The organism is Paracoccus sp. DMF-8 (assembly GCF_029309835.1).
In the GTDB taxonomy this organism is placed as follows: Bacteria; Pseudomonadota; Alphaproteobacteria; order Rhodobacterales; family Rhodobacteraceae; genus Paracoccus.
The window spans coordinates 111,311-168,190 of the sequence record NZ_JARJHL010000005.1 but is presented as its reverse complement, the minus strand read 5'-3'; the positions used below and the strand labels follow the sequence as shown (position 1 = coordinate 168,190).

Here is a 56,880-nt window from a genome sequence, read left to right as displayed (position 1 = left end):
ATCCTTTTTCCGCTGTTTTCGGGGATCGAGACCTTGCCCGGCGTTGGCCCCAAGGCGGCGGAATCCTTTGCGCAGATGGGGGTGACGCGGCCGCGCGACCTGATTCTGACGCTGCCCCATTCCGGCATTCGCCGTCGCCCGATCCGCAATCTGGCCGAGGCGATGCCGCCCGAAAACGTGACCGTTACCGTGACCGTCACCCGGCATGTTCCGCCAAGCGGGCGCGGTCGGCCGTGGCGGGTCATCTGTTCGGACGGACAGGGCGATCTGCAACTGGTGTTTTTTCACGCGCGGCCCGACTGGATCGAACGTCAGTTGCCGATTGGCGCGCGGCGGATCGTTTCGGGCAAGATCGAAAGCTTTGATATGCACCGCCAGATCGTCCATCCCGACCATATCGGCGACGAATCCGCCCCCCTTCCGCCAGAGTTCGAGCCTGTCTACCCCCTGTCGGGGCGCCTGACCCAGGGGCTGGTCCAACGCGCGGCGGGGGCGGCCCTGACCCGCATTCCGCAGGTCGATGAATGGATCGACGCGGCGCTTTTGCAGCGAGAGGGCTGGCCGCATTGGCCGGATGCGCTGCACCGCGCCCATGCGCCGCAAGGGGTGGCGGGGCTGTCGCCCTCGGATCCGGCGCGGGAAAGGCTGGCCTATGATGAATTGCTGGCCCATCAACTGACGCTCGCGCTGGTCCGGCGCGAACGGCGCAGGCGTCCGGGGCGCGCGAGTTCGGGCGATGGGCGCCTGCGGTCGAGGGTGATCGCGGGCCTGCCCTGGCCGCTGACCGGCGCGCAATCCGATGCGGTCGCGGAAATCGCGGCGGATATGGCCGCGCCCCATCGCATGAACCGGCTGATTCAGGGGGATGTCGGTGCGGGCAAGACGCTGGTCGCGCTGCTGGCGCTCTTGATCGCGGTCGAGGCGGGCGGGCAGGGCGTGATGATGGCCCCGACCGAGGTTCTGGCGCGCCAGCATTTCCGGGCGCTGGAGCCGCTTGCCCGGCTGGCCGGTATCCGGCTGGAGGTTCTGACCGGGCGCGACAAGGGCGATGCCCGCGCCAATATCCTGACCGACCTGGCCGAGGGTCGCATCGACATTCTGGTCGGCACCCATGCAGTCATCCAGAAAACCGTTCATTTCCATGATCTTCGGCTGGCCGTCATCGACGAACAACACCGTTTCGGCGTCGCGCAGCGGCTGGAACTGTCGGCCAAGGGCAAAGCGGCGCCGCCCGATATGATGGTGATGACCGCGACGCCCATTCCGCGCTCTCTGGCGCTGGCGCAATATGGCGACATGGACCTGTCGGTCCTGAATGAAAAGCCGCCGGGGCGCCAGCCGATCACCACCATCGTCATGTCCGACCGCCGGATGGAGGATATCGTCGCGCGGCTGCGCGAGGCGCTGGACAAGGGCGCGCGCGCCTATTGGGTCTGCCCTCTGGTCGAGGAAAGCGAACTGGTCGATCTGACCGCGGCCGAGGCGCGCTTTCAGGCGCTGCGGGCGATCTTTGGCGATCAGGTGCGGCTGGTTCACGGCCAGATGCCCGCCGATCAGCGCGATCAGGCGATGGCCGATTTCGCGTCGGGGCGGGCGCGGCTGCTGGTCGCGACGACGGTGATCGAGGTCGGTGTCGATGTGCCCGAGGCGACGATCATGGTGATCGAACGCGCCGAAAGCTTTGGTCTGGCGCAGCTCCATCAGCTGCGCGGCCGTGTCGGGCGTGGCAGCGACGCGTCCAGTTGCGTGCTGTTGTATCAGGATCCTTTGTCCGAAACCGGGCGTCGCCGCCTGCAGATCCTGCGCGAGACAGAGGATGGTTTCCGCATCGCCGAAGAGGATCTGGTCATGCGCGGCGCGGGCGATGTGATCGGCACGGCACAATCGGGCCTGCCACGGTTTCGCATCGCCGATCTGGAGCGCCAGTCGCGGCTGATGGCGTTGGCGCGGCAGGATGCGCAGGCGTTCCTGGAACGCGACCCGGAAATGACCAGCCCCCGCGCCGGGGCGCTGCGGGTTCTGTTGTGGCTGATGGAACAGGACAAGGCGATCCGCCTGATTGACGCGGGATAGGCCCATTTTCACTGAATGTTCCTAAAAAGTTCTTTACACAATCCGCGATTCGTGAGAACAAAATGGCAACAACGGATGGAGGTTCAGATGACTCGCGACGTTCTTGCCGATCTTATTGGAATCACGGCCCTGTCGGTGACGACGATCATTGTCTTGTGGCTGCCGGCGATCCTGGCTGGCTGAGCCGTTCACCACGCTTTTCACTGCCCCGCGTATCGATGCGGTGCCGCGCCTGTGCACCGCGCCTTTCCCCTGAGGCTTCGTTTGCGCGCAACTGCCAGCCCTTGCCCTGGGGCTGGCCTTTTCTTTTGCTTCAGGCGCCGTCGATGGCGCCAAGCGTGGCCTCCCACGCCAGCAGGATCGAGGCGTGGCGATTGGGAAAATCCCGCGCGGGAATCAGCGTTTCCAATTCGGAAAAGATCCCTTCGGGGGCCGGGCCGCCGGATTTCAGCATGGCATTCAGCGCGTCGCGGGCCGCGGCGATGTCATCGCGACTGCGGCCCAGAACATGCCGCCCCAGAACCGAGGCAGAGGCCTGCCCAAGCGCGCAGGCGCGGACCTCCTGGGCGAAATTGTCGATCCGCCCGTCCTTCATGGCGACATCCACCGTGACGGAGGACCCGCATTGCGGCGAACGCCGATAGGCGCTGCCCGTCGCGTCATCCAGTCTGCCCAGATGCGGAATATCCGACGCCAGCGCCAGAATGCGCCGCGAATAAAGCTGCAGGAGTTCGCTGTCGGACATAAGGGTTTCCCGGGTTTGGCTGTCGCGTTAGATAGGCAGCGCGACCGCGAAAGGAAAGACCATGTTCGACCCCGCCAGCCTGAAATACGATGCGAACGGCCTGATCCCCGCCATTGCGCAGGATCATCTGAGCGGCGAGATCCTGATGATGGCCTGGATGAATGCGGAATCTGTTCAGAAAACGCTTGAGGATAATCGTATAACCTATTGGTCCCGCTCGCGTCAGGCGTTCTGGGTCAAGGGTGAAACGTCAGGCCACCTGCAGCATCTGGTCGAAATGCGGGTGGATTGCGACCGTGATTGCCTGCTGGTTCTGGTGCGTCAGGACGGCCCGGCCTGCCACACCAACCGCCGAAGCTGTTTTTACACCGCGATCCGCGACGGGCAGGAAATCGAAATCATGCAGCCCGAACGGGGCTGATCACAGCCCGATCATCGCGCGGATATCCGCAGGGCTGGCGCCTTCATCGCGGTAAAGCCGGATGGCGCGGGCATCGTCGCGCTTGGCCAGCCTTTTGCCTGCCGCGTCGCGGATCAGCCGATGGTGATGCCAGCGCGGTTCGCGAAGCTTCAGCAGTTTCTGCAGAACGACATGTATGAATGTTGAATCCAAAAGATCTTTTCCGCGCGTGACCAGAGTGATTCCCTGTGCCGCATCATCCACCACGACCGACAGGTGATAGGATGTGCCCATGCCGCGCCGCGCCAGGATGACATCGCCGACGCCGGAAATGAACTCATCGGCGCCAAGCCGGTGGGGGATGCCGGGGGTGATGTTTTCGTCCAGAAAGGCGATCTGGGTCAGGCCAAGATGGTCCAGCGCCCGCCGCGCATCCAGGCGGATCGCTTCATCGGGGCCAGCGTCCTGCATCTGGCGATGGCGGCAGGTGCCGGGGTAGACGGGGCCATCGGGGCCGATCTGCAGCGCGCCTTCCTGTAGGGCGGACAGCGCGGCCACGATGTCCGCGCGGCGGCGTTGGCAGGGATAGAGCAGCCCAAGCGCCTGCAGTCGATCCAGCGCATCGCGATAGGCGGGCAGGCGCTCGCGACTGGCGCATCACCGGCAGCGGCCAGTTCGAGGCCAAGCCAGCGCAGGTCGTCCTGCAGCGCCTCGTTCATGGGCAGGGCGGCAGCGCGAGGCGTCGATATCCTCGATCCGCAGCAGGAATTCGCCGGGGTCCGCCAGTTCCGCCGCGACCAGCGCCGCATAGGCATGACCCAGATGCAGCGGCCCGGTGGGCGACGGGGCGAAACGCGTGCGGTTCATCCCTGCGCGGCAAGCCAGTCGCGGAAATCGTCCTTGGCCCGGTTCGTATAGGCCGGATAGCGGTCCTTGCGCCCGCGGCGACCGCTGCGGATGTCGTCCAGCGGCGGATAGAGGCCAAAATTCACGTTCATCGGCTGGAAGGTTTTGGCCTCGGCGCCGCCGGTGATGTGATTGACCAGCGCCCCCATCGAGGTGGTCAGGGTCGGCGGCGGCAGGTCGCGGCCAAGCGCCTCGGCCGCCGCGATCCGCCCGGCCAGCAGACCCATGGCGGCGCTTTCGACATAGCCCTCGACCCCGGTGACCTGACCGGCAAAGCGCAGATTGGGGCGCGGGCGCAGCCGCCAGGCGGTCGTCGATCAGCGTCGGCGAATTCAGGAAGGTGTTGCGATGGATACCGCCAAGGCGCGCGAAACTGGCATTCTGTAGGCCGGGAATCCGTTTGAAGACATCGGTTTGCGCGCCATATTTCATCTTGGTCTGAAAGCCAACGATATTATACAGCGTGCCAAGTGCATTGTCGCGGCGCAGCTGGACGACGGCATAGGGCTTTTCGGTCGGGTTGTGGGCATTGGTCAGGACCCACGGGTTTCATCGGCCCGTGGCGCAGGGTCTCGCGCCCGCGTTCGGCCATGACCTCGATCGGCAGGCAGCCGTCGAAGTAGCCGGCGGTTTCGCCCTCGTGGAACTCGGTCTTGTCGGCGGCCAGCAGCGCGTCGATGAAGCCTTCGTAATCGGCTCTGGTCATCGGGCAGTTGATATAGGCGGTGCGCTCGGCCTCGGTTTCGCCCTTGTCGTAGCGGCTTTGCAGCCAGCATATCGTCATGTCGATGCTGTCGGCATGGACGATGGGGGCGATGGCGTCGAAAAAGGCCAGCGAGTCAGCGCCGGTCAGGTCGCGGATCGCCTGCCCAGGCGCGGCAGAGGTCAGCGGGCCGGTGGCAAAGATCCACGAACCATCCTGCGGCAGATCGGTGAGCTCGCCGGGTTGAAAGGTTATCAGCGGTTCGGCCCGCAGGGCCTTGGTCACGGCGGCGGAAAGGCGTCGCGGTCGACGGCCAGCGCGCCGCCGACGGGCAGGCGGTGGCGGTCGGCCATGGCCATGATCAGCCCGTCCGCCGCGCGCATTTCCCAATGCAACTGCCCGACCGCATTCATTTGGTCATCATCCGACCGAAAGCTGTTCGAGCAGACCATTTCCGCGCAATCGCCGGTGCGATGGGCAAAGGTTTCGACGGCGGGCCGCATTTCGTGCAGGATCACCGGCACGCCGGCGCGCGCGATCTGCCAGGCGGCCTCGGACCCGGCAAGACCCGCGCCGACGACATGGATGGGCTGCATAAGGTGGCTCCTGATCGGTTGGCGTGGCGCTTGGTCCCTTGGCAGGGACAGGCCGTGTAGGTAGCAATGATGCGACGAGGCGACAAGAGCGGGGCGGGTTGTGCGATGCAAGGCAAGGTGATCGAAAAATTCAGGATCGACGATGCCGACCTGCAAATTCCCCGCGATTCGCTGAATGACCGCCTGCGCGGGCGGTTGCGTGATGGCGGCTACGAACATTACGAGCGCGATCTGGCGCGCGCCCATATCCGGGCGGGGGACCGGGTGCTGGATCTGGGATCAGGGGCGGGGCTGGTGGCGATTGTCGCGGCGCGGATCGTCGGGCCGGAAAACGTCACCACGGTCGAGGCGAACCCCGAAATGCACGCGGTCCTGCGCCGCAATCTGCGCAACAATGCCGGGACGGAACTGCGGATGATCAAGGGCGCGGTCGTGGGTGACGATTACGCCGGGAAAACCGTGACGCTGAACCTGCGCGGGGCCTTTTGGGCGGCCTCGCTGGATGCGCCCAAGGGCAGGAAGGGCGCGCGCCCGGTCGAGGTTCCGGCCAAGAAATTCCGCCAGCTCGTGCGGGCGCGGGGCGCCAATGTCCTGACGATGGATATCGAAGGGGCCGAGGATACGCTGCTGTCGCGCCCCTTGCCGGACAGCATCCGCCTGCTGATCATCGAACTGCATCCGGGTCTGTATGGCGAGGCGCGGCGCGATGAGTTGTTGCAGATATTGGTCGCGCAGGGGTTCAGAAATCTGGAACCGCGCCGGACCGAAGATGTCTACGCCTTTGGCCGGGATGTCGCGGTGTGAATGAAATCATCGCCTTGCGGCGAGTTTATCACCCATAAAATAAAAGGGCGGCGCATTGATATGCACCGCCCTGACTGCGTGGTTGCGAAGCGATCAGGCTTCGGCGGCTTCGGTTTCGGCTGCTGCTTCTTCGTTGTCTTCCGAACGCAGGCCCGAGGGGGCCGCGATATTGGCGATGACGAAGTTGCGGTCGATGGTCGGACGCACGCCTTTCGGCAGGTCGATGTCTTCGATGTGGATCGTGTCGCCGATCTGACGGCCGGTCAGGTCAACGGTGATCTCGTTCGGGATATCGGCTGCGGTCACGACCAGCTCGACCTCGGGGCGCACGACAACCAGCGTACCGCCGCGCTTGAGGCCGGGCGATTCTTCGTGGTTTTCGAAATGCACGTTGATGAACAGGTTGATGCGGGTGTTGCGGTGAACGCGCATCAGGTCGATATGGGTGGGCAGGTCCTTGACCACATCGCGCTGCACGCTGCGGCAGATGACGCGGACGTCGTCCTGACCTTCGACCTGCAGGTTCCACAGGGTCGACAGGAAGCGGCCGGCGCGCAGCCGGGTCAGCAGGTAGTTGAAGTCGAGGGCGATCGGCTGCGGGTCTTTGCCGTCGCCGTAAACGATGCCGGGCACCTTGCCTTCGCGGCGAGCTTGGCGGGCGGCCCCCTTGCCTGTCCCCGCGCGTGCCTCGGCCACCAGATTCGGGATCTCTTTGGCCATGTCTGAATTTCCTTCGGTTGACGTGATGACCGCCATCCTCCAAGGGTGCATGGCGGCAGATCCGTGCCTATAACGTAGCGATCCGCAAAAGTGAAGAGCGGAAAATCGCTGGCCTGCGCGGCCTGAATCGCGATATGCGCGGATCTGCGGTTGTTCGGGAAGACTCCCGAAAGCCCTGAGGTGGTATGAGTTTGGGTAATGAGTATGAACCGGGTTCACTCACTGGATTATCTGCGCATCGTCCTGGCCGTCGGCGTGGTCTTTGCCCATGCCGCGCTGATGAGCGGCTATCGCGCGCCCCTGGCGCTGATGATCGGCAACGGGATGCTCAACCTCATCATTCCGCTTTTCTCTGTCCTGTCGGGCTTCTGCCTTTATCTGACGCATGAACATGGCAAGGCGCGCAAATGGCTAGGCGCGCTGATCGTCGTCTATCTGTTGTGGTCGGCCTTTTACGCCCCGGTCTGGATCCGTCAGGGCGACGTTTCGATCAGGATGATCATGGGCTATGCGCATCTGTGGTATGTCGCCTGGCTGATTATCGACGGCGCGCTGATGTTCTTGCTGATCGGACTGGGACGCAGGACCGGTACCGGGCTGATGCCGCTGGTCGCCCTGGCCGTGGTCCTGGCGTTGCTGGGCACCGTGAACGGTTATATGCATTACTGGCTGAACATGGGGGTAGAGCCGGAATATCTGCACCGCGGCGTGGTGGTGATGTTTCCCTATATGGTGCTGGGCTATGTGATCGGCCGGCGGACATGGCGGCGCGGCCGCGCCTGCTGGCCCGAGGCAAGGCTGCTGTGGCCGGTCGCTCTCGCGCTGCTGGCGCTGAAAATGGGCGAGGCCTATCTGCGGCAGGATCCCGGCTTTTCGCTGCTGTCGACCGAGATGCCGAACCTGCCGCTGCTGGAAGGCGGGGCCACGCTGGCGATTTTCCTTGCGCTTTTGCGAACCGATCTGCCCCAGCCCTCGGTGGATCTCAGCTATCTGTCGGTGATGATCTATTTCCTGCACATGTTCGTGTTGCTGGTGATGCTTTATCTGGGGGGCAGGAACGTCTGGATCGGCACGGTCGCGGGCATCGCCGTGCCGGTCTTCGTCGCCGTGGCGCTGCGCCAGATATGGGGCAGATTTTCCCGGACCTCGCCCGGTTGACGGGTCAGCGGTCGTATTGATCCAGAAAGCCGCGCGGGATCAGCAGGTTGTCCCTGCTGAGATCGTGGACGTTCCGTTCCCCGCACAGCGCCATGGTCACGTCCAGTTCCTTGTGGATGATCTCCAGCGCCTTTGACACGCCTTCCTCGCCCATCGCGCCCAGACCATAGATGAAGGCGCGGCCGATCATCGTGCCATGCGCGCCAAGCGCCAGCGCCTTCAGCACGTCCTGACCCGAGCGGATGCCGCTGTCCATATGGATCTCGATCTGGTCGCCGACCGCCGCCACGATGCGCGGCAACATGCGGATCGCGCTGAGCGCGCCGTCAAGCTGACGCCCGCCGTGGTTCGACACGACGATGGCATCGGCGCCGAAATCGGCCGCCAGCCGGGCGTCGTCTTCGTCCAGAATGCCTTTCAGGATCAGCTTGCCGCCCCATTGATCGCGGATGCGTGCGATCTTGGACCAGTCCAGTTGCGGGTCGAACTGTTCGGCCGTCCAGCTTGCCAGGCTGGAGGTGTCGCCGACATTCCTGGCATGGCCCACGATATTGCCAAAGCCGCGGCGCGGGTCCGCAGCATCTCGATGCCCCAACGCCATTTCGTCGCCAGATCCAGCAGCACGGGCAGGGTCAGTTTCGGCGGCGCGGACAGGCCGTTTTTCAGATCCTTGTGACGCTGGCCCAGAATCTGCAGATCCAGCGTCAGCACCAGCGCCGAACAATTCGCCCGCTTTGCCCGTTCGATGATCGCATCGACGAAATCCTCGTCACGCATGACGTAAAGCTGGAACCAGAAGGGCATGGTCGTATGGGCGGCGACATCCTCGATCGAACAGATCGACATGGTCGAAAGCGTAAAGGGCACGCCGAATTTTTCGGCGGCGCGGGCGGCCTCGATCTCGCCATCGGCGCATTGCATCCCGGTCATGCCTACCGGGGCCAGCGCGACGGGCATGGCGACCTTTTCGCCGATCAGCGTGGTTTCGGTCGAACGCCCGGTCATGTCCACGGCGACCTTCTGGCGCAGGCGGATCAGGTCGAAATCCGCGCTGTTGTCGCGAAAGGTCTGTTCGGTATAGCTGCCGCTTTCGGCGTAATCATAGAACATGCGCGGCGTGCGGCGGCGATACAGCCTTTTCAGGTCATCGATGCAGGTGATCACCGCCATGTTGTATCCTTTTGATTATTGCGCATTTTCGGTATCGGGCAGGGCTGTGCAACCGGCGTCCCCGTCGTCGCATTCCGCCGCCGGATCGCCATTGATCGGGGTCGCGGCCAGCACCCTTGCACGTTCGCGCAGCGCCTCGGCCCGCGCGGCCAGATCGCCGGTGCGTCCGCCCCCGCCGATGGCGCGGTCGGCGCGGCCATGCAGGGCGTCGCGCTGTGCGGTCAGGCTGCCCGCCGTGGCATCGACCGAATTCGCCGCGTCGCGGGCATGGGCAGGCAGGGCGGGGGCGGCCAGCAACTGGTCGGTGGGCATCAGGACGGGGTATCCGGAGGTCTGATCGCCGCATCCGGCCAATGCCAGCACCACCGCGCAAGCCCATCCACCTGTCCGCGCCAATCCGCGTTGCGCCATCTGGCTCTCCTGTCCGTTCGGGGCACGATATCGCTGCCCGTGGCCCTTCACAAGCCGTCGGCCAAACCCGCGCGTCGCCGGGACTTCCCCCGGGGCCGATTGCCGCTTAGAAGTCGCCGTCATGGCACGCACTCAGGGTTCACGCGCAGAAATCACCGGTCCGCTGATCCGCGATGCGGCGCGGCACCTGTTTGCGCGGCATGGCTATGCGGCGGTGTCGATGCGCCAGATCGCTTCGGCGGTGGGGGTGCAGGTCGGCACGATCTATGGCTATACGCCCGACAAACAGGCGCTGCTGTTCGATCTGCTGGACAGCCATATGCAGATCGTGCTGGCGGGCTGGCAGGACGATCCCGACCAGCCCCCGCTGCTGCGGCTGGAACATTTCGTGCGCAATCACATCGCCTATAGCCTCGACCATCAAGAGGCGGTCTTTCTGGCCTATATGGAACTGCGCAACCTGACCCCCGAACATCACGCCCGCATCGCCGCCCAACGTCGCCGCTACGAAGACGCGCTGGAAGATATCCTGCGCGCGGGCCAGCAGGCGGGGGTGATGCATGTCCCCGACACGCGGCTGGCGACGCTGGCGCTGATCGGCATGCTGACCGGCGTGACGAACTGGTATCGCGACGGCGGACGGCTTGATCGCGACCGGCTGATCGGCATCTACTGGGACCTTGCCCGTGGTGCCGTCGGTGCCTAGGGGCTTTTCAACCGCGCCAAGCGTGACGATATTCATGACATGAGCCTGCCGCCGTCCTTTCTTGACGAAATCCGTGCCCGCGTTCCGATCAGCCGCGTGATCGGTCGCAAAGTGACATGGGATCAGCGCAAGTCCAATCAGGCGCGCGGCGACTGGTGGGCGCCATGCCCGTTCCATCACGAGAAATCCGCCAGCTTTCACTGCGACGATCAGAAAGGTTTCTACTATTGCTTCGGCTGCCACGCCAAAGGCGACGTGCTGACCTTTCTGCGCGAGGCCGAGGGTATGGGCTTCATGGAGGCGGTGGAAATGCTGGCGGGCGAGGCCGGCATCCCCATGCCCGAACGCGACCAGCGCGAGGTTCAGCGCGCCGACCGCCGCACCCAACTGGTCGGTGTGATGGAGGAGGCCGTCAGATGGTTCCGCCTGCAACTGCAGACGGGGAACGCCACGGATGCCCGCGATTACCTGACCCGGCGCGGGCTGGACGATGCCGCGCGCGACCGTTTTGGCATCGGCTTTGCCCCCGACCAGCGGCAGGGGCTGTATCAGGCCCTGCGCGCCAAGGGGATCGACGACGCCCTGATCATCGAGGCGGGGCTGGCCGCGAAACCCGATGACGGCGGCGCGCCCTTTGACCGTTTTCGCGGGCGCATCATCTTTCCGATCCGCGACGCGCGGGGGCGCTGCATCGCCTTTGGCGGTCGCGCGATGGACCCGAATGCGCGGGCGAAATACCTCAACAGCCCGGAAACGCCTTTGTTCGACAAGGGCCGCAACCTGTATAACCTTGGCCCTGCGCGGGCGGCGGTGGCGAAAGGCCAGCCGCTGATCGTCGCCGAGGGCTATATGGATGTCATCGCGCTGGTGCTGGCCGGGTTCGAGGGGGCGGTGGCGCCGCTTGGCACCGCGATCACCGAAAACCAGTTGGCGCTGATGTGGCGCGTCTCGCCCGAACCGGTGATCACGCTGGACGGCGATACGGCGGGCGTGCGCGCGGCCATGCGGCTGATCGACCTGTCCTTGCCGATGACCGGGCCGGGGCAGGCGCTGCGTTTCGTCGTCCTGCCCGAAGGCCAGGACCCGGACGATCTGATCCGCAAACAGGGCGCAAAGGCGATGGCCGCGGCGCTGGACGGTGCGCGGCCGCTGGTCGATCTGCTGTGGCAGCGCGAAACCGAAGGGCGGGTGTTCGACAGCCCCGAACGCCGCGCCGCGCTGGACAAGGCGCTGGCCGATGCCGTCGCCCGCATCGCCGATCCGGTGACGCGCAAGCATTACGAAGAAACCCTGCGGCAAAAGACATGGGAGACGTTTCGCCAGCGCCGCGATCTGCGCCCGCCCCAGAACCGTCCCGCGTCCCCGGCGGGTGGTCCCGCGCGGGGTGGCGGACCGGGTGGCGCAAGGGGGGGCGGGCGTCGCGGGGATCTGCCGATCGCGCCGACCGCACCCACCCGCGCCTCGCGCCTGTCGGCCCCCGAAACCGCCGAAAAGGCTGCCGATCAGATGATCGAGGCGATGGTGCTGGCGATCTGCGCCACCCATCCCGCGCTGGTTCCCGGCGTCGAATCGCGGCTGGAGCGGCTGGTTCCCGAAGACCCCGACCGCGCCGCGCTGATCTATGACCTGCTGGCCGGGACGACCTCGCCCGAGGGGCGGCGCGCCCTTGAAACCATCATGGCCGAGGCCCATGTCAGGACCGCTCCGGTCATCATCCGGCCGGAACCCGGCGATGCGGCGGGCGATATTTTGTTGAACGCGCTGGACCGGATCGAATCCCGCCGCGCCGCGCGACAGGAAACCGCCCGTGCCGAGGCCGAGATCGAGGGGCTGGTCGACGAAGGCTCTGACCTGGCGCGTCGCGCAATCCGCCCGCGCCCGGCAGATGGCCGATCATCCGACGCTGAGCGACCTGAGCGATCTGGGAGAGGACAGCGATGCCCAACGCGCGATGCTGGATGCCGCGTTGAAAAACGAAATCTGGCGCAAGCCACGCTAGGGCAGGGTCACCCTGTCCGGCACCCGAATCACCCCGCCGAATCAGTGGGGGGCCTTATCCGTTCCGGGTCTTTGAATCCGGCCCGTATTTGGCTAGAACCTGTCGATAGCCGACCGATTCGCGAGTGATTCGCACACGCCCCGAATCACCCGCCTGCAAGGAGCGAGCATGGCCGCCAAGGACGACGAAGACCAAAAGCCCGACACCAAGGATGAAGATCATTCGCTGGACATGAGCCAGGCGGCGGTCAAACGCATGATCGCCGAAGGCCGCGAACGCGGTTTCATCACCTATGACCAGCTGAATGCGGTTCTTCCCCCCGATCAGGTCAGTTCCGACCAGATCGAGGATGTGATGTCGATGCTTTCGGAAATGGACATCCGCGTCGTCGAAGGCGACGAAGAGGCCGAGGATCAGGAACAGGGCGGCGCGCTGGCGACCACCGGCTCGGGCTCGCGCGAAGTGGCGCTGGCCACGACCGAAACCGAAAAGCTGGACCGCACCGACGACCCCGTGCGCATGTATCTGCGCGAAATGGGCTCGGTCGAACTCTTGTCGCGCGAAGGCGAGATCGCCATCGCGAAGCGGATCGAGGCCGGCCGCAACACGATGATCGCCGGGCTTTGCGAAAGCCCGCTGACCTTCAAGGCGATCACCATGTGGCGCGAGGAGCTTTTGCAGGAAGACATCCTGCTGCGCGACGTGATCGACTCGGAAACCACCTTCGGCCGTTCCGTCGATGAGGACGGCGAAGAAGGCGATCTGGAGGAAAACACCCCGCGCACCGAAACCTCGGGCGCGAACGAACGCGAAACCGAAGAACTCGACGCCGACGGCAACCCCATCGCCAGCGACGACGATGACGAAGACGACGATGGCCAGAACCTCTCTCTGGCCGCGATGGAAGCCAGCCTGAAGCCCAAGGTTCTGGAAACGCTGGAACTGATCGCGCGCGGCTATGAGACGCTGGCCCACATGCAGGACAACCGCATGTCGGCGACGCTGAACGAGGATGATACCTTCTCGGCCTCGGACGAACTGGCCTATCAGCGCAAGCGGTCGGAAATCGTCGCGCTGGTCAACGAATTGCACCTGCACAACAACCGGATCGAGGCGCTGGTCGATCAGATCTACGGCATCAACCGCCGCATCCTGACCATCGATTCCGGCATGGTGAAACTGGCCGATGTCGCCCGCATCAACCGTCAGGAATTCATCAAGGCCTATCGCGGCGGCGAGTTGGACCCGACCTGGGTCGACCGCATGTCGGCGCAATCCGGGCGTGGCTGGCAGGCGCTGTTCGACCGCAACCGCGATCAGGTGGAAAACCTGCGCGGTGAAATGGCGATGGTCGGCCAGCACGTCGGCGTCGATATCGAAGAATTCCGCCGCATCGTGAATCAGGTCCAGCGCGGCGAGAAAGAAGCCCGTCAGGCCAAGAAGGAAATGGTCGAGGCGAACCTGCGTCTGGTCATCTCGATCGCCAAGAAATACACGAACCGCGGCTTGCAATTCCTCGATCTTATTCAGGAAGGCAACATTGGCCTGATGAAGGCCGTGGACAAGTTCGAATACCGGCGCGGCTATAAATTCTCGACCTATGCGACCTGGTGGATCCGTCAGGCGATCACGCGGTCCATTGCGGATCAGGCGCGCACCATTCGTATCCCGGTCCATATGATCGAAACAATCAACAAGCTGGTGCGCACCGGCCGTCAGATGCTGCATGAAATCGGTCGGGAACCGACGCCCGAAGAACTGGCCGAAAAGCTGCAGATGCCGCTGGAAAAGGTCCGCAAGGTGATGAAGATCGCCAAGGAGCCGATCAGCCTTGAAACCCCCATCGGGGACGAGGAAGACAGCCAGCTTGGCGATTTCATCGAGGACAAGAATGCTGTGCTGCCTCTGGACAGCGCGATTCAGGAAAACCTCAAGGAAACCACTACCCGGGTTCTGGCCAGCCTGACCCCGCGCGAGGAACGGGTGCTGCGGATGCGTTTCGGCATCGGGATGAACACCGACCACACGCTGGAAGAGGTCGGCCAGCAGTTCAGCGTGACCCGCGAACGCATCCGCCAGATCGAGGCCAAGGCGCTGCGCAAGCTCAAGCACCCGTCGCGGTCGCGCAAGCTGCGTTCATTCCTGGACCAATAGGTTCCTCAGGCGCGGGCTGCCGCTGCGGCCCGGCCGATCCGATCAGCAATGCCCGCTCTGCCCCCCGGTCTGCCCATTGTCGCGACAGTCGAATCGCGATGCCGGCCAATCGCGACGTCGGGCGGGGCGGGCATCTGCATTTCGCGGATGCGTTCTGGCCTTGGGGTTGGGGCCGATCCGCTGCGGGATGGCGGCAGGTTCCGTCCCATCCGGCTGCAGGGCGGCGCGGGGCAAATCGGGGCCGCCCGGATGCGGCGCGGCCCCGTTCGTTCTCAGGCGGTCTTTTCGATGAAAGCCGCAAAGGCGTTGACGAAACCTTGCAGGAATTTGCGCGTGCCCTCGTCATTGACCGAACCGTCATCGCCGAAGTTTTCGGCCTTCCATTGCAGATAGACCTCGGGATGGTGCATGACCACGGTGTTCAGATTGGCCAGCGCAAGGCGGGCATGGGCCTGCGCCACCGCCGCACCGATCACGCCGGGCGAGGTGCCTGCGACGGCAGAGGGCTTGCCGCCCCACACGCCCTGACCATAGGGGCGCGAACCCCAGTCAAAGGCATTTTTCAGGACGCCCGGAAAGCTGCGGTTGTATTCCGGCGTGATCACCAGAACGGCATCGGCATCGGCGATCTGCTGCTTGAGCCGCAGGACCGATGCGGGCGCGTCGGTCCACAGATCATCATCGTAATGGGGCAGGTCGTCGATCCGCACATGGTCGAACGCCAGCTTGCCCTCGGCCAGCTTCTCCAGCACCCGTGCAAATTTCTGGTTGATGCTTTCCTTGCGGAAGGAACCGACCAGAACCGCGACTTTCCTTGTCATGCTTCGTCCTTTCGACAGTTGATTGCGGCCGCCCCTTGTGACGCCCCAAGGGTCTGACATCCCTGGGTTGCGGCGGCCGGGGCTTGAACGTCAGGCACAAAAAGTGAACACTGCCGCCAGCTGCAAACAGGCGATATCATATGGACCCGACGCTTTCCACGCAGATCTCTGCCTGGCTGGAGGATGCTTCCCATCTGCAGGGGCTGCTGCTGGCGGTGCTGCTTGTGCTGGCCGTCCTGTTCTGGCGCGAACGCCGGGCGGCGGGGCTGCTGCGGGATCAGGCGGCGCGCGCCGATGCGCTGACGGCCGACCTGCAGGCGCGGGCCGGGCAGATCGCCGGTTTGCAGGCCGATCTTGCGCAATCGGCGGAATGTGCGCGCGCCCATGAGCTGCGCATCGCGCGGATGGAAAGCGCCGGTGCCGTGCAGGCCGACCGGCTGCGCGAGCTGATGGATGAGCGCGACGGTCTGGCCGATGCGCTGCACGGCCAGCGTCAGGCCGAAACCGCCCTGCAGCGCGAACTGGCCGAAACCCGTCTGGCCGCCGACAAGGATCGCGAGACCGCCGAGCGCGATATCGCCACCCTGCGCGAACTGCGCGAGGAAATGAGCCGGAATTTCCGCCTGATGGCCGATGAGACCCTGCGCCGTCAGGGCGAGGACATGCAAAAGCGTCACGGCGAACAGCTGTCGGCGCTGCTGACCCCCTTTCGCGATCAGGTTCACCGTTTCCAGACCGAGCTTCAGACCCGCAACAAGCAGACCGATGAGGAACGCGCCCGCCTGCGCGAACAGATCGAGACGCTGCACAAACGGTCCGAAGACATCTCTCGCGAGGCGGTGGCGCTGACCCGCGCGCTGAAAGGCGACCGCCAGAAACAGGGTGCCTGGGGCGAGATGATCCTTGCCCGCCTGCTGGAAGAATCGGGGCTGGAACAGGGCATCCATTATACCGCGCAGGACAGCGTGACGGATGAGCAGGGCAAACGCTGGCGGCCCGATGTCACGGTGCGTCTGCCGCAGAAAAAGGTGCTGGTGATCGACAGCAAGGTGTCCCTGACCGCCTATGAAGAAGCGGTCAATGCCGATGATGCGCCGATCGCCGATGCGGCGCTGAAACGCCATGTCGCGGCCCTGCGCGCCCATGTCACCGGCCTGTCGGGCAAGGGATATCAGGCGCTGGACGAGGGTTCTGTCGATTACGTCCTGATGTTCATCCCCATCGAAGGCGCCTTTTCCGAGGCGTTGCGCGTCGATCCCGACCTTGCCCGTTTCGCGATGGAAAAGCGGGTCGGGCTGGCGACGCCCACGACCCTGATGCTGACCCTGCGCACGGTCGATCACATCTGGACGGTCGAGCGGCGCAGATCCAATGCCATGCAGATCGCGGCGCGGGCGGGGCAGCTTTACGACAAGCTGCATGGCTTCGTCTCTGCCATCGAAGATGTCGGCGTCCAGCTGGATCGTGCGCAGAAAAGCCATGCCACGGCCATCGACCGGCTGACCCGCGGTTCGGGTAATGTCATCCGCCAGGCGGAAATGCTGCGCGAACTGGGCGCGCGGGCGCAAAAGCGGCTGGCCATCGACCATGACGGCGAGACGCTGGCCGGACCCGGGGCGTCAGCGGGTGACGACATGGATCGTCTTGATTAGCTTTTGCGGGTCAAAGGGCTTGCTGATCCAGCCCGTCGCCCCGGCATTGCGCGCCCGCGATTTCAGTTCCGGCGCATATTCCGAGGTAACGACCAGAATCGGGATGCCGCGCAGCCGGTCGATTTTCCGCACCGCCTCGATAAAGCCGAAACCGTCCAGGCGGGGCATATGGATATCGACAAGGATCACGTCCGGGTTCATCCCTTCCAGTGCCTTGAGCCCTTCGATCCCGTTGCTGGCCAGGGTCACCGCCATCCCCGCAGACGAAAGGGACAGGCGCATCATGTCGCGCGCCGCGCGGCTGTCATCCACGGCCAGGATGCTGATTGGCATGGTCACATCATTCCGGTCACGCCACGGCGGGCGGGTTGCGTTTCCGGCGAGATTGCCGGGTCGTTTCCCTTATTGCCGCAAATCCGTTAAGCAAGGGTTGAGGCGCGCGATGTTTTCGTCGCCGGTCCCGTTTCCCGCGCCGGCGCTGCAATTGGGGTTGAAATCCGTCCCGGACCGGATTATGTGGCGCTCACTTCACAGGCGGGGTCGGGCCCTGACGGGAGACATCCGTCACAAGGTCCACCGGTTGGGGCATCTGCCCTGAAAGCCCCGCCAAGGCGCAAACCGGAAAGGAACGAATATGGCGCTTCCCGATTTCTCGATGCGTCAGCTTTTGGAAGCTGGCGTTCACTATGGCCACCAGACTCAGCGCTGGAATCCCCGCATGGCACCGTATATCTACGGCGACCGCAACGGCATCCACATCATCGACCTGACGCAGACCGCCACCATGCTGGAACAGGCGCTGAAAGTCGTGCGTGACACCGTTGCAAAAGGCGGCCGCATCCTGTTCGTCGGCACCAAGCGTCAGGCGCAGCGCCCGATCGCCGAAGCTGCGGAAAAATCGGCGCAATACTACATGAACCACCGCTGGTTGGGCGGCACGCTGACCAACTGGAAAACCGTTTCGCAGTCGATCCAGCGCCTGAAGGCCATTGACGAAACCCTGGGTGCGGGCGCCGAGGGCCTGACCAAGAAAGAGCGTCTTGGCATGGAACGCGAACAGGCCAAGCTGCAGGCCAGCCTGGGCGGCATCCGCGACATGGGCGGCCTGCCGGACATGCTGTTCGTGGTCGACGTCAACAAGGAAGACCTCGCCATCCTGGAAGCCAACAAGCTGGGCATCCCGGTCGTCGCGGTTGTCGACACCAACTGCTCGCCCAAGGGCGTTGACTATGTCATCCCCGGCAACGACGACGCGGCCCGCGCCATTGCGCTCTATGCCGATCTTGTCAGCCGTGCGGCTCTGGACGGCATGTCGGCCCAGATGGGTGCTGCTGGCGTCGATCTCGGCGCTCTGGCCGATGCGCCGGCCGAGGAACTGATCGACACCGTCGAAGAAGTCACGGCCGACGCCTGATCGCGCGGACTGCATTCACGGAATTGACATCAGGCGGGGCTAACCCCGCCTGACGCATTGAAAAGCGAACCAAGGAGACATCCGATGGCTATCACCGCTGCGATGGTGAAAGAGCTGCGCGAATCGACCGGCGCAGGCATGATGGACGCCAAGAAGGCACTGACCGAAACCGATGGCGACATGGAAGCCGCCGTTGACTGGCTGCGCACCAAGGGTCTGGCGAAAGCTGCCAAGAAATCGGGTCGCGTCGCTGCCGAGGGTCTGGTGGGCGTCTCTGTCACCGATGGCCGCGGTGTCGCGATCGAACTGAACTCGGAAACCGATTTCGTCGCCAAGAACGCCGATTTCCAGAAAATCGTCCGCGAAATCTCGGATCTGGCGCTGACCACCGGCCAGGATCTGGAAGTGCTGCGCCAGGCCCAGTTGAACGGCAAGACCGTCGACGAGGTCCTGACCGAAGCCATCGCGCGCATCGGCGAAAACATGACCCTGCGCCGGATGCACGTTCTGGAAGGCGACACCGTCGTGTCCTATGTCCACAATGCCGCGACCGCAGGCATGGGCAAGATCGGCGTTCTGGTCGCGCTGAAAGGCGACAAGGCCAAGGCCGAGGAAATCGGCAAGCAGATCGCGATGCATATCGCCGCGACCAACCCGGCCTCGCTGTCCGAAGCCGATCTGGACCCGGCCCTGGTCGAGCGTGAAAAGCACGTGCTGACCGAACAGGCCCGCAGATCGGGCAAGCCCGAAGCCGTGATCGCGAAAATGATCGAGGGCCGCATGGCGAAATTCCTGGAGGAAGTCACGCTTCTGGGCCAGAAATTCGTCATCAACCCCGATGTCACCGTCGCGCAGGCCGCGGCTGATGCGGGCGTCGAAGTGACCGGCTATGCCCGCGTCGAAGTCGGCGAAGGCATCGAAAAGAAGGAAGAGGATTTCGCCGCCGAGGTCGCCAAGACCATGGCCGGCGCCTGATCCGATCCCGCGCCTTATTACCATCGAAACGCCGGTCCTCCTGGGCCGGCGTTTTTTCGTTGGGCTACCTTCTCGCGCGACCGGCTCTTTTGATCTTTGCCCGAAATCCCGCAGAGATCAGAGCCCGGCAGGGTTGATTCCGGGGCGATGTCGCGGATTTCCAGCCACGGGCTGCAGCAGTTCCCGGCTGTCGGGCGCGACATTTCCGGACAGTCGCCATGCGCGGGCTGGCAGGTGCTGGACCTTTCGCCCCCCGGCATGCAAAGAATTCCGGACGCCCTTTTCCGGGACGGCCATCGTATAGGAATCCCCATGCCCTTCACCATCGCCATCGACGGACCCGCCGCTTCGGGAAAGGGCACGATTGCCCGCGCCTTGGCGGGGCATTTCGGCTTTGCCCATCTGGATACCGGCCTGCTTTACCGTGCGGTCGGGGCAAGGGGCGGCGATCCGGTGCAGGCCGCGCTGGATCTGTCGCCCGCCGATCTGGCCCGCGATGATCTGCGCACGGCCGCAGCCGGGCAGGCGGCATCGCGGGTGGCGGCCATCCCTCTGGTGCGCGCCGCTCTGGTCGATTTTCAGCGCCGCTTCGCGCGTCAGGATCCCGGCGCGGTGCTGGATGGCCGCGATATCGGCACGGTCATCTGCCCCGAGGCCGAGATCAAGCTCTATGTCACCGCCAGCGATGAGATCCGCGCCCACCGCCGGGCGCTGGAACTGGGCGCGGACCCGGCGCAGATCCTGCGCGAATTGCGCGAACGCGACGCCCGTGATGCGGCGCGCGATGTGGCGCCGATGCGCCCCGCCGATGATGCCGTGCTGCTGGATACATCCCGGATGAGCATCGACGATGCCGTTGTCCACGCGATTGCGCTGGTAAAAGGGGCGGGGGCATGAGCGCGGCCTTTCGCCTTGGCGATCTGGCGGTGCCGGTCATTCAGGCGCCGATGGCGGGGATTGCGACGCCTGAACTGGCGGCGGGGGCCAGCCTTGCCGGGGCGCTTGGCGCGCTTGGGCTGGGGGCATCATCCCCGGATCAGGCCCGCGCGATGATGGCAGAGGTGGCCGCGCGCATCGGCTCGAACCGCTATGGCGTCAACCTGTTCTGCCACGCCCCGGCGCAGGCCGACCCGGCCCGAGAGGCAACATGGCTGGACTATCTGACCCCGGAATTCGCGCGGTTTGGCGCGACGCCCCCGGCCATATTGCGTGAAATCTATCCCACATTCCTGCATGACGACGCGATGCTGGCCGCCGTTCTGGATGCAGGCCCTGCCGTCGTCAGCTTTCATTTCGGTATCCCCGACGCCAGCCGCATCGCCGCGCTGCGCGACGGCGGTGCCTTGCTGCTGGCGACCGCGACATCATGGGCCGAGGCGCGGGCGGCGCAGGCTGCCGGGCTGGATGGTATCGTCGCGCAGGGGTTCGAGGCAGGCGGGCATCGCGGTGTTTTCGATCCCTCGCAGGCGGATGGGCGGCAGTCCACGGCGGATCTGATAGCGGTGTTGCAGCCGCTTGGCCTGCCGTTGATCCCGGCGGGCGGCATCATGGACGGGGCGGATGCGGCGCATTGGCTGCGCGCGGGCGCGCCTGCGGTGCAGATGGGCACGGCCTTTCTGGCCTGCCCGGAATCCGCAGCCAGCACAGAGCATCGCGCCGGGCTGACCAGCCGCGCGACCGTGATGACACCCGCGATATCGGGCCGCCCGGCGCGGGGGCTGGAAAACCGGCTGACGGCGCTTGGCGCGGACCCCAACTCCCCGCCCGTGCCGGATTACCCGATCGCCTATGATGCCGCGAAGCAACTGAATGCCGCCGCCGGTGGCGCGCCCGATTACGCCGCCCATTGGGCCGGAACCGGCGCCGCCCGCGCCCGCGCCCTGCCGGTCGCCGAGCTGGTCGTGCTGCTGGATGCAGAGATCCGGGCGGGGCTGGCGGCAGGGCGCTGAAAACCCCGTCCCATGCGCCAAACCCTTGCCAGACAGGCGCTTTGGGTCTATGTGGCCCCAGTCTAGGGAATGATGGGGCCAGAACCGGCCGCTGTATATGAAGGGTCGGGCCTGTGCCGCGACCCTTTGTGCATCGCGAAACCCAAGCTTTCCGGGCGTCATAAAGACCGGCGGAGCCAACCGCATGGCCAGAAAACACATGCAAAGGAAAAACTGTTCGTATGAGCACTAAAACTGCGATGGAGGAATTCGAAGCCCTTCTGCAAGAAAGCTTCGAGATCGACACCCCGGACGAAGGTTCGGTTGTCAAAGGCCGCGTCATTGCCATCGAGGCAGGCCAGGCCATCATCGACGTCGGCTACAAGATGGAAGGCCGCGTTGATCTGAAAGAATTCGCAAACCCCGGTGAAGCGCCCACCATCGCTGTCGGCGATGAGGTCGAGGTTTACCTGGACCGCGTCGAGAACGCCCGTGGCGAGGCCTCGATCTCGCGCGAGAAGGCCCGCCGCGAAGAAGCCTGGGACCGTCTGGAAAAAGCCTATGCCGCAGAGGAACGCGTCGAAGGCGCGATCTTTGGTCGCGTAAAGGGCGGCTTCACGGTCGATCTGGGCGGCGCTGTCGCCTTCCTGCCCGGTAGCCAGGTTGATGTCCGCCCCGTGCGCGACGCAGGCCCGCTGATGGGTCTGAAACAGCCCTTCCAGATCCTGAAAATGGACCGTCGCCGTGGCAATATCGTCGTCTCGCGCCGCGCCATTCTGGAAGAAAGCCGCGCCGAACAGCGCGCCGAAGTCATCGCCAACCTGACCGAAGGTCAGACGGTCGAGGGCGTGGTCAAGAACATCACCGAATACGGTGCCTTCGTTGATCTGGGCGGCGTTGACGGCCTGCTGCACGTCACCGACATGGCATGGCGCCGCGTCAACCATCCTTCGGAAATCCTGTCGATCGGCGAAACCGTCAAGGTTCAGGTCGTCAAGATCAACAAGGACACCCACCGCATCAGCTTGGGCATGAAACAGCTTCAGGCCGATCCGTGGGATACCGTGGGCAACAAATTCCCGATCGGTTCGGTCCATCAGGGCCGCGTGACCAACATCACCGACTACGGCGCCTTTGTCGAACTGGAAGCCGGTGTCGAAGGTCTGGTCCACGTTTCGGAAATGTCCTGGACCAAGAAAAACGTCCATCCGGGCAAGATCGTCTCGACCTCGCAGGAAGTCGAAGTCATGGTCCTGGAAATCGACGAGGCGAAACGCCGCGTGTCGCTTGGCATCAAGCAGACGCAGCGCAACCCGTGGGAAGTGTTCGCCGAAACCCATCCCGCCGGCACCGTCATCGAGGGTGAAGTCAAGAACATCACCGAATTCGGTCTGTTCATCGGTCTGGACGGCGATATCGACGGCATGGTCCACCTGTCGGACATCTCTTGGGATGCCCGTGGTGAAGACGCGATCCAGGACTTCCGCAAGGGCGACACCGTCCGCGCGGCCGTTCAGGAAGTCGACACCGACAAGGAACGCATCAGCCTGTCTATCAAGGCGCTGGAAAACGACACGATGGCCGAGGCTGTCGATGGCGTGAAGCGCGGCGATGTCGTCACCGTGTCGATTACCGCGATCGAAGACGGCGGCATCGAGGTGGAATACAACGGCTTCAAGTCGTTCATCCGCCGTTCGGATCTGGCCCGCGACCGTCAGGACCAGCGCCCCGAGCGTTTCGAGGTCGGCGACAGCGTCGATGCGCGCGTCACCAACATCGACGCCAAGACCCGCCGTCTGGGCCTGTCGATCAAGGCACGCGAAATCGCCGAAGAAAAAGAGGCCGTCGAACAATACGGCTCCTCGGATTCGGGCGCGTCGCTTGGCGACATCCTGGGCGCTGCGCTCAAGAACCGGAACTGAGGCTGAGGGGCCTGGCCATGCAACCCGCATGGCCCGGTCCCGGCAGGCCGCTCACGACCCGGCCGTGCGGATGCGCGGCCGGGTTTTTTATGGGAACCCGGCAATTCATGTCGATTGGGCGGCGATTTCATGCAACCCGATAGACAGTTTGAATGTTGGTCCCTTGATTGAGAACGCGAGAGGTTTATGCTCGCGTTCTCTGCAGGTTACTTTGGCAAGGTTAAAACATGATCCGATCCGAGCTGATCCAGAAGATCTCTGAAGAAAACCCGCATCTGTTCCAGCGCGATGTCGAGCGCATCGTGAACACGGTCTTCGAAGAGGTCATTGGCGCGATGGCGCGCGGCGACCGGGTGGAGCTGCGTGGCTTTGGCGCGTTTTCCGTGAAAAAGCGCGAAGCGCGCACCGGGCGCAACCCGCGCACGGGCGATGCGGTCAGCGTCGAGGAAAAGGCGGTTCCGTTTTTCAAGACGGGCAAACTGCTTCGCGACAGGTTGAACGGCGCCGCCGAATAGGCCAGATTGAGCGCGCATTGACGACAGAGGTGACATCATGCGCGCGATCCGCCTGGCCTTCGTGATCCTATTGGCCATCGTCCTGATCGGGATCGCCATGGCGAACCGGGTGCTGGTCACGATCAGCCTGTTTCCCGCCAATTTCGGGCAATATCTGGGCGGTACATGGTCGCTGACCATGCCGGTCTTTCTGGCGCTGTTTCTGGCCATCCTGTTCGGCGTCCTGATCGGCTTCATCTGGGAATGGCTGCGCGAATCGGCGATCCGTGCCGAGGCGAACCGCAAGGCGTCCGAGGTGCAGAAGCTGCAGCGCGAGGTCGCGCAGCTGCGTGACGCCCATGCCGCGCCGCGCGACGAAATACTGGCCATCGTCGATGGCCCGGCGGCCACGGGTCGTCCCGCCGCCGCGGCGCTGCCGCCCGTCCGGAATTGAGCGCGCCACGCCGCGCCTCGGTCAAGATCTGCGGCCTGTCCGAACCGCAATCCCTGACCGCTGCGGTTCAGGCCGGGGCGCGTTTCACCGGATTTGTCTTTTTCCCGAAATCGCCGCGCCATGTCGCGGTCGATCAGGCCGCGCAACTGGCCCGTCTGGTGCCCGAAGGGGTGGCGCGGGTCGGGCTGTTCGTGAACCCGAGCGATGCCGAACTCCGCACGGTTCTGGACGCGGTGCCGCTGGATCTGGTGCAGTTGCATGGCGCCGAACCCCCCGCCCGCGTGGCCGAGGTCAAGGCGCTGACCGGCCTTCCCGTGCTGAAGGCGGTGGGCGTGGCCGGGCCTGCGGATCTGAATGCGCTGTGGGATTACGGCCTTGTCGCCGACATGCTGCTGGTCGATGCCAAGCCCGCGCCCGATGCGGCGCTGCCGGGGGGCAACGGGCTGGCCTTTGACTGGCGGCTGCTGGTCGGGCGGCGCTGGCTGAAGCCCTGGATGCTGGCGGGCGGCCTGACCCCCGATAACGTGGCCGAGGCGATCCGGCTGACCGGGGCATCGGCTGTCGATGTCTCGTCCGGGGTCGAAAGCGCGCCGGGGGTCAAGGATATCGCGCGGATCCGTGCGTTTATCGCGGCGGCGGGGGGCTGAAAACCCATCCCCCAAACCACGCAGGGGCGCGGTGACGGGGCCGGCCCCGGCTTTACCCGCTTGCCGAACACCGCTATGAAACGGTTTCGGACCCGCGCGATGACGGGCCGGTTTTGACGGGGAAAACACCATGGCCGAAGATCTTCCGAACAGCCTCATGAACGGCCCCGACGAACAGGGACGTTTCGGTATTTTCGGCGGCCGTTTCGTCAGCGAAACGCTGATGCCGCTGATCCTGGACCTGCAGGCTGAATATGAGCGCGCCAAGACCGATCCGGGTTTTGCATCCGAAATGCAGGATCTGTGGACCCATTACGTCGGCCGCCCCAGCCCGCTTTACCACGCGCCGCGCCTGACCGAACGCCTTGGCGGCGCGAAAATCTATCTGAAACGCGAAGAACTGAACCACACCGGCAGCCACAAGATCAACAATGTGCTGGGCCAGATCCTGCTGGCGCGGCGCATGGGCAAGACCCGGATCATTGCCGAAACCGGCGCGGGCCAGCATGGCGTCGCGACGGCCACCGTCTGCGCGCGTTTCGGGCTGAAATGCGTGGTCTACATGGGCGCGACCGATGTCGAACGCCAGTCGCCCAACGTCTTCCGCATGCGCCTGCTGGGGGCCGAGGTCGTGCCCGTCACCTCGGGTCGCGGCACGCTGAAAGACGCGATGAACGACGCGCTGCGCGATTGGGTGACCAATGTGCGCGACACCTTCTATTGTATCGGCACGGTCGCGGGGCCGCATCCCTATCCGGCGATGGTGCGCGATTTTCAGGCGATCATCGGCCGCGAAACCCGCGAGCAGCTGTTTCAGCAGGAAGGCCGCCTGCCCGACAGCGTCGTCGCGGCGATCGGCGGCGGCTCGAATGCGATGGGGCTGTTCTATCCCTTTATCGACGAACGCTCGGTCCGGATCATCGGGGTCGAGGCGGGCGGCAAGGGCGTCGACGACCGCGTGCAGCATTGCGCCAGCCTGTCGGGCGGCCGTCCCGGCGTGCTGCATGGCAACCGCACCTATCTGCTGCAGGATGACGAAGGCCAGATCCTTGAAGGCCATTCGATCAGCGCCGGTCTGGACTATCCCGGCATCGGGCCGGAACATGCCTTTCTGCACGATCAGGGGCGGGCCGAATATGTCAGCGTCACCGATACCGAGGCGCTTGGCGCATTCCAGTTGCTGTGCGAAACCGAAGGCATCATCCCCGCGCTGGAACCCTGCCATGCGCTGGCCCATGTTCAGAAACTGGCGCCGACGCTGCCCTGCGATCACCTGATGGTCGTCAACCTGTCGGGGCGCGGCGACAAGGATATCTTTACCGTGGCCAAACATATGGGCGTCGAAATCTCGGGCTGAGTGCTCACGCGATATTGGGTGACCTTCACGTTGGCGGCACCCCCCGAAACCGGCGAAGGTCGCCCGCGTTGTCTGGTTGATCATGAAACAGGAGGTTGTCATGTTCACCAGAATGTTGAAATCGACCGCTTGTCTGGCCCGCGCGGGCGCGGTTGCCGCCGTGATGATGGGGGCGGGCGTGGCCTATGCCGCCGGTCCCATGGCGGATGAGGCCGTTGTCGAACAGATGACGCAGGCCGAGCTGAGCGATATCGTCGTCACCCGCGCCGACAGCAAGATCAATGTCGCGGGCACGCTGAACGGTCAGGGCATCGTGCTGGTCTATGACGAGGCGACGGGTGCGCTGGAAACCGTTGACGGCAATTCGCCCGATGTCGATGCGCATGTCGCCTTTCTGAATCTGGGCGCGTCCAAGGATGCCCAGACTGCGGAATAGAGGGCTGCGGAACAGGGGTGCGGGCGGTCTCGCCTGATCCCCAGGGGGCCGGCACCGCAGGGTGTCGGCCTTTTTTCCGTGTCGGGCGCCCGTTCTATTGGGCGTCTGTCCGGGGGTCGGTCAGCGTCTCTGCCGGGGTTTCGGCCAGAACCTCTTGCAGGTCGCCCCCGGACATGAAACCGAAAATCGCCCGGTCGCCGATGATCCAGCTGGGTGTGCCGCGCAGGTCCAGCGCCCGGCCCATCTCCAGCGATTGTTCCAGATGGCGGTCGACCCAGGGCTGGGCGGCATCCCGTTCCAGCCTGTCGCTGTCCAGCCCGATCTCGCGCGCGATGCGCAGGGCAAGCGCGCGGTTGGCCTTGCCACGCTGCGCCATCAGCGCGTGGTGGAATTCGGCATATTTGCCCTGAAGCCGGCTGGCCAGCGACAGCCGCGCAACCGCGACCGAATCCGCCCCCATGATCGGCCATTCGCGCAGGATGACGCGAATACGCCCATCCCCGGCCACCAGATTTTCGACCGAGGTCAGGTTGCGGCGGCAGAAATGACAGTTGTAGTCAAAGAATTCGACCAGCGTGATGCTGCCCTCGGGGTTGCCCAGCACCGGCGCCCCGGTCGTGTCGAAGAGCGTGCCGGATACCGCGGCGATGCGCGTCGCATCATCCGGCAGCATGGGTTCGGAATGCGTCATGTCCTGGGCATGGGCGGGCAGGGCGGCGCCCGCGCAAAAAGCGGTCAGGACAGCGGCGAACAGCGCCGCGTGGCGTGGCAGGTTTTGCATCCGCTGCTCTCTCCCAGGACAGTCCGGCAACCCGGCTGGCGGCGCGGGGCCGGGACATTCTTGCCCGTGATGCCACAACCGGGCCAGCTAGGGAATGGCCCGGTTGCCCTGATGTGCCGATCGACGGATTGCCGCCGCTTTACAGCATCTTGGCGTGCCGGTTGACGTCCTTGTACAGCAGGTAGCGGAAGGGGCCGGGGCCGCCCGCGTAGCAGGCCTGCGGGCAGAAGGCGCGCAGCCACATGAAATCGCCCGGCCCGACCTCGACCCAGTCACGGTTCAGGCGATAGACCGCCTTGCCCTCCAGCACGAACAGCCCGTGTTCCATGACATGGGTTTCGGAAAAGGGGATCGAGCCGCCGGGCTTGAAGGTGACGACGGTGATATGCATGTCATGGCGCAGATCCGCCGGGTCCATGAAGCGCGTCGTGGCCCAGGCCCCGTTGGTGTCGGGCATGGGGGCGGGCGCAATATCCTGTTCCTGCACGATGATCGGATCGGGACGGTCGACGCCTTCGACCCGGTCGTAACGCTTGCGCCACCAGTGAAAACCGGCGGTGCCGCTGGTGCGGTTGCGGATCCGCCATTGGCTGCCTGCCGGTATATAGGCAAAGCCGCCGGGCGTCAGCAGATGTTCGGCCCCGTCGATCACCAGCCCGATATCGCCGCCGGTGACGAAAATCGCGTGCTGGATTTCGGGGTCGTCATCGGGGCTGTCGCTGCCGCCGCCCTCGGCCAGTTCGACGATATACTGGCTGAAGGTTTCCGCAAAACCGCTGAGCGGGCGGGCCAGAACCCACATCCGCATCCCGTCCCAGTTCGGCAGATAACTGGTCACGATATCGCGCATGACGCTGCCGGGGATGACCGCATAGGCCTCGGTAAAGACGGCGGTATCGGTGGTCAGGCCGGTTTGCGGCGGCAGGCCCGCGACGGGGCCGGCATAGGTCGGCGCGGGGCGCTGCGGTGCACTATCGAGCGGTTTTTCGGTCATGGCAGGGCTATCCGGAATATGCGCGGCGTGACGGCGCGCGGGTTGGTTCGCTGGTCATTTCAGGGCGTCGGTCAGGCGCAGCGCGCCGATGCGGGCAACCTGACGTTCGGCCTCGCCGCGCTCGGCCGGGGTATCATTGTCCAGCCGGGATTGCATGGCGCGCATGATCCCGGCCTTGTCATGGTCGCGCACCGCGATGATGAAGGGGAAACCGTGCTTGGCGACATAGGCCGCGTTCAGGCGCTGGAATTCGGCGCGCTCGGCATCGGTCAGCGCGTCCAGTCCGGCGCTGGCCTGTTCCGAGGTGCTTTCGGCGGTCAGGCGTTTTGCCTCGGCCAGCTTGCCGGCCAGATCGGGGTGGGCGTTCAGGACGCCAAGGCGCTCGGCGTCGCTGGCGGCGCGAAAGACCTGCGCCATGCACGCGGCCAGACCGCCCGGCGTGTCATGCACCGCGCCCATTTCGCCGTCCCAGACCCGTTCGGCAATCCAGGGCGAGTGTTCATAGATGCTGCCGAATCGCGCCACGAAATCGTCACGCGACATTTCGGACGGGCGCTGACGGGGCGTGAAGGGATGGGTTTCCGCCCAATGGCGGGCGATATCCAGACGGCTGGCGAACCAGACCCCCTCATGGGCGCGGGCGTGTTCGATGAATTTCTGCACGGCGATGGCCCGGCCCGGACGCCCGGCCAGACGGCAATGCAGCCCGATCGACATCATCTTCGGCGCCCCGGCCTCGCCTTCCGCGTAAAGCACATCGAAGCTGTCGCGCAGATAGTCAAAGAATTCGACTCCGGTGCCAAAGCCCTGACCGCTGGAAAAGCGCATGTCATTGGCATCCATCGTATAGGGCACCATCAGTTGCGGCTTGCCGTTGTGGACATGCCAATAGGGCAGGTCGTCGGCGATGGTGTCGGCCAGATATTCAAAGCCGCCTTCCTCGCAGCCAAGCGCGACCGTGTTCATCGAGGTCCGCCCTTGATAGAAACCGCGCGGCCGTTCGCCGGTGACGCAGGTGTGCAGCTCGACCGCGCGGGCGATATGTTCGGCCTCGACCTCGCGCGGGACGTCGCGATAGTCGATCCATTTCAGCCCGTGAGTGGCGATTTCCCAGCCCGCGCGCTGCATGGCGGCGACCTGTTCGGGGCTGCGTTCCAGCGCGGTCGCGACACCGTAGACGGTGACGGGAATGTCCTGCATCATCCGGTAAAGACGCCAGAAACCGGCCCGTGCGCCGTAATCGTAGATCGATTCCATGTTCCAGTGACGCTTGCCCGGCCAGGGCTGGGCGCCGATGATTTCGGACAGAAAGGCCTCGGACGCGGCATCGCCATGTTCGATGCTGTTCTCGCCGCCCTCTTCGTAGTTCAGGACGATCTGCACCGCGATGCGGGCGCCACCCGGCCATTTCGGGTCGGGCGCATGTTCGCCATATCCAATCAGGTCGCGGCTGTAGCGCATCGCAGTCTCTCCGGTAAATTTGGCCAAATATGTGGGGCGGCGCCGCCCTGCATAGCAGGACCATGTCGCCGCGCCGACGGCAAGTCGTGAAATCGGAATTCTGTGTCAAAAAAATCTTGAAAATTAGATGCGGGCGGCCGGGCAGGCCGGTCTGGCCCATATTGGCTGTAGGAAAACCGCGCCGCTCTGCTAACCTTGCCCCATCGGGGACGGAACTCTGGGAGCGGTTGCTATTCTTGAACAGGCATTGCTGACGGATGCCGAAGGGCGCCCGATCCGGCAGGACGGCCCGACCTCGTCGCGTGACTGGGACGAGGTGCAGGACTTCTGCCGCAGGGTCTATATGCCCTATCGTGTCCGCCCCGGCGCGCGGCACCTGGAACCGGCTGCGGTGATGCATATGGCGCAGGTCGGGCGCATCACCATGACGCGGTTTTCCTACGGCGTGCCGATCCATCTGGACCGGTTCGACCCGGATGCGGGCAATATTCTGGTGCTGAACACGATCCGGGGCGCGCTGCGGCACAAACAGGATGCGCGCGGTCAGGCGACGACGCGGGCCGGTGACAGCTTCGTCGTCGATTGTTCGCGCACCGATTACTGGCTGGATGGCGACGGCGATCACCTGCAACTGAACCTGACCATTCCCCATGACGTCATGGCCGAAATCGCCCTGCGCTGGCTGGGTTTCGTGCCCGATGACCGGCTGTGGACGCAGCGCCTTGCCTTTGGCGGCAGCGGTTCGCGCTGGCAGGCGCTGCTGACCTATGTCGTCCAGTCGGTCGAGGCCAGCGGCCGTGTCCGGGGCGCGCCCCTGATGGCCCGGCATCTCGAAGAACTGATCTGCATGGACCTGTTGCAGATCTGGGCCGAGGGCGCAGGCGTCAATCTGCGCGACGGCGCGCGGGCGGCGGCGCCGCGCCATGTCCGCGCCGCCGAGGAAATCATGGCGCGCGAAGCCCGCGATCCCCCGAGCATGAGCGACATCGCCAGCCGCGTCGGTGTCTCGGTCCGCACCCTGTCCGAAGGCTTCCGCCGTTTTCGCGGCATGACCCCGCGCGAATTCCTGCGCGCCCGCAGGCTGGAAGGGCTGCGGGCGGCGCTGCAAAATCCGCTGCCCGGCGATACGGTAACCTCGATCGCGCATGACTGGGGCTTATGTCAATCTGGGCGCGCTGGCCGGGGTCTATCGCGAATGGTTCGGCGAACTGCCCGCCCGCACCCTTGCCGCCGCACGGAAGCGGGAGTGAAGGGCGCGGGGTGAAGGGGCCAGTCGCCTTCCGATCCCGAACGGGCGCTGCCGATCACGAATGGCGATGCGGATGGCGGCGGCGCATCCTGTCGGAATGTCGTCTGTGAACAGGAGAAAGTGATGGCCGATCTGAAAACCACGCTGGACGCGGTCCTGAACGGTGTTGTCCAGGGCAGCCGGCAGGTGCCGGGCGTCGTCGCCATGGTCACCGACCGGCAGGGCGATATCTATTCCGGCGCGGCGGGCGCGCGCGTCATGGGCGGCGCAGCGATGACCGAAGATACCGTCTTTGCGATCTTTTCCACCACCAAGGCCATCGCCGGCACCGCCGCCCTGCAATGCGTCGAGGACGGCCTGCTGGATCTGGACGCCCCGGCCCGCGACTATGCCCCGGCCATCGGCAGGCTGCAGGTTCTGGACGGTTTCGACGCGGTGGGCGATCCGATCCTGCGCGCGCCCAAAAGCGATATCACCACGCGCCATCTGCTGACCCATACCGCCGGCTTCGGCTATGATTTCTTCAACGAAAACTATGCGCGTCTGGCGGCCGATCACGGCCAGCCAAGCGTCGTGACCTGTTCGCGGGCGGCGCTGGAAACGCCGCTGCTGTTCGATCCCGGCACTAAATGGGAATATGGCACCAATATCGATTGGGTCGGTCAGGTGGTCGAGGGGATCCGCGGCAAGCGTCTTGGCGCGGTCTTGCGCGAGCGGGTCTTTGATCCCCTGGGTATGGTCGATATCGGCTTTGCCCGCACGCCGTCGATGCGCGAACGCACGGCATCCATTCACGCCCGCGCGGCGGATGGCGGGCTGTCCGACATGAATTTCTTCTTCCCCGACGAGCCAGAGGTTGATTGCGGCGGTCACGGCCTTTATTCGACCGTGCCGGAATACATGAAATTCATCCGCATGTGGCTGAACGACGGGGCAGGGCCGGGCGGGCAGGTGCTGCGCCCCGAAACCGTTGCCATGGCCGTCACGAACAAGCTGGAGCCGCATCAGCAGGTCGGCATGCTGCCGGGCGTGATCCCGTCGCTGTCGCATGACGCGGAATTCTTTCCCGGCCTGAAAAAAGGCTGGTCCTATAGCTTCATGACCGTTGAACAGGACGCCCCGACCGGCCGCCCTGCCGGGGCCATCGGTTGGGCGGGGCTGGCGAATCTGTTTTACTGGATCGACCGGCAGAACGGCATCGGCGGCTATTGGGCGACGCAGATCCTGCCCTTTGGCGATCCGGTATCCTTTAGCGGCTATCTGGATTTCGAAACGGCCGTCTGCCGGGCGCTGGTCCCGGCCTCTGCCGCCTGAACCGCGACGACCTGCTGGACAGGGGCGCGCGCCTTTCCGCCACCCGGCACAAGGAGGAGACGGATGACCACGCTTTGCCCACCCGAAGACCTGCCGGCCTGGGTTCCCGGCCGCGTGCTGCTGGCCAGCGACGGGCTTGGCTGGCAGCAGGTCGCGCTGCGGTCCTACCACTACTCCGGTCAGGATGTGATCGTGCCCGCCATGCGCGATTTCATGCTGGTCGGCTATCGGACCGGCGCCACCCCCATGCAGCGCCGGTTCGAGGGGCGCTGGACCCGCGACCATCTGGGTCCGGGCGCGGCCTCTCTGCTGACCCGCGCCCAACGCGCCCATTGGAACTGGAGCGCGCCGATCGACGTCACCCATGTCTATCTGTCGGCGGCCATGGTCGCCGATGTCGCCAGCGAGGTGATGGATTGTCTGGTCACCGATGTGCGGCTTGACGATGTCCTGCGCACCGATGATCCGGTGATGACCGCCGCCATGTCCGCCATCGCGACCGAGGCCGAACATCGCGCCATCGGCGGGCCGCTTTATGTCGAAACCATCGCGCGCGGGCTGATCATCCACCTGTTGCGCCGCTACGCCCGGATCGACTCGCGCAAGTCCGCGCGACAATCCGGCCTGTCACCGTCCCAGCAACGGCTGATCCGCGACCATATCGAAGCCAACCTTGCCGAATCGCTGGATCTGGCGGGGATGGCGGCACAGCTTGGGCTGACCCCGTGCCTGTTTGCCCGCCAGTTCCGCCACAGCTTCGGCAGCCCGCCCTATGCCTTTGTCATGGCGCGGCGTCTGGCGCGGGCGCAGCGGTTGCTGGTCGGCACCCGGATCCCGATCAAGGAAATCGCCAGCGACTGCGGCTTTACCGATCAGGCCCATCTGACCCGGCTTTTCGCGCGCGACATGGGCGCGACCCCGGCCGCCTATCGCCGTTCGCTGAACTGAGACGCCGGGACCGCCCTGCGCGATCCCGGCCGGTTTTCAGGTCAGGCGATGGCAAAGCCGCGATAGCCGTCCTGCGCCGCCTCGTCGCATTTCCGGCGATAGGTGCCGACGCCCCCGGTATAGGACAGGACGCGACGCGGCTTGCCCGGCACGTTCGCGCCGACATACCAGCTGTTCGTGCGTGAAATCAGGTTCTGGTCCGCGACCTCGTCATGGTGCCGGACCCAGGCCTCCTCGCCCTCGACGGTCGGCTCGATCACGGCCTTGCCAGAGGCGCGCAGCGCGTTGATGCAGCGGCTGATCCATTCGGTTTGCTGTTGCAGGCAGGTGGTCATGTTGCACAGCGCCGCCGAAGGCGCCAGCGGCGCGCCGGTCATGAACAGGTTCGGAAACCCTTCCTTGGCCATGCCATAGGTGGTGCGGATGTCGCGGCGCCATTCCTCGGCCAGACTGCGGTTGTCGCGGCCGCGAATGTCGATCCGCGACAAGGCGCCGGAACCCGCGTCAAAGCCCGTCGCCATGATGATGACGTCCAGTTCGTGCACCGTGCCATCGGCCAGCCTGATGCCATCGGGCACGATTTCGGCAATCGGATTGTCCCTGACGCTGACCGCCGTGACATTCGGACGATGATAGACCTCAAGATAATTCGTCTCCAGCGGGACGCGATGGGTGCCGAAACCGTAATCGCCGGGCTTCGGAACCAGCAGGTCGATCAGCGCGGGATCCTTCAGCCGGGCGCGCATCTTGCCGCGCACGAATTCGGAAATCTCCTCGCTGACCGCTTCGTCAAAGAACATTTCGGCAAAAGAGGCCAGCCACAGCTTCAGCGAGCCGTCCGCATGGATCTCCTCCAGCACGGCCAGCCGCTGTTCGGGCGTCAGATCGGCCCAGACATGCCGGAAATCATATTCAAAGCCGGTGAAGGTATGGGGCAGATTGGCCTTCAGCTCGTCGAAACGCGCCTTGTAGAGCCGCTCGTCCTCGGGGCCGTATTTCGGGTTCTTCATGGGCAGGACATATTGCGGTGTGCGCACGAAAACGGTCAGCGCCCCCACCTGGTCGGCGATGGTCTGGATGACCTGAATGCCGGTCGCGCCGATGCCGATGACGCCGACACGCCTGCCCGCCAGATCCAGGTTTTCGCGCGGCCAGCGGGCGGTGTGGAACATCCGCCCCCTGAAACTGGCCTGACCGGGAAAGCGGTTCTCCAGCGGGGCCGACAGCATGCCGGTGCAGCCGATCAGGAATTGCACGTCATAAAGATCGCCCTGCACGGTGCGCACCGTCCAGCGCCCGCGCCCGGCGTCATATTCCGCTGAACTGACCGTGGTGGAAAACCGGATGTCGCGCCGCAGATCCAGCCGGTCGGTGATGTAATGCATCCAGCGCTCGATCTCGGCTGGCCGGAAAACGCTCGGACCAGGTCCAGCCCTTGTATAGATCCTCGTCGAAAAGATATTGATAGATATAGCTTTCACTGTCGAACTTGGCGCCGGGATAGCGGTTCCAATACCAGGTCCCGCCAACATCGCCCGCAGTATCGACGGCCACGACCTGCAACCCGTCGCGACGCAACTGATGCAGCTGATAAAGCCCGGCCACACCAGCCCCGATGACCAGCGCGTCCAATACCACAGGCGGGTTGCTGCCCGGTTTGCCTTCCTGCCGGGCGATTGCTGTATTCATGATGTCCTCCGTTATGTCCTGATGGCGGGGTCCTCCTCCCCGCAGCGGCGGGCGATGCCCGCAACGGGATCAGGCTAACGGCCCGCCGGACGACAAGTCTTGAACGATCCATGACAGTGCTTTGCATGATCGCAACAGGGCGGCCCGGCCCCCCACGGCCCGGATTTCTTCATCATGAAAATACCCAAAAACGCAGCTCGCGACGAAACGCCCGGGATCCCCGGAACGGGCGACCCCTGCACGGATAAACAAGGCCGGGTAAAACCCGGCCCCTTTCCCTATCCGATCCGCAGCATGCGGTGCTTTTTCTTCCCGACCGAGACCTTCATCCCGTCGCCGATCGCCGCCGCGTCGATCACGGTCTGCGGATCGCCGACCGCATCATTGTTCAGCCGCAGGCCACCCTCGGCGATCAGGCGCTTGGCCTCCTTGCCCGAAGGCGCGATGCCGGTCTGGACCAGCAGCTGCACCACCGACAGGCCGGCGCCAAGCGCGTCCGCGCCGATCAGCGCGACCTCCAGATCGCCACCCGCGCCGCCTTCCTCAAAGACCTTGCGGGCGGTTGCCTCGGCGCTGGCGGCGGCTTCGGCGCCGTGCAGCAGGGTCGTGACCTCATTGGCCAGAATGATCTTGGCATCGTTGATCGCCGATCCTTCCAGCGCGCCAAGACGGTCGCATTCCTCGACCGGCAATTCGGTATAGAGCTTCAGGAAGCGCCCGACATCGGCATCCGTCGTGTTGCGCCAGAACTGCCAGAATTCATAGGGCGACAGCATTTCACCGTTCAGCCAGACCGCGCCGCCCGCCGATTTGCCCATCTTGCGCCCGTCAGAGGTGGTCAGCAGGGGCGAGGTCAGGCCAAAGATCTCGCGGTCCAGCACCCGGCGCGTCAGGTCGATGCCGTTGATGATATTGCCCCACTGATCGCTGCCACCCATCTGCAACCGGCAATCGTAGCGCCGGTAAAGCTCTAGAAAATCATAGGCTTGCAGGATCATGTAGTTGAATTCAAGAAAGCTCAGCGACTGTTCGCGGTCCAGACGCGATTTCACCGATTCAAAGGACAGCATGCGGTTGACGGAAAAATGCCGCCCGATGTCGCGCAGGAATTCCAGATAGTTCAGCCCGTCCAGCCATTCGGCATTGTTCAGCATCCGCGCGCCGGTATCGCTGTAATCGAGGTAGCGGGCAAAGACCTTTTGCATCCCGTCGATATTCGACTGGATCGCGGCATCGTCCAGCAGCGGGCGTTCGTCGCTGCGGAAACTGGGGTCGCCCACCTTGGTCGTGCCGCCGCCCATCAGCGTGATCGGGCGATGGCCCGTCTTCTGGAACCAGCGCAGCATCATGATGTTCAGAAGGTGACCGACATGCAGGCTGGCCGCCGTCGCGTCATAGCCGATATATGCCGTCACCGGGCCTTCGATGAGGGCATCGTCCAGCGCCTGCAGATCGGTGCAGTCGGCCAGATAGCCGCGTTCGATCATCACGCGCAGGAATTCGGATTTGGCATGGTATGTCATCGTCTTTTCCTTTCGAATGGCGGGGATATACCGGGCCGGGGGGCAAAGGAAAAGCCATGGCAATGATGCGCGTGCTGGGCATGATGTCGGGGACCTCGCTGGACGGGGTCGATGCGGCGATGATCGAAACCGACGGGCTGCGGATCGCGGGCTTTGGCCGTGCCGCCTATCGCCGCTATTCGGACAATGAAACCGGGCTGTTGCACGCGGCGCTCGGGCAATGGCCGGGCGGTCCCGACGTGGCCGGGGCCGCCGCGCTTTCGGTCGCGGCCCATGCCGATCTGGCGCGGGATTTTCCCGAAGCCGGGCTGATCGGCTACCACGGCCAGACGCTGGCCCATGACCCACGGGGCAAGGGCACCCATCAGGCGGGCGATGGTGCCGCGCTGGCGCGGGCGCTGAATCGCCCGGTGGTCTGGGATTTCCGCAGCGAAGATGTCCGTCAGGGCGGCGAAGGCGCGCCGCTGGTGCCGTTCTTCCACTGGGCCTGTGCCGATTGGGCGGTCAGGGCGGGGCGGCTTGATCCGGCGCCGGTGGCCTTCCTGAACCTTGGCGGCGTTGGCAATCTGACATGGGTCGATCCGTGTGCGGCTGCGCCTGAATCCCCCGGCGCCTGTCTGGCCTTTGACACCGGTCCCGCGAATGCGCCGGTGAATGACCTGATGCGCCAGCGGCCGCGGCGCGAACGCGACGAAGGCGGCGCGCTGGCCCTGACCGGGCAGGTGGAGCAGGCGATCATCCGCGACTTTCTGGACCATCCCTGCTTCCACCGCCCGCCGCCGAAATCGCTGGACCGCGACGATTTCGCCGCGCTGTCGCAGGCCGTTGCAGATCTGCCCGACGCCGCCGCCGCCGCCACCCTGACCGAGGCCGCCGCCGCCGCCGTCGCTGCGGGTCTGCAATGGCTGCCGCATCCGCCCGCCCGGCTGCTGGTCTGCGGGGGCGGGCGTTACAATCGCGCGCTGATGCAGGCATTGCAGCGCCGGCTGACCATCGCGGAGCAAGGCATTCAGACCGCCCCGGTCGAGGATATCGGGCTGGATGGCGATATGCTCGAAGCGCAGGCCTTTGGCTGGCTTGCGGTCAGGGTTCTCAACGGGTTACCGACATCCGGGCCGGAAACGACCGGCGCCCCGGCTGCGGTTTGCGGGGGGCGTATCAGCCATCCCCCGCGCCGCAGGATCGGCCCGCAAGGGCGGCATGGGCGGGGCTGGGCCGGATCGGCGGATTGACGTCGAACACGGCGCGCAACCGGCCGGGCAGGGAACAATCTCCGGCCCAGGACGTTTTGACAGGAATTCGGGCGGGCATCGCCACAAGGCAACTCTGTGCGTCCCGAAATTGACCAGGACCGGAATTGATGAGGAGAAGCAGATGAAAGCCAAAGCATTTGTCATTGCCGCCGCCAGCCTCGCCCTGTCGGGCGCCGCCTTTGCCCAGACAGAGCAGACGACGGGCACAGAGCAGACCACGGGCAGCGAGGCCGAGAGCGCCCTGCAAGAGGCGCAGCGTGCCGCGGGCGAGGCGGCCAGCGCGGCGGGCGATGCCGCCCGCGCCGCCGGCACGGCGATCAAGGAAGGCACACAGGACGCGATCGACGCGACGCGCGACGCCGCGCGTGACGCGACCACCGCTGCCGAAGAGACGGCGCAGGATGCGGCGGACGCGGCGGATGCCGCCGCCGACGATGCCGCGACCGCGACATCCGACGCTGCCACTGATGCGGCGGTCGCCGCCGAGGACGCGGCGCAGGACGCCGCCGATGCGGCTGATCGCGCCGCCGATGAGGCTGCCGAGACGACCTCTGACGCTGCGGCTGATGCGGCGGCAGCCGCCGAAGGTGCGGCGCAGGATGCCGCCGTTGCCGCCGATCAGGCCGCCGAGAATGCCGAGGCCGCTGTCGAGGGTGCGGTCGAATCGGCCGAGGATGCCGCCGCCGCCGCACCTGTCGTCGCGCCCGATGTGCAGGCGCCCGCGATTTCGGCGACTCAGCCGGGGATCCTCAGCTCCTGGGTGACCAGCCGCCGGATCTGGACCACGAATGAACCGTCCTCGACCCCGTGGAACGACCCCGAACTGACCGAACGCCCGCAGGGCTGGCAGGATATCGCCAAGGTGGACGATATCGTGCTGGACGAAGACGGGAACACCGTGGGCTTTCTGGCCGATATCGGCGGCTTCCTGGGGATCGGCGCGAAAAAGGTGTTGCTGGGCAAGGATGCGATTCACCAGATCCGCATCGGCGAGGACTGGATGTTCGCGACCAGCTTCACCAAGGCCGAACTTGAGGCGCTGCCCAGTTTCGACCCGGCGACCGTTCTGCGCTGATTTTGCGGTTTTCCAGCCGGTTCGGGCCGGTTTTGCCAATCATCGGGGCGCCGCGTTCAGGCGCCCCTTTCTTTTTCGGTTTCGGCCTTGACGGGTGGCATCGTCATCCGTAAACAGCCCCTCACTCTGGACGGCGATCCAGAGGATGGTCTGCGCGGTTGTAGCTCAGTTGGTTAGAGTACCGGCCTGTCACGCCGGGGGTCGCGGGTTCGAGCCCCGTCAACCGCGCCACCACCATCCCTGTTCGCCCCCGTAGTAATGCGCGGTTGTAGCTCAGTTGGTTAGAGTACCGGCCTGTCACGCCGGGGGTCGCGGGTTCGAGCCCCGTCAACCGCGCCACTTTCCTCCCTTCAGGATTTGTCCACAGGATATGCACAGGCCCGGCGCCGCATGATCCCGTGGTTGTCCACCGGTCTGTCCCCGTTTTCCCGCCCGGATTCCGCAGCGGCAAGCGGCGCCGGAAATGATCGGCATTGATGTGACCCGCCACGTTCGGCGGGGCTTTTCAACCGCACTCAATTCCCTATGCTGGCGGCAAGAGATGAGAGAGGGCAACATGGCACGCGGAATCGATTATGGCGGGATGATGCACCGCGCCATGCAGGGGCTGATCGCGGATGTCCTGCGCGATGTCGCCAGCGAAGGCCTGCCGGGGGAACACCATTTCTTCATCACCTTTGACACGCGCGACGAAAAGGTCGAAATCGCCGACTGGCTGCGCGAACGCTACCCCGAGGAAATGACCATCGTCATCCAGCACTGGTTCGACAGTCTGGAAATCAACGACGAAGGTTTCTATATCACCCTGAACTTTGGCAATTCGCCCGAGCCCTTGTATATCCCCTTTGATTCGCTGCGGACTTTCGTCGATCCTTCGGTCGAATTCGGCCTGCGTTTCGAAGCCCAGACCGATGACGATGAGGACGAAGACGAAGACGAGGAAGCCGATGACCTCGACATGACCGAGGCCGAGGAAGGCCCGCGTCCCTCGGGCGAGGTCGTCAGCCTGGACAAGTGGCGCAAGTGATCCGTCACCTGCCTGTCACCTCGACCCGATAGGCCGCGTTCCAGCACCACGCTGGAGGTAACCTTGTCCGATCTGTCGCTGTTCCTTGGCCAGTTTCTGCGCCGTCCCGCCGAAATCCGCGCGATTGCGCCCACGGGCCGCGCCACCGTGCGCGAAATGGCGCGGCTGGTGACGCCCGACATGGGCGCGGTTGCCGAAATCGGCGCGGGCACCGGCACGATCACCCGGGCCATTCTGGGGCGCGGGCTGGCCCCCGAACGGCTGGAGCTTTACGAATTGAACGCGGCATTCTGCACCCGGCTGCGTCAGCGGTTTCCGGGCACCGTGGTCCATAATCTGCCCGCGCAGGAAATGGTGAATGTCGGGCGCAGCGGGCTGGATGCGGTGATTTCGGGCGTGCCGACCCTGCCCATGCCCGACGAATTGCAGGCCGCCATCGTCGGCGCCGCGCTGCGCATGATGAAGCCCGGCGCGCCTTTCGTGCAGATCACCTATGGCCCGGTCGCGCCATTGTCCGAAGCGGTGCGGGCGCGTTTTGGCCTGTCCCATGTCAAAAGCCGCCGGATCTGGGCCAATCTGCCCCCGGCGCGGGTCTATGTCTTTCGTCAGGATGGGCGCTGATGTTTGGCGCTGCATCAGCATACATTCGCATACCATTTGCAGATCCCTGAACCCGCCGCTAAAACCCCTGACGAAACCGTGAGGGATATCCGACATGACCAAGACCCGCACCGAGACCGACAGCTTCGGCCCGCTGGAAGTGCCTTCCGAAAAATACTGGGGCGCGCAGACGCAGCGGTCCATCCTGAACTTTCCGATTGGCTGGGAAAAACAGCCCGTGCCGGTCATCCGCGCGCTTGGCATCATCAAGCAGGCGGCGGCGCAGGTGAACATGGCCACCGGCAAGCTGGATGCGACGCTTGGCAAGGCCATGGTCGAAGCCGCGCAGGAAGTCGCGGCGGGCAAATTCGACGACAACTTTCCGCTGGTCGTCTGGCAGACGGGTTCCGGCACGCAGTCGAACATGAACGCCAATGAGGTGATCTCGAACCGCGCGATTGAAATTCTGGGCGGTGAACTCGGTTCGAAACAGCCGGTTCACCCGAATGACCACGTGAACATGGGCCAGTCCTCGAACGACACCTTTCCGACCGCGATGCATGTGGCGATTGCCATGCATGCCCGCGACGTGCTGATTCCGGGGCTGGAAAAGCTGCATGGTGCACTGGTCGCCAAATCCGAAGAATTCAAGGATATCATCAAGATCGGCCGCACCCATACGCAGGATGCGACACCCCTGACCCTGGGTCAGGAATTCGGGGGCTACGCCCATCAGGTCGCCAAGGGGATCGAGCGGGTCAGGCTGGCGCTTGGCGATATCTATGAACTGGCGCAGGGCGGCACGGCGGTCGGCACCGGGCTGAACACGAAAAAGGGCTGGGACACCGCGATTGCGGCGGAAATCGCCAAGATTACCGGCCTGCCTTTCGTCACCGCGCCGAACAAGTTCGAGGCGCTGGCCGCCCATGATGCGATGGTGTTTTTCTCGGGCGCGCTGAAAACCGTCGCGGCCAGCCTGTTCAAGATCGCCAATGACATGCGCCTCCTAGGCTCCGGCCCGCGCTCGGGTCTGGGGGAACTGATCCTGCCGGAAAACGAACCCGGTTCCTCGATCATGCCGGGCAAGGTCAACCCGACCCAGGCCGAGGCGCTGACCATGGTCTGCGCTCATGTCATGGGCAATGACGCGGCCATCGGCTTTGCCGGTTCGCAGGGCCATTTCGAACTGAACGTCTATAACCCGATGATGTCCTATAACGTGCTGCAATCCATGCAGCTTCTGGGCGATGCGGCGGGGTCGTTCACCGACAATATGGTCGTTGGCACGCAGGCGAATATCCCGCGGATCGACAAGCTGATGAAGGAATCGCTGATGCTGGTGACGGCGCTGGCGCCGACCATCGGCTATGACAACGCGACCAAGGTGGCCAAGACCGCGCACAAGAACGGCACCACCCTGCGCGAGGAAGCGATCAATTTGGGTCTGGTCGATGGCGAGACATTCGACCGCGTCGTCCGCCCCGAGCAGATGGTCGGCCCCGAGGATTGATCCCGCCGGGCTGTCGTGAACATCGGCGCGGGGCAAAACGCCCCGCGCTTTTGCATTCGGATTTGGCGCGGACGCGCGGAACGTGCTAGAAGCGGCGTCATGAGCAATGTCATCAACCTGCGTCAGGCGCGCAAATCCGCCGCCCGCAACTCTGCCCGCAGGCAGGGCGATGAAAATGCAGCGAAATTCGGGCGCAGCAAGGCGCAGCGACAGGCCGAGGATCAGGCGGTTGCCCGCGCTCGCGCCCATCTGGACGCCCATCAGGTTGATGGCGGGGATCGCGGCGCGGATGATTGAACTGCCGCGCATGAGCCAGCCCGCCAAGCGTTCGGTGACCATCGACGGGCACCGCACCAGCGTGTCGCTGGAGGATGCCTTCTGGCGCGAATTCCGCGAAATCGCCCGATATCGCGGCATCAGCCCGGCGGGGCTGATTGCGGCGATCGACCATCAGCGCCCTCCCGACGTGGGGCTGGCGACCGCGATCCGCCTGTTCGTGCTGGCCGAGGTGAAATCGGCCAGCACGCTTGCGGCATCCCCCATCGGCGCATAAAAGCGCCCTCGATACGCAATTTACGATGAAATGAACGGGAAGAAGGCACATGGCAGGCCATTCCAAATGGGCGAACATCCAGCACCGCAAGGGGCGTCAGGATTCGATCCGATCCAAACTGTTTTCCAAACTGTCCAAGGAAATCACCGTCGCCGCGAAAATGGGCGACCCGGACCCCGAAAAGAACCCGCGCCTGCGTCTGGCCGTCAAGGAGGCCAAGTCGAATTCGGTCCCCAAGGACGTGATCGACCGCGCGATCAAGAAATCGCAGGGCGGCGACGCCGAAAGCTATGACGAGATCCGTTATGAAGGCTATGGCCCGAACGGCATCGCGATCATCGTCGAGGCGATGACCGACAACCGCAACCGCACCGCGTCCAATGTGCGGTCCTATTTCACCAAGCACGGCGGCGACATGGGGCAGACCGGCTCGGTCAGTTTCATGTTCGATCGCAAGGGCGAGATCATGTATCCGGCCAGCGCGGGCGATGCCGATACCGTCATGATGGCCGCGATCGAAGCGGGCGCCGATGACGTCGAAAGCGATGACGAAGGCCACTGGATCTATACGGCCGACACCGATCTGGCCGAGGTGACGCAGGCGCTGGAAGGGGTCCAGGCAGAATCCGAACATGCCAAGCTGATCTGGAAGCCGCAGGCCCCGACCGAGATCGATCTGGAAACCGCGCAGAAGCTGATGAAGCTGATCGACGCGCTGGAAGATGACGATGACGTTCAGAATGTCACCGGCAACTTCGATATCCCCGAGGATGTGGCCGCGCAGCTGTGATCTGCGCCGTCCCGTTCTGGGTATTTGGATGATGAAGAAATCAGGGTCGCAGTTCTGCTGCGGCCCGTTTGATTGCGGCGCGGGTCAGGGGGGCGATGGCCCTGGCGGCGGTTCGGGTGACCTGCCAGTAGAGCGGGACGTCGAGCGGCAGGTCGTCGATCAGGGGCGCGAGGATTCCGGTGGACAGGGCGCGGGCGGCCATGGATTCCGGGATCATGCCCCAGCCCAGGCCGAGGGACGCGGCGCGCAGGAAGGTTTCGGATGAGGGGATGAGGTGGCCGGTCAGGCGGCAGCGTTGGCCGGTTGCGGATTCGGCCCATTTGGCCTGCAGCGCGTCCTTGCGGTTGAAGATCAGGGCGGGGGCGCGGTCCAGCGAGGTGGCGGTGATGCCGGTCGCGAAATGGCGGGTGACGAAGGCGGGGCTGGCCAGCGCGAGGTAGCGCATGGCGCCGAGCCGGGTCACGTCGCAGCCCGGCACCGGCGTCGGGTTCGAGGTGATCGCCGCCGAGACCTGACCCGCGCGCAGCCAGTCCCTTGCGTGGTCCTGATCGTCGACCACGAGGTCGTAAAGCACATCGAGCGCGGGCATGGCATCCGGGAACCATGTCGCGAGGCTGTCGGCATTGACCGCGATGCGCAGGGTTGCCGGACCGTCGGCAGGGCGGATCTGCGGGTCCAGGCGTTGTTCCAGCAGGCGCACCTGATCGAGATGTTGCATCAGGCGCAACCCGGTTTCGGTGCCGGTTGCGGGCGGGCCGCGATGGATCAGGACGGCGCCCAGCCTTTCCTCGAGCCCCTTGATGCGCTGCGAGACCGCTGAAGGCGTCAGGCCGAGGTGGTCGGCGGCGGCCTCGAACGAGCCGCGGCGGATGATTTCGGCAAGGGCTTGCAGGGCGGGGTAGTCGAACATCAGTTTTTCTTAATCTGGATCACAACCTTTAATTTGATTTCATGGGCGCCGCCCTGCAAGTGATTTCGCTTTGGAAGTGAGGGATCATGCAGGCATATCTGGCGGGTTTGTTTTTCGGTTTGTCGCTGATCGTGGCGATCGGTGCGCAGAATGCCTTTGTCCTGCGTCAGGGGTTGTTGCGCCGGCATGTCTTTGCGGTTTGCCTGTTCTGCGCCATGTCCGATGCGATCCTGATTGCGGTCGGCGTGGCGGGCGCCGGCGTGATGGCGGCGCGTTACCCCTGGTTTCTGGAGGTGATGCGGTGGGGCGGCGCGGCTTTCCTGCTGGTCTATGGGCTGCGGGCCTTTCGCGCTGCGATCAACGGGTCGGGGGCGCTGACGGCGGCTGCGGGCGGTGAACGGAGCCTTGGCGCGACATTGCTGGTGATCGCGGCGCTGACCTGGCTGAACCCGCATGTCTATCTGGACACGCTGGCCCTGCTCGGGGCGGTGTCGACGGCCTGGGACGACAAGCGCACCTTTGCCGGGGGGGCGATCAGCGGGTCGTTTCTGTTCTTTTTCGTGCTTGGCTATGGCGCGCGCCTGCTGCAACCGCTGTTTCGCAAGCCCGAGGCATGGCGCGTGCTGGACCTGCTGATTGCCGTGGTGATGTGGGCGATTGCGGCTAGCCTGATTCTGGGTCGCTGATCGGTCGGCGGGCTTGCCTTTGGCGGGCGGGCGGCGCATGGCGGGGCATGGTCATGAACAGTTCCACCCGCAACGATCTGGTCGGCATTGTGTGGATGCTGGCCACCGGTCTGTGTTTCGTCGCCGTCAATGGTCTGGTCCGCTGGCTGGGCACCGCCTTGCCAGCGCTCGAGGCGGCTTTCTGCGCTTTGTCTTTGGTCTGGTGTTTACCTTGCCGGTCCTGCTGCCCGCGTTGCGCCGGGGGTTTTCGGCGCAGGTCTGGCGGCTGTTTGCGCTGCGGGGCGTGCTGCATACGCTGGCGGTCGTGCTGTGGTTCTATGCCATGGCGCGCATCACCGTGGCCGAGGTCACCGCGATCGGTTACCTGAATCCCATCGTCGTCACCATCGGCGCGGCGCTGCTGATGGGCGAACGGATATCCTGGCGGCGCGGCATGGCGATCGGCGTGGCGCTGATCGGCGCGATGATCGTGTTGCGGCCGGGGCTGCGGGAGTTGCAGCCGGGGCATCTGTCGCAGATCGGCGCCTCGATCTGCTTTGGCCTGTCCTATCTGGTCGCCAAGCGGCTGGCGGGCATGGTGCCGGCTGCGGTGGTCGTCGCGATGATGTCGCTGACCGTCTGCATCGGGCCGGCGCCCTTTGCCGCGATGGATTGGGTGACGCCCAGTGCGCAGCAATGTCTGGTGCTGGCGGGCACGGCGTTTTTCGCGACGGCGGGGCATTATGCGATGACCCGCGCCTTTGCGGCGGCGCCCCTGACGGTGACGCAGCCGGTGACATTCCTGCAATTGCTATGGGCGAGCCTGCTGGGGGCGCTGGTCTTTCACGAGGCGATTGATGTCTGGGTCATCGCCGGTGGTGCGCTGATGATAGCCGCGATCTGCTATATCACCTGGCGCAGGCGGTGGCGCGGCGCAGGGCGCCTGTCGTTATCGCAATGGAGAGCTGAAACGGGATCCGCCCCACCGTTCGGCGGCGCGGAAATCAGGGTCAAGACCGGATTTTTTAGGCCCGGATTTGGTCAGGCCCGGATTTTTTCAGGACTGGCCGCGCGGTTCGATCAGGGCCGAAATGACGCCCTGCCGGCTGACCCGTCCACCGCCAAGGATCGGGGCGGTTTCGCGGTCGCACAGCGCCCAAAGCACCTCGCGCACGGGCAGGTCGCGGGGCAGGGGGCGGCCCTCGGCCTCGCCGGGTTCGGCGACGTCGATGGCGCGCAGGACCATCAGCGGGTTCATATGCGCGACGAACTGCTCGACATATTCATTCACCGGATTTGCGATGATTTCCTGCGCGGTGCCGACCTGGACGATGCGCCCGCCTTCCATCAGGGCGATGCGGTTGCCCAGCTTGAAGGCCTCGTCCAGATCGTGGCTGACAAAGATGATGGTGCGTCGGGTCTTGGCCTGAAGCTCCAGCAGCTCATCTTGCAGGCGCGACCGGATCAGCGGGTCCAGCGCGGAAAACGGCTCGTCCATCAAGAGGATCGGGGCATCGGTCGCAAAGGCGCGGGCCAGACCGACGCGCTGCTGCATGCCGCCCGACAGATCGCCAACCTTGCGTTCGGCCCAATCGGTCAGGCCGACGGTGGCAAGCTGGCGGTCGACGCGTTCGGCCTTTTGCGCCGGAGGGATCCCCGCAAGCTCCAGCCCGAGGCCGACGTTTTCGCGCACCGTCCGCCATGGCAGCAGGCCGAATTGCTGGAACACCATGGAAATCTTGTTCAGCCGGATGTCGCGCAATTCATTGCCGCGCGCCTTGGTGACCGACACCATGCCGCCCTGACCATCCATGATCCGCACATCGCCCCGACACACCGGGTTCAGCGCATTGACCCCGCGCAACAGCGTCGATTTGCCCGAACCGGACAGGCCCATCAGGACCAGAATCCCGCCCTCGGCAACGGTCAGGCTGCAGTTGTGGACGCCCAGAACCTGCCCGGTTTCGGCCTTGATCGGGCCGCGTTCCATCCCCTGATCCATCAGCGGCAGCGCGTCCGAGGGGCGGTTTCCGAAGACGATGCAGACATTGTCGAATTCGACGGCATTAGTCGCGATGCTTCCCCACCCTCAGCATACGGTCCAGCATGATCGCGACGACGACGATGATGAAGCCGCTTTCGAAACCAAGCGCGGTGTTCACGCTGTTCAGCGCCCGCACCACCGGCACGCCAAGGCCAGAAGCCCCGACCAGCGCCGCGATGACGACCATCGACAGCGACAGCATGATGGTCTGGTTCAGACCGGCCATGATCTGCGGCATGGCACTGGGCAGTTCGACCTTCCACAAAAGCTGGCGCGGGGTCGCGCCGAATGCGGTCGCGGCATCGACCAGCGCGGCCGGGGTCGATTTGATGCCCAGATAGGTCAGCCGGATCGGCGCGGGCAAGACGAAAATCACCGTGGCGATCAGGCCCGGCACCATGCCGATGCCGAAAAACACGATGGCCGGAATCAGATAGACAAAGGTCGGCAGCGTCTGCATCAGGTCCAGAACCGGGCGCATCCAGGCGTAAAGCCGGGGCCGGTGCGCCGCCGCGATGCCGATCGGCACGCCCACGACCATGCAGACCACGCAGGCCGACAGGACCAGCGTCAGCGATTGCATCGTCGGGTCCCAATAGCCCTGATTGAGGATGAACAGAAAGCCAAGCCCGACCAGCAGGCAGACTTTCCAGTTGCGTTGCAAGAACCAGGTCAGCGCCACGACGACCAGGATGAACACCAGCGGATGCGGAAACTCCAGCATCGCCAGAATGCCGTTGATCAGCGATTCCAGCAGTCTTGAAATGGCGTTGAACAGCGGGGCGGCATTGGCATTCAGCCAGTCGAAGATCGCCTTGGCCGTGCGGCCGACGGGGATCTTTTCGGATGTGACAAGCTCGGTGAGTTTATCCATTTGCTCTCCTGTTCCAGAGCTGGGCCCGGTTCGGGCCTGACATGGTGGGAAACGACCAGCCTATCGGGTCATTTCTTGAGAAAGGCGGCGATATCCCCTGCCGCCTGATCGGGTTGTTCCCAGAAAAAATTATGCCCCAGCCCCGGATAGGTCAGGGTGTCGGCGCCGGGCAGGGCCGCGTGCAGCGCCGCCTGCGATTCGGGGCCGAACAGCCCGTCCTGATCGCCCCACAGGACCAGCGTCGGCGCAGAGATGCGCGGGGCCAGCATGGTCCAGTCATGGGTGGTCAGGCTGGTCAGAACGCCGGTCCAGACATGTTTCGGGATGGCTGCTGCCTCGGCCATTTCGCGCGACAGGAAATCGGGCGGCACGGGGTTCGGGTTGGCGAACCACGCCGTCATGAATGCGTCCGCGGGGTCGATCTGGTCGGGCAGCGCCGGGATTTCCTGCCACAGCCATTCAGATGCCGCCGCCGGAATTGCCGTCGCCGAGGAGGCCAGCACCAGCCGGTTCACGCGGTCGGGATGGGTCGCGGCCAGTTCCGCCGCCGTGATCGAGCCGAGCGAATGGCCGACCAGATCCGCCCGCGCAATGCCAAGCGCATCCATCGCGCCCTTCAGGTCATCGGCGAGATTGTCCGGACCATAGCAGCATTCCGGCGCATCCGAGATGCCATGCCCGCGCAGTTCCACCGCGATGATGCGGCGGCCGGGCAGGGCGTCGCGCAGCGGCCCGGCCAGCAGGGACCAGCTGCGGCTGCTGTCGGTATAGCCGTGGATCAGGATGACGGGCAGGCCGGTGGCGCTGCCCGGTGCCTCGCCCAGTTCGACATAGCCAAGCCGGATGCCCTGCGCCGTTCCGGTGCTGGTGCGCGCGGCGGCCCAGCCTTCCTGATCGGGCAGGGCGACCGGCGCGGCCATGGCGCCGCCGGCCCCAAGCGCAAGGCACAGCGTCAGGACGGCGCTTGCCGCAGGGGCGGCCGGCGCGGGTTTGTGCCGCGCGCGGCGGATCACTTTGCCAGCCCCGCCGAAAGGGCAGCCTGCGCATCCCCGCCGTCAAAGGTGGTCACATCGGCCAGCCACGGGGTGGCGGCATCGGGGTTGTCCTGCAGCCAGGCCTTGGCGGCCTGCGCCGGATCCTCGCCATCGTTCAGGATCCTGCCCATGATCTCGTTTTCCAGAGGCAGGGAGAATTCCAGATTTTCCAGAAACTTGCCAAGGTTCGGGCATTCCTGCACCAGCCCCTTGCGGACATTGGTATCGACCTGCGCACCGCCGAAATTCGGGCCAAAGATGTCATCGCCGCCGGTCAGATAGGTCATCTCGAACTGGGCGTTCATCGGGTGGGGTTCCCAGCCCAGAAAGACCACCGGCTTGCTCTGACTATCGGCGCGGGCGACCTGCGCCAGCATGCCCTGTTCCGAGCTTTCGACGATCTCGAAGGTGCCGGTGCCAAAGCTGTCCTTGGCGACCATGTCCAGCAGCAGGCGGTTGCCGTCATTGCCCGGCTCGATCGCATAGATCTTGCCGTCCAGCGCATCCTGATGTTCGGCCAGCTTGGCAAAGTCGGTGATGCCCAGATCGGCGCCCGCCTTGTTGGTGGCCAGCGTGTATTTCGCCCCGACCAGATTCGTGCGAACGGTTTCGACCGCGCCCGAATCAAGATAGGGGCGCACGTCGTTTTCCTGTGTCGGCATCCAGTTGCCCAGGAAGATGTCGACATCGCCCTGTGCCATCGCCGTATAGGTCACCGGCAGCGACAGGATCTTGATGTCCGGTTGGTAGCCAAGCGCCTGCAGCACGGTCGAGGTCAGCGCCGTCGTCGCGGTGATATCGGTCCAGCCGACATCGGACAACACCACGTTCTGGCATTCGGCGGGCTCGGCTGCCACGGCGGGCCCGGCCAGCAGCGACATGGCGGTCAGGGCGGCGGCAAGGCCTGCGGGGGTCATGTTCATTCTGTTCTCCCTGTTTATTGATTGACGAGTCAATTAAGATTGAGTTACGCCAATCTGGCAAGAAATTTTTCGGGCCGGGCAACCGGACGGAGGTCGAAATGCCCAAAATCGGTGCCGAGCCTATCCGAAAGGCAGCCTTAATCAAAGCTGCCATCCGGTCGGTCGGCCGCAGCGGTTCGCTGGATGTGACGGTTGCGCAGATCGCGCGCGAGGCGGGCATGTCCTCGGCCCTGGCGCATCACTATTTCGGGTCCAAGACACGGATTTTCCTGGCGGCGATGCGGCAGATCCTGACCGATTACCGGGGCGCGGTGGTTGCTGGCATGAAAACCGCCACGACCCCGCAGCAGGGGCTGGATGCGATCATATCGGCCTCTTTCGCGGGGCCGAACTTTGACCGCGACACGATTGCCGCCTGGCTGAATTTCTACGCGCTGGCGCTGGTCGAACCCGAAGCGGCGCGGCTGCTGCACATCTATCGCCACCGGCTGCGCTCGAATCTGCTGGCGGTGCTGCGGTCGCTTGCACCCGACCGGGCCGAGGCGCTGGCCGAAACCCTTGGCGCGCTGATTGACGGCGTTTATCTGCGCGCCGCCCTGTCCAGCCGGATGGGTCACGAGGCCGCCGAATCCATGATCCGCGATTACCTGAAGGATGCCCTGAAATGAGCCAATATGACGCCCAACCCGTGGCAAGCCTGTTCATCGACGGCGCCCATGTCGAAGGCGAAGGCCCGGCGCTGGATGTGCTGTATCCCTATACCGGGCAGGTGATCGCCCGCCTGCGCGAGGCATCGCCCGCGCAGGTCGCGCTGGCGACCGAATCGGCGGCGCGGGCGCAAAAGGTCTGGGCCGCGCTGCGTCCCGTCGAACGCGGCCGGGTGCTGGCCGAGGCGGCGCGGCTGATCCGCGCGCGCGGCGATGAACTGGCGCGGCTGGAAACGCTGGACACCGGCAAGCCCATTCAGGAAACCACGGTGGCCGACTGGCCGTCGGGTGCGGATGCGATCGAATATTTCGCGGGGCTGGCGGCGACGGTGACGGGCCAGATGATCCCGCTTGGCGGCGATTTCGCCTATACGATCCGCGAACCCCTGGGCGTTTGCGCAGGCATTGGCGCGTGGAACTATCCCAGTCAGATCGCCTGCTGGAAATCGGCGCCGGCGCTGGCGATGGGCAATGCCATGGTCTTCAAACCAAGCGAGGAAACGCCGCTAGGTGCCCTGAAACTGGCCGAAATCCTGATGCAGGCCGGAGCGCCCGCCGGGCTGTTCAACGTCGTTCAGGGGCGCGGGGCGGTTGGCGCGGCGCTGGTCACCGACCCGCGCGTGGCCAAGGTTTCGCTGACCGGATCGGTGCCGACGGGGCGGCGCGTCTATGCCGCCGCCGCCGAAGGGATGCGCCATGTCACGATGGAACTGGGCGGCAATCGCCCCTGATCGTCTTTGACGATGCCAGTCTGGAGGACGCGGTCGGCGCGGCGATCCTGGCGAATTTCTATTCCTCGGGGCAGATCTGTTCGAACGGGACGCGGGTGTTCGTGCAGCAGGGGCTGCATGACGCATTCCTGAAACGGCTGGCCGAACGCTGCGCCGATGTGCGCATGGGCGACCCGCTGGACCCCGACACCCAGCACGGCCCGATCATCAGCGCGGCCCAGCTTGGCAAGATCCGCGAGGCCATCGCCGCCGGTCAGGCCGAAGGCGCGCGGCTGGTCTGCGGCGGCGCGGGCGAGGGGGCATTCATCCCGCCCACGGTATTCGCCGATGCGACCGACGGGATGACCATCGCGCGGGATGAAATCTTTGGCCCGGTGATGACCGTCCTGTCATTCGCCAGCGAAGCCGAGGCCGTGGCCCGCGCCAATGCGACCAGCTTTGGCCTTGCCGCGGGCGTCTTCACCAGCGATCTGGCCCGCGCCCATCGCGTCGTTGCCGCGCTGGAGGCGGGCACCTGCTGGATCAACGCCTATAACCTGACGCCCGTCGAAATGCCCTTTGGCGGGGTCAAGATGTCGGGGGTCGGGCGCGAAAACTCGGCCGCCGCCATCGAACATTATTCGCAGTTGAAAACCGTCTATGTCGGCACCGGCCCCGTCGAGGCCCCCTATTGAGGATGATGCCATGAGCAATGCAGATTACGTCATCATCGGCGCGGGTTCGGCAGGCTGCGCGCTGGCCTATCGGCTGGTCATGGCCGGAAAGCGCGTCGATCTGATCGAATATGGCGGCAGCGACATCGGGCCCTTCATCCAGATGCCTGCCGCCCTGTCCTATCCGATGAACATGTCGCGCTATGACTGGGGGTTTTCGTCCGAGCCCGAACCGCATCTGAACAACCGCCGTCTGGTGACGCCGCGCGGCAAGGTGCTGGGCGGGTCGTCCTCGATCAACGGGATGGTCTATGTGCGCGGTCATGCGCGCGATTTCGACCATTGGGCGGAAACGGGCGCGGCGGGCTGGTCCTATGCCGATGTTCTGCCCTATTTCATCCGGATGGAGACCTCGCATGGCGCGGTCAGCGATTATCGCGGCACCACCGGCCCCTGCATGTGACGCGCGGCCAGCGCAAGAACCCGCTGTTCAACGCCTTTATCCGCGCGGGTCGCGAAGCGGGCTATCCGATCACCGAAGATTACAACGGCGCCCAGCAGGAAGGCTTCGGCGCGATGGAGGCGACGATCTGGGAAGGTCGCCGCTGGTCCGCCGCCAATGCCTATCTGCGCCCCGCGCTGCGCACCGGGCTGCTGAACCTGCGCCGGGGCCTGGCGCAGCGCGTGATCTTTGACGGACGCCGCGCGACCGGGGTCGAGATCCGCACCGGCAGCGGTGTCGAAACCGTCTCTGCGGCGCGCGAGGTGGTGATTTCCGCCTGTTCGATCAACACGCCGAAAATCCTGATGATGTCGGGCATCGGTCCGGCGGATCACCTGCGGGAACATGGCATCACGCCTCTGGCGGATCGTCCGGGCGTCGGGGCGAACCTGCAAGATCACCTTGAAATCTATATGCAATATACCGCGACCAAGCCGGTCACGCTGTATAAACACTGGAACCTGTGGGGCAAGGGTTCGATCGGGGCGCAATGGCTGGTCGACGGCAGGCCTCGGGCGCCTCGAACCAGTTCGAGAGCTGCGGCTTCATCCGGTCGCGTCCGGGGATCGACTATCCCGATATCCAGTATCACTTCCTGCCGCTGGCCGTGCGCTATGACGGCAAGTCGGCGGTGGACGGCCACGGCTTCCAGGCCCATGTCGGGCCGATGCGGTCGAAATCGCGCGGCACGGTGCGGCTGCGCAGCAGCGACCCGGCCGAGGCGCCGGAAATCCGCTTCAACTACATGTCCCATACCGATGATTGGGCCGAATTCCGCGCCTGCGTCCGCCTGACGCGCGAGATTTTCGAACAGCCCGCCTTCGCCGATTTCCGGGGCCACGAAATCCAGCCCGGACCCGAGGTGGACAGCGAAGACCAGATCGACGCCTTTATCGCCGAACATGCCGAATCGGCCTTTCACCCCTGCGGCACGGCGCGGATGGGGGCGGTCGATGATCCCATGGCCGTGGTCGGCCCGGATCTGCGCGTGATCGGGGTCGAGGGGTTGCGGGTCGCCGACAGTTCCATTTTCCCGCGCGTGACGAACGGGAACCTGAATGCGCCGTCGATCATGACCGGCGAAAAGGCCGCCGATCACATTCTGGGGCAGGGGATGCTGGCGCCGATGAACCTTGGCCCGCAGCTTGCGCCCGATTGGGACCGCCGGCAGCGGTCACTGGGCTAGGAACGCGGCCCCTCAGGCCCCGTCCTTTTTCTTCATCAGATCCGCCAGCCCGGCAAAGGGGCGGCGGGTCTCGGCATCCGCATCGGCCGGGGCCAGTTCCGCCCCCGGCGCACGCGGATAGAGCGGCAGGGCCAGGGCCAGCGCCTCGGCCATGACGGCGGCGAGGTCGATATACTGGCCAAGCCGCTCGATTTCGTCATCGGGCATTTCCGCGTCGTCGGTTTCGGGATCGGCGGCATGGGGGGAATACAGCCGCGTCACCGATTCGTGCAGATCGGCGGGCACGGGTTCCAGCGTGACCACGCAGGGCTGGACGACCCGCGCGGTCATGTCGCCTTCCAGCCGCCAGGCATCGTTCATCGCGGGCGCGATCTGCCCGGAAAAATGCAGCGCAGGCAGGTCGATCAGCCCCAGTTCCCGGGCCAGCGCATTGCGTGTGACCGCATCGGGTTCCAGCACGAAAGGCGTCGGCTGTCGCGGATTCAGATGGGCGACGCGCAGGCGGGAACTGGTTTTATCGGCAGGAGCCATCGGTAGACCTTTGCTTGGCAAACCCCGTCGGGCAGGGATATTCTTGAGCGTGGGGACCGAGTTTGCTAAGGCTGTCCGGCGGCGTCAACAGGCGCGTAAGGGACAGGGCCAGCAAGATGACGATTTTCAGGCAGCATGTATTCGCGCTGGCCTTGGTTTTGCCGCTGGCGGTCGCCGCCTGCGCCCCCGTGTATCGCAATCACGGCTATATTCCGCCGCAGGACGCCCTGAGCCAGGTTGTCATCGGCCAGACCAGCCGCACCGATCTGGAAGGGCTGATCGGCCAGCCCAGTGCGCAGGGCCTGCTGGTCGGATCCAGCATGTATTACGTCGGTTCGCGTTGGGAATATTACGGCGCCCGCGAACCGCGCGAGGTCGAACGTCAGGTCATCGCCATCCGCTTTGCCGAAAACGGGACGGTGTCGAATGTCGAATCCTTTGGGCTGGAACGCGGCCGCGTCGTCGTGCTGTCGCAGCGCGTGACCGATCCGGGGATCGAGGGCGCGACCCTGATCCGTCAGCTTCTGGGCAATATTGGCCGGGTTCAGGCGGGCGATCTGCTGAGCGACATGTAGTCGCGGCCCAGAGACCAAAGGGCTGGGGACCAAAGGGTGGGGCGGCCCTGAAGGGGTGGGGCGGCCCTGACCGGCCGCCGTTTGCTTTCAGGGCGCTTCGCAGGGCGCGTCATTGTCGGGGACGAATTCCAGCGCGACGCCGTTGATGCAGCAGCGCAGACCCGTCGGCGGCGGCCCGTCGGGAAAGACATGGCCCAGATGGGCATCGCAGCGGTGACAGCGCTACCTCGGTTCGAATCATCCCATGCGAGGCGTCGTGATATTCGTCGATCCGCCCGCCCGGCCGCGAGAAACTGGGCCAGCCGCAAAAGCTTTCGAATTTCGCATCGCCGTCAAACAGCCGCGCCCCGCAGCAGGTGCAGGCGTAATGCCCTGGACCTTTCGGGAAACCGGGATGGGAAAAGGGCCGCTCGGTGCCCGCCTGCCGCGTGACGCGATAGGTTTCGGCATCCAGTTCCGCCCGCCATTCCGCATCGCTTTTCGTGATCCTGTCGGTCATGAAATATCTACCATCCAGTTGCGCCTCTGTTACAAGATAGGCTCAGGATCGGCAGCAGCAAGTCACCCGCAGGGTCGGGTGACGTGGTTGTGCAGGGTTTGGACGGATCGCGCATGAAGCCGGTGCACGATGGCCGCTATCATCTTCGCCTCGCGACGAGCGACGCCGATATTCGCGCCGCGCAGCGCCTGCGCTGGCTGTGCTTTCAGGGCGGCAACGGGGCCGAGGGGCTGGATGCCGACGATCTGGACACCCGCTGTGATCACATCCTGATCGAAGATGCCGCATCGGGCCAGCTTGTCGCCTGTTTCCGCATGATGACCCTTGCCCGCGGCGCCGCGACATCGGCATGGCAGCTATTCGGCGCGGTATTACAACCTGTCGGCCCTGCGCGACTATCAGGGCCGCATGGTCGAGATCGGGCGTTTCTGCCTGCATCCGGAATGGCACGACCCCGATATCGTCCGGCTGGCCTGGGGCGCGCTGGCGCGTCATGTCGATGACAACAAGGTCGGCATGCTGTTCGGCTGTTCCAGCTTTCACGGCACCGAGGTCGAAAGCTACGAAGACGCATTCGCCATGCTGCGCGAACGCCATCTGGCGCCGAAACGCTGGCTGCCGCGCGTCAAGGCCCCGCAGGTGTTTCGTTTCGCCCGTGCCCTGCGCTTTCGCAAGCCCGACCCGAAACGCGCGATGGCGGCGATGCCGCCCCTGCTGCGCAGCTATCTGCTGATGGGCGGATGGGTCAGCGACCATGCCGTGGTGGACCGGCAGATGAACACGCTGCATGTCTTTACCGGGCTGGAAATCAGCGCGATCCCGCCCGGTCGCGCCAGCCTGATGCGCGCCGCCGGGCTGTAGCGCCCGCCGCGTATCCGCTGACCGATCCCGCGATCGCGGCACGAAAAAGCGGCCCCGGATCAGGGGCCGCCTTTGGATTGGCTGCTGGCGTGCGCCTTAGCGTTTCGGGCCTGCGTCCAGCGCGTCCTCGAAGGTGCGCAACCCGGTGGCCGGCGACTGGACCAGCACGGCCATGTTGCCGGGCTTGTGTTCATTGCGCAGCATTTTCAGATGCGCCTGCGGGATTTCGGCCCAGGGAAAGACCTCGGACATGCAGGGGTCGATGCGGCGCTCCAGCATCAGCTTGTTCGCGGCGCTTGCCTGTTTCAGATGGGCAAAATGCGAACCCTGCAGGCGCTTCTGGTGCATCCACATATAGCGCACGTCAAAGGTGCAGTTGAAGCCGCTGGTGCCTGCACAGATCACGACCATGCCGCCCTTCTTGCACACCAGCGTCGACACCGGAAAGGTCGATTCGCCGGGGTGTTCAAAGACGATATCGACGTTGTTGCCCTTGCCCGTGATGTCCCAGATCGCCTTGCCGAACTTGCGCGCCTCGGTGAACCACTCCTTGTATTCGGGGGTGTTCACGGTGGGCAGTTGGCCCCAGCATTTGAAGTCCTTGCGGTTGATGACGCCGCGGGCGCCCAGACCCATGACGAAATCGCGCTTGTCCTCGTCCGAGATGACACCGATGGCATTGGCGCCCGCCGCATTGATCAACTGGATCGCGAAGGATCCCAGACCGCCCGAGGCGCCCCAGACCAGCACGTTCATGCCGGGTTTCAGCTCAT

48 protein-coding genes, 2 tRNA genes and 10 pseudogenes (2 of these 60 only partly in view) are annotated in these 56,880 nt (G+C 64.8%); 38 read left to right on the top strand and 22 right to left on the bottom strand.

Going from position 1 to position 56,880, the window contains the following annotated elements; translation table 11 throughout:
- Positions 1-2,073 carry the 3' portion of an ATP-dependent DNA helicase RecG gene (gene recG, locus PE067_RS04235; protein WP_276187977.1) on the top strand. It extends 48 nt beyond the left edge of the window, so only the last 2,073 of its 2,121 coding nucleotides appear in the window; its start codon lies beyond the left edge, outside the window; the stop codon is at positions 2,071-2,073.
- Between the two features lie 313 nt (positions 2,074-2,386).
- Here recG and PE067_RS04230 read toward each other — a convergent pair whose 3' ends face one another.
- Positions 2,387-2,818, bottom strand: coding sequence for an iron-sulfur cluster assembly scaffold protein (locus PE067_RS04230; protein ID WP_276187976.1), 432 nt, complete (start codon positions 2,816-2,818; stop codon positions 2,387-2,389).
- A 61-nt stretch (positions 2,819-2,879) separates the two neighbouring features.
- Between PE067_RS04230 and hisI the strand changes: the two genes are divergently transcribed.
- Positions 2,880-3,239 (top strand): phosphoribosyl-AMP cyclohydrolase, encoded by a 360-nt coding sequence (gene hisI, locus PE067_RS04225; protein WP_276187975.1) that lies wholly within the window; start codon positions 2,880-2,882, stop codon positions 3,237-3,239.
- Here the strand turns inward: hisI and gluQRS are convergent.
- Both gluQRS and trmFO read right to left on the bottom strand, forming a co-directional pair.
- Positions 3,240-4,085: pseudogene (gene gluQRS, locus PE067_RS04220) on the bottom strand (tRNA glutamyl-Q(34) synthetase GluQRS).
- Positions 4,082-5,423 (bottom strand): annotated as a pseudogene (trmFO, locus tag PE067_RS04215) (methylenetetrahydrofolate--tRNA-(uracil(54)-C(5))-methyltransferase (FADH(2)-oxidizing) TrmFO). Before trmFO ends, gluQRS begins: the two co-directional pseudogenes overlap by 4 nt.
- A gap of 105 nt (positions 5,424-5,528) precedes the next feature.
- On the opposite strand from trmFO, the gene PE067_RS04210 reads away from it, so the two are divergent.
- Complete coding sequence (locus PE067_RS04210; protein ID WP_276187974.1) at positions 5,529-6,227, top strand: FkbM family methyltransferase; 699 nt, start codon at positions 5,529-5,531, stop codon at positions 6,225-6,227.
- A 93-nt stretch (positions 6,228-6,320) separates the two neighbouring features.
- On the opposite strand, the gene PE067_RS04205 is transcribed toward PE067_RS04210, so the two are convergent.
- A complete protein-coding gene (locus tag PE067_RS04205; RefSeq protein WP_276187973.1) occupies positions 6,321-6,947 on the bottom strand; it encodes a 50S ribosomal protein L25/general stress protein Ctc in 627 nt (208 codons plus the stop codon).
- A gap of 198 nt (positions 6,948-7,145) precedes the next feature.
- Here PE067_RS04205 and PE067_RS04200 point away from each other — a divergent pair, with 198 nt between their 5' ends.
- Positions 7,146-8,105, top strand: coding sequence for an acyltransferase family protein (locus PE067_RS04200; protein WP_276187972.1), 960 nt, complete (start codon positions 7,146-7,148; stop codon positions 8,103-8,105).
- A gap of 4 nt (positions 8,106-8,109) precedes the next feature.
- Here PE067_RS04200 and PE067_RS04195 read toward each other — a convergent pair.
- Both PE067_RS04195 and PE067_RS04190 read right to left on the bottom strand, forming a co-directional pair.
- Positions 8,110-9,275 (bottom strand): annotated as a pseudogene (locus PE067_RS04195) (alpha-hydroxy acid oxidase).
- Positions 9,276-9,290: 15 nt separating this feature from the next.
- Complete coding sequence (locus PE067_RS04190) at positions 9,291-9,686, bottom strand: hypothetical protein (RefSeq protein WP_276187971.1); 396 nt, start codon at positions 9,684-9,686, stop codon at positions 9,291-9,293.
- 121 nt (positions 9,687-9,807) lie between these two features.
- Here PE067_RS04190 and PE067_RS04185 point away from each other — a divergent pair, with 121 nt between their 5' ends.
- From PE067_RS04185 to rpoD, 3 genes and pseudogenes are all read left to right on the top strand, one after another.
- Entirely contained in the window at positions 9,808-10,392 is a 585-nt protein-coding gene (locus PE067_RS04185; RefSeq protein WP_276187970.1) for a TetR/AcrR family transcriptional regulator, read from the top strand.
- A 39-nt stretch (positions 10,393-10,431) separates the two neighbouring features.
- Positions 10,432-12,391: pseudogene (dnaG, locus tag PE067_RS04180) on the top strand (DNA primase).
- A 168-nt stretch (positions 12,392-12,559) separates the two neighbouring features.
- Positions 12,560-14,545 (top strand): RNA polymerase sigma factor RpoD, encoded by a 1,986-nt coding sequence (gene rpoD, locus PE067_RS04175; RefSeq protein ID WP_276187969.1) that lies wholly within the window; start codon positions 12,560-12,562, stop codon positions 14,543-14,545.
- 272 nt (positions 14,546-14,817) lie between these two features.
- Here rpoD and PE067_RS04170 read toward each other — a convergent pair whose 3' ends face one another.
- Positions 14,818-15,366 (bottom strand): NAD(P)H-dependent oxidoreductase, encoded by a 549-nt coding sequence (locus PE067_RS04170; protein ID WP_276187968.1) that lies wholly within the window; start codon positions 15,364-15,366, stop codon positions 14,818-14,820.
- A gap of 140 nt (positions 15,367-15,506) precedes the next feature.
- On the opposite strand from PE067_RS04170, the gene rmuC reads away from it, so the two are divergent.
- Positions 15,507-17,018 carry a DNA recombination protein RmuC gene (rmuC, locus tag PE067_RS04165; RefSeq protein ID WP_276187967.1) on the top strand — a complete coding sequence of 504 codons (1,512 nt, stop codon included), beginning with the start codon at positions 15,507-15,509 and terminating at the stop codon, positions 17,016-17,018.
- Here the strand turns inward: rmuC and PE067_RS04160 are convergent.
- Entirely contained in the window at positions 16,986-17,351 is a 366-nt protein-coding gene (locus PE067_RS04160; RefSeq protein WP_276187966.1) for a response regulator, read from the bottom strand. The genes rmuC and PE067_RS04160 overlap by 33 nt on opposite strands.
- A 301-nt stretch (positions 17,352-17,652) precedes the next feature.
- Between PE067_RS04160 and rpsB the strand changes: the two genes are divergently transcribed.
- From rpsB to PE067_RS04110, 10 genes are all read left to right on the top strand, one after another.
- On the top strand, positions 17,653-18,432 hold the full coding sequence (rpsB, locus tag PE067_RS04155; RefSeq protein ID WP_276187965.1) for a 30S ribosomal protein S2: 780 nt from the start codon (positions 17,653-17,655) through the stop codon (positions 18,430-18,432).
- A gap of 84 nt (positions 18,433-18,516) precedes the next feature.
- Complete coding sequence (tsf, locus tag PE067_RS04150) at positions 18,517-19,407, top strand: translation elongation factor Ts (protein WP_276187964.1); 891 nt, start codon at positions 18,517-18,519, stop codon at positions 19,405-19,407.
- A gap of 312 nt (positions 19,408-19,719) precedes the next feature.
- A complete protein-coding gene (locus tag PE067_RS04145; protein WP_276187963.1) occupies positions 19,720-20,304 on the top strand; it encodes a d(CMP) kinase in 585 nt (194 codons plus the stop codon).
- Positions 20,301-21,356 carry a nitronate monooxygenase gene (locus PE067_RS04140; RefSeq protein WP_276187962.1) on the top strand — a complete coding sequence of 352 codons (1,056 nt, stop codon included), beginning with the start codon at positions 20,301-20,303 and terminating at the stop codon, positions 21,354-21,356. Before PE067_RS04145 ends, PE067_RS04140 begins: the two co-directional genes overlap by 4 nt.
- Before the next feature lie 221 nt (positions 21,357-21,577).
- Positions 21,578-23,257, top strand: a complete 1,680-nt coding sequence (gene rpsA / locus PE067_RS04135; protein ID WP_276187961.1) for a 30S ribosomal protein S1 — start codon at positions 21,578-21,580, stop codon at positions 23,255-23,257.
- Positions 23,258-23,484: 227 nt separating this feature from the next.
- Entirely contained in the window at positions 23,485-23,772 is a 288-nt protein-coding gene (gene ihfB, locus PE067_RS04130; RefSeq protein ID WP_276187960.1) for an integration host factor subunit beta, read from the top strand.
- 37 nt (positions 23,773-23,809) lie between these two features.
- Positions 23,810-24,205, top strand: a complete 396-nt coding sequence (locus tag PE067_RS04125; protein ID WP_276187959.1) for a LapA family protein — start codon at positions 23,810-23,812, stop codon at positions 24,203-24,205.
- A complete protein-coding gene (locus PE067_RS04120; RefSeq protein WP_276187958.1) occupies positions 24,202-24,852 on the top strand; it encodes a phosphoribosylanthranilate isomerase in 651 nt (216 codons plus the stop codon). The genes PE067_RS04125 and PE067_RS04120 overlap by 4 nt, the downstream gene beginning before the upstream one ends.
- Before the next feature lie 130 nt (positions 24,853-24,982).
- Entirely contained in the window at positions 24,983-26,209 is a 1,227-nt protein-coding gene (gene trpB, locus PE067_RS04115) for a tryptophan synthase subunit beta (RefSeq protein ID WP_276187957.1), read from the top strand.
- Positions 26,210-26,309: 100 nt separating this feature from the next.
- A complete protein-coding gene (locus PE067_RS04110; protein WP_276187956.1) occupies positions 26,310-26,645 on the top strand; it encodes a hypothetical protein in 336 nt (111 codons plus the stop codon).
- Positions 26,646-26,739: 94 nt separating this feature from the next.
- Here the strand turns inward: PE067_RS04110 and PE067_RS04105 are convergent, their stop codons facing one another.
- The 3 genes from PE067_RS04105 to puuE form a co-directional block, all read right to left on the bottom strand.
- Complete coding sequence (locus PE067_RS04105; protein ID WP_276187955.1) at positions 26,740-27,426, bottom strand: DsbA family protein; 687 nt, start codon at positions 27,424-27,426, stop codon at positions 26,740-26,742.
- Positions 27,427-27,565: 139 nt separating this feature from the next.
- The gene (locus PE067_RS04100) at positions 27,566-28,420 is read right to left on the bottom strand and encodes a bifunctional allantoicase/(S)-ureidoglycine aminohydrolase (RefSeq protein ID WP_276187954.1); all 855 of its coding nucleotides are present in this window, start codon (positions 28,418-28,420) and stop codon (positions 27,566-27,568) included.
- A gap of 54 nt (positions 28,421-28,474) precedes the next feature.
- Positions 28,475-29,881 (bottom strand): allantoinase PuuE, encoded by a 1,407-nt coding sequence (gene puuE, locus PE067_RS04095; protein WP_276187953.1) that lies wholly within the window; start codon positions 29,879-29,881, stop codon positions 28,475-28,477.
- Between the two features lie 247 nt (positions 29,882-30,128).
- On the opposite strand from puuE, the gene PE067_RS04090 reads away from it, so the two are divergent.
- The 3 genes from PE067_RS04090 to PE067_RS04080 all read left to right on the top strand — a co-directional run bounded on the left by PE067_RS04090 (position 30,129) and on the right by PE067_RS04080 (position 33,392).
- Positions 30,129-31,145, top strand: coding sequence for an AraC family transcriptional regulator (locus PE067_RS04090; RefSeq protein ID WP_276187952.1), 1,017 nt, complete (start codon positions 30,129-30,131; stop codon positions 31,143-31,145).
- Positions 31,146-31,253: 108 nt separating this feature from the next.
- Entirely contained in the window at positions 31,254-32,444 is a 1,191-nt protein-coding gene (locus PE067_RS04085) for a serine hydrolase (RefSeq protein ID WP_276187951.1), read from the top strand.
- A 63-nt stretch (positions 32,445-32,507) separates the two neighbouring features.
- Positions 32,508-33,392 (top strand): AraC family transcriptional regulator, encoded by an 885-nt coding sequence (locus PE067_RS04080; protein WP_276187950.1) that lies wholly within the window; start codon positions 32,508-32,510, stop codon positions 33,390-33,392.
- A 41-nt stretch (positions 33,393-33,433) separates the two neighbouring features.
- On the opposite strand, the gene PE067_RS04075 is transcribed toward PE067_RS04080, so the two are convergent.
- From PE067_RS04075 to tyrS, 3 genes are all read right to left on the bottom strand, one after another.
- Entirely contained in the window at positions 33,434-34,777 is a 1,344-nt protein-coding gene (locus PE067_RS04075) for an NAD(P)/FAD-dependent oxidoreductase (protein ID WP_276187949.1), read from the bottom strand.
- A complete protein-coding gene (locus tag PE067_RS04070; protein ID WP_276187948.1) occupies positions 34,701-35,081 on the bottom strand; it encodes an NAD(P)-binding protein in 381 nt (126 codons plus the stop codon). Before PE067_RS04070 ends, PE067_RS04075 begins: the two co-directional genes overlap by 77 nt.
- Before the next feature lie 278 nt (positions 35,082-35,359).
- The gene (gene tyrS, locus PE067_RS04065; protein ID WP_276187947.1) at positions 35,360-36,604 is read right to left on the bottom strand and encodes a tyrosine--tRNA ligase; all 1,245 of its coding nucleotides are present in this window, start codon (positions 36,602-36,604) and stop codon (positions 35,360-35,362) included.
- A 56-nt stretch (positions 36,605-36,660) separates the two neighbouring features.
- Between tyrS and PE067_RS04060 the strand changes: the two genes are divergently transcribed.
- The 10 genes from PE067_RS04060 to PE067_RS04015 all read left to right on the top strand — a co-directional run bounded on the left by PE067_RS04060 (position 36,661) and on the right by PE067_RS04015 (position 43,412).
- Complete coding sequence (locus tag PE067_RS04060) at positions 36,661-37,836, top strand: anhydro-N-acetylmuramic acid kinase (protein WP_276187946.1); 1,176 nt, start codon at positions 36,661-36,663, stop codon at positions 37,834-37,836.
- 142 nt (positions 37,837-37,978) lie between these two features.
- The gene (locus PE067_RS04055; protein ID WP_276187945.1) at positions 37,979-38,932 is read left to right on the top strand and encodes a PRC-barrel domain-containing protein; all 954 of its coding nucleotides are present in this window, start codon (positions 37,979-37,981) and stop codon (positions 38,930-38,932) included.
- A gap of 154 nt (positions 38,933-39,086) precedes the next feature.
- Positions 39,087-39,163 (top strand) — tRNA-Asp (locus PE067_RS04050).
- A 31-nt stretch (positions 39,164-39,194) separates the two neighbouring features.
- Positions 39,195-39,271 (top strand) — tRNA-Asp (locus tag PE067_RS04045).
- 217 nt (positions 39,272-39,488) lie between these two features.
- Positions 39,489-39,959 carry a ClpXP protease specificity-enhancing factor SspB gene (locus PE067_RS04040; protein ID WP_276187944.1) on the top strand — a complete coding sequence of 157 codons (471 nt, stop codon included), beginning with the start codon at positions 39,489-39,491 and terminating at the stop codon, positions 39,957-39,959.
- A 63-nt stretch (positions 39,960-40,022) separates the two neighbouring features.
- Positions 40,023-40,580 carry a methyltransferase type 12 gene (locus PE067_RS04035; RefSeq protein ID WP_276187943.1) on the top strand — a complete coding sequence of 186 codons (558 nt, stop codon included), beginning with the start codon at positions 40,023-40,025 and terminating at the stop codon, positions 40,578-40,580.
- 94 nt (positions 40,581-40,674) lie between these two features.
- On the top strand, positions 40,675-42,069 hold the full coding sequence (fumC, locus tag PE067_RS04030; RefSeq protein WP_276187942.1) for a class II fumarate hydratase: 1,395 nt from the start codon (positions 40,675-40,677) through the stop codon (positions 42,067-42,069).
- 99 nt (positions 42,070-42,168) lie between these two features.
- On the top strand, positions 42,169-42,366 hold the full coding sequence (locus PE067_RS04025) for a DUF4169 family protein (RefSeq protein WP_276187941.1): 198 nt from the start codon (positions 42,169-42,171) through the stop codon (positions 42,364-42,366).
- A complete protein-coding gene (locus tag PE067_RS04020; protein ID WP_276187940.1) occupies positions 42,359-42,622 on the top strand; it encodes a ribbon-helix-helix domain-containing protein in 264 nt (87 codons plus the stop codon). The genes PE067_RS04025 and PE067_RS04020 overlap by 8 nt, the downstream gene beginning before the upstream one ends.
- A 49-nt stretch (positions 42,623-42,671) precedes the next feature.
- The gene (locus PE067_RS04015; protein ID WP_276187939.1) at positions 42,672-43,412 is read left to right on the top strand and encodes a YebC/PmpR family DNA-binding transcriptional regulator; all 741 of its coding nucleotides are present in this window, start codon (positions 42,672-42,674) and stop codon (positions 43,410-43,412) included.
- A 40-nt stretch (positions 43,413-43,452) separates the two neighbouring features.
- On the opposite strand, the gene PE067_RS04010 is transcribed toward PE067_RS04015, so the two are convergent.
- Positions 43,453-44,322, bottom strand: a complete 870-nt coding sequence (locus PE067_RS04010; protein ID WP_276187938.1) for a LysR family transcriptional regulator ArgP — start codon at positions 44,320-44,322, stop codon at positions 43,453-43,455.
- 86 nt (positions 44,323-44,408) lie between these two features.
- On the opposite strand from PE067_RS04010, the gene PE067_RS04005 reads away from it, so the two are divergent.
- Positions 44,409-45,008, top strand: coding sequence for a LysE/ArgO family amino acid transporter (locus PE067_RS04005; protein WP_276187937.1), 600 nt, complete (start codon positions 44,409-44,411; stop codon positions 45,006-45,008).
- 95 nt (positions 45,009-45,103) lie between these two features.
- A pseudogene (locus tag PE067_RS04000) lies at positions 45,104-45,906 on the top strand (DMT family transporter); the annotation flags it as partial.
- A 138-nt stretch (positions 45,907-46,044) separates the two neighbouring features.
- Here the strand turns inward: PE067_RS04000 and choV are convergent.
- The 4 genes from choV to choX all read right to left on the bottom strand — a co-directional run bounded on the left by choV (position 46,045) and on the right by choX (position 49,862).
- The gene (gene choV, locus PE067_RS03995; protein WP_276188294.1) at positions 46,045-47,064 is read right to left on the bottom strand and encodes a choline ABC transporter ATP-binding protein; all 1,020 of its coding nucleotides are present in this window, start codon (positions 47,062-47,064) and stop codon (positions 46,045-46,047) included.
- Entirely contained in the window at positions 47,054-47,905 is an 852-nt protein-coding gene (gene choW, locus PE067_RS03990) for a choline ABC transporter permease subunit (protein ID WP_276187936.1), read from the bottom strand. Before choW ends, choV begins: the two co-directional genes overlap by 11 nt.
- A 68-nt stretch (positions 47,906-47,973) precedes the next feature.
- The gene (locus tag PE067_RS03985; protein ID WP_276187935.1) at positions 47,974-48,918 is read right to left on the bottom strand and encodes an alpha/beta hydrolase; all 945 of its coding nucleotides are present in this window, start codon (positions 48,916-48,918) and stop codon (positions 47,974-47,976) included.
- On the bottom strand, positions 48,915-49,862 hold the full coding sequence (choX, locus tag PE067_RS03980; protein WP_276187934.1) for a choline ABC transporter substrate-binding protein: 948 nt from the start codon (positions 49,860-49,862) through the stop codon (positions 48,915-48,917). The genes PE067_RS03985 and choX overlap by 4 nt, the downstream gene beginning before the upstream one ends.
- Positions 49,863-49,960: 98 nt before the next feature.
- On the opposite strand from choX, the gene betI reads away from it, so the two are divergent.
- The 3 genes and pseudogenes from betI (at position 49,961) to betA (ending at position 53,641) form a co-directional block, all read left to right on the top strand.
- Positions 49,961-50,530, top strand: coding sequence for a transcriptional regulator BetI (gene betI / locus PE067_RS03975; protein ID WP_276187933.1), 570 nt, complete (start codon positions 49,961-49,963; stop codon positions 50,528-50,530).
- Positions 50,527-51,974: pseudogene (gene betB, locus PE067_RS03970) on the top strand (betaine-aldehyde dehydrogenase). Before betI ends, betB begins: the two are co-directional and overlap by 4 nt.
- 10 nt (positions 51,975-51,984) lie before the next feature.
- Positions 51,985-53,641: pseudogene (gene betA / locus PE067_RS03965) on the top strand (choline dehydrogenase).
- Positions 53,642-53,653: 12 nt separating this feature from the next.
- Here betA and PE067_RS03960 read toward each other — a convergent pair.
- Positions 53,654-54,172, bottom strand: coding sequence for a YceD family protein (locus PE067_RS03960; RefSeq protein WP_276187932.1), 519 nt, complete (start codon positions 54,170-54,172; stop codon positions 53,654-53,656).
- 116 nt (positions 54,173-54,288) lie between these two features.
- Between PE067_RS03960 and bamE the strand changes: the two genes are divergently transcribed.
- Positions 54,289-54,747, top strand: a complete 459-nt coding sequence (gene bamE, locus PE067_RS03955; RefSeq protein WP_276187931.1) for an outer membrane protein assembly factor BamE — start codon at positions 54,289-54,291, stop codon at positions 54,745-54,747.
- Between the two features lie 87 nt (positions 54,748-54,834).
- Here the strand turns inward: bamE and msrB are convergent.
- Positions 54,835-55,246: pseudogene (gene msrB / locus PE067_RS03950) on the bottom strand (peptide-methionine (R)-S-oxide reductase MsrB).
- A gap of 113 nt (positions 55,247-55,359) precedes the next feature.
- Here msrB and PE067_RS03945 point away from each other — a divergent pair.
- Positions 55,360-56,107 (top strand): annotated as a pseudogene (locus tag PE067_RS03945) (GNAT family N-acyltransferase).
- 96 nt (positions 56,108-56,203) lie between these two features.
- On the opposite strand, the pseudogene ccrA reads toward PE067_RS03945, so the two are convergent.
- Positions 56,204-56,880 (bottom strand): annotated as a pseudogene (gene ccrA / locus PE067_RS03940) (crotonyl-CoA carboxylase/reductase) (it continues 616 nt past the right edge of the window).

Bases quoted from the DNA above. Each gene is read 5' to 3' on its own strand.
- PE067_RS04230 (WP_276187976.1), bottom strand. From the start codon at position 2,818: ATGTCCGACAGCGAACTCCTGCAGCTTTATTCGCGGCGCATTCTGGCG.
- hisI (WP_276187975.1), top strand. From the start codon at position 2,880: ATGTTCGACCCCGCCAGCCTGAAATACGATGCGAACGGCCTGATCCCC.
- PE067_RS04210 (WP_276187974.1), top strand. From the start codon at position 5,529: ATGCAAGGCAAGGTGATCGAAAAATTCAGGATCGACGATGCCGACCTG.
- PE067_RS04205 (WP_276187973.1), bottom strand. From the start codon at position 6,947: ATGGCCAAAGAGATCCCGAATCTGGTGGCCGAGGCACGCGCGGGGACA.
- PE067_RS04200 (WP_276187972.1), top strand. From the start codon at position 7,146: ATGAGTATGAACCGGGTTCACTCACTGGATTATCTGCGCATCGTCCTG.
- PE067_RS04190 (WP_276187971.1), bottom strand. From the start codon at position 9,686: ATGGCGCAACGCGGATTGGCGCGGACAGGTGGATGGGCTTGCGCGGTG.
- PE067_RS04185 (WP_276187970.1), top strand. From the start codon at position 9,808: ATGGCACGCACTCAGGGTTCACGCGCAGAAATCACCGGTCCGCTGATC.
- rpoD (WP_276187969.1), top strand. From the start codon at position 12,560: ATGGCCGCCAAGGACGACGAAGACCAAAAGCCCGACACCAAGGATGAA.
- PE067_RS04170 (WP_276187968.1), bottom strand. From the start codon at position 15,366: ATGACAAGGAAAGTCGCGGTTCTGGTCGGTTCCTTCCGCAAGGAAAGC.
- rmuC (WP_276187967.1), top strand. From the start codon at position 15,507: ATGGACCCGACGCTTTCCACGCAGATCTCTGCCTGGCTGGAGGATGCT.
- PE067_RS04160 (WP_276187966.1), bottom strand. From the start codon at position 17,351: ATGCCAATCAGCATCCTGGCCGTGGATGACAGCCGCGCGGCGCGCGAC.
- rpsB (WP_276187965.1), top strand. From the start codon at position 17,653: ATGGCGCTTCCCGATTTCTCGATGCGTCAGCTTTTGGAAGCTGGCGTT.
- tsf (WP_276187964.1), top strand. From the start codon at position 18,517: ATGGCTATCACCGCTGCGATGGTGAAAGAGCTGCGCGAATCGACCGGC.
- PE067_RS04145 (WP_276187963.1), top strand. From the start codon at position 19,720: ATGCCCTTCACCATCGCCATCGACGGACCCGCCGCTTCGGGAAAGGGC.
- PE067_RS04140 (WP_276187962.1), top strand. From the start codon at position 20,301: ATGAGCGCGGCCTTTCGCCTTGGCGATCTGGCGGTGCCGGTCATTCAG.
- rpsA (WP_276187961.1), top strand. From the start codon at position 21,578: ATGAGCACTAAAACTGCGATGGAGGAATTCGAAGCCCTTCTGCAAGAA.
- ihfB (WP_276187960.1), top strand. From the start codon at position 23,485: ATGATCCGATCCGAGCTGATCCAGAAGATCTCTGAAGAAAACCCGCAT.
- PE067_RS04125 (WP_276187959.1), top strand. From the start codon at position 23,810: ATGCGCGCGATCCGCCTGGCCTTCGTGATCCTATTGGCCATCGTCCTG.
- trpB (WP_276187957.1), top strand. From the start codon at position 24,983: ATGGCCGAAGATCTTCCGAACAGCCTCATGAACGGCCCCGACGAACAG.
- PE067_RS04110 (WP_276187956.1), top strand. From the start codon at position 26,310: ATGTTCACCAGAATGTTGAAATCGACCGCTTGTCTGGCCCGCGCGGGC.
- PE067_RS04105 (WP_276187955.1), bottom strand. From the start codon at position 27,426: ATGCAAAACCTGCCACGCCACGCGGCGCTGTTCGCCGCTGTCCTGACC.
- PE067_RS04100 (WP_276187954.1), bottom strand. From the start codon at position 28,420: ATGACCGAAAAACCGCTCGATAGTGCACCGCAGCGCCCCGCGCCGACC.
- puuE (WP_276187953.1), bottom strand. From the start codon at position 29,881: ATGCGCTACAGCCGCGACCTGATTGGATATGGCGAACATGCGCCCGAC.
- PE067_RS04085 (WP_276187951.1), top strand. From the start codon at position 31,254: ATGGCCGATCTGAAAACCACGCTGGACGCGGTCCTGAACGGTGTTGTC.
- PE067_RS04080 (WP_276187950.1), top strand. From the start codon at position 32,508: ATGACCACGCTTTGCCCACCCGAAGACCTGCCGGCCTGGGTTCCCGGC.
- PE067_RS04075 (WP_276187949.1), bottom strand. From the start codon at position 34,777: ATGCATTACATCACCGACCGGCTGGATCTGCGGCGCGACATCCGGTTT.
- PE067_RS04070 (WP_276187948.1), bottom strand. From the start codon at position 35,081: ATGAATACAGCAATCGCCCGGCAGGAAGGCAAACCGGGCAGCAACCCG.
- tyrS (WP_276187947.1), bottom strand. From the start codon at position 36,604: ATGACATACCATGCCAAATCCGAATTCCTGCGCGTGATGATCGAACGC.
- PE067_RS04060 (WP_276187946.1), top strand. From the start codon at position 36,661: ATGGCAATGATGCGCGTGCTGGGCATGATGTCGGGGACCTCGCTGGAC.
- PE067_RS04055 (WP_276187945.1), top strand. From the start codon at position 37,979: ATGAAAGCCAAAGCATTTGTCATTGCCGCCGCCAGCCTCGCCCTGTCG.
- PE067_RS04040 (WP_276187944.1), top strand. From the start codon at position 39,489: ATGGCACGCGGAATCGATTATGGCGGGATGATGCACCGCGCCATGCAG.
- fumC (WP_276187942.1), top strand. From the start codon at position 40,675: ATGACCAAGACCCGCACCGAGACCGACAGCTTCGGCCCGCTGGAAGTG.
- PE067_RS04025 (WP_276187941.1), top strand. From the start codon at position 42,169: ATGAGCAATGTCATCAACCTGCGTCAGGCGCGCAAATCCGCCGCCCGC.
- PE067_RS04020 (WP_276187940.1), top strand. From the start codon at position 42,359: ATGATTGAACTGCCGCGCATGAGCCAGCCCGCCAAGCGTTCGGTGACC.
- PE067_RS04015 (WP_276187939.1), top strand. From the start codon at position 42,672: ATGGCAGGCCATTCCAAATGGGCGAACATCCAGCACCGCAAGGGGCGT.
- PE067_RS04010 (WP_276187938.1), bottom strand. From the start codon at position 44,322: ATGTTCGACTACCCCGCCCTGCAAGCCCTTGCCGAAATCATCCGCCGC.
- PE067_RS04005 (WP_276187937.1), top strand. From the start codon at position 44,409: ATGCAGGCATATCTGGCGGGTTTGTTTTTCGGTTTGTCGCTGATCGTG.
- choW (WP_276187936.1), bottom strand. From the start codon at position 47,905: ATGGATAAACTCACCGAGCTTGTCACATCCGAAAAGATCCCCGTCGGC.
- choX (WP_276187934.1), bottom strand. From the start codon at position 49,862: ATGAACATGACCCCCGCAGGCCTTGCCGCCGCCCTGACCGCCATGTCG.
- betI (WP_276187933.1), top strand. From the start codon at position 49,961: ATGCCCAAAATCGGTGCCGAGCCTATCCGAAAGGCAGCCTTAATCAAA.
- PE067_RS03960 (WP_276187932.1), bottom strand. From the start codon at position 54,172: ATGGCTCCTGCCGATAAAACCAGTTCCCGCCTGCGCGTCGCCCATCTG.
- bamE (WP_276187931.1), top strand. From the start codon at position 54,289: ATGACGATTTTCAGGCAGCATGTATTCGCGCTGGCCTTGGTTTTGCCG.